The organism is Sphingomonas sp. UBA978 (assembly GCF_002292295.1).
Classification (GTDB): Bacteria; Pseudomonadota; Alphaproteobacteria; order Sphingomonadales; family Sphingomonadaceae; genus Sphingomonas.
In genome coordinates, this window is the sequence record NZ_DBBS01000005.1 from 1 (window position 1) to 52,405 (window position 52,405).

General features: G+C 67.7%; 67 protein-coding genes and 2 tRNA genes (1 of these 69 cut by a window edge). 37 read left to right on the plus strand and 32 right to left on the minus strand.

The genetic code is table 11. The annotated features are described in order from the left end of the window. Positions 1 to 81 precede the first annotated feature (81 nt). Positions 82 to 833 (plus strand): IS5 family transposase gene (locus B2515_RS01425; protein ID WP_414711351.1). Its coding sequence is split into 2 segments (ribosomal slippage): positions 82 to 402 and positions 405 to 833, totalling 750 coding nucleotides; the frame shifts between segments, so codons are not numbered across the junction. Positions 834 to 1,598: 765 nt separating this feature from the next. Here B2515_RS01425 and B2515_RS01430 read toward each other — a convergent pair. From B2515_RS01430 to B2515_RS01440, 3 genes are all read right to left on the minus strand, one after another. Next, positions 1,599 to 3,149 carry a site-specific integrase gene (locus B2515_RS01430; protein WP_349676222.1) on the minus strand — a complete coding sequence of 517 codons (1,551 nt, stop codon included), beginning with the start codon at positions 3,147 to 3,149 and terminating at the stop codon, positions 1,599 to 1,601. A 90-nt stretch (positions 3,150 to 3,239) separates the two neighbouring features. Further along, a tRNA-Ala gene (locus B2515_RS01435) sits at positions 3,240 to 3,315 on the minus strand. Positions 3,316 to 3,408: 93 nt separating this feature from the next. Then, entirely contained in the window at positions 3,409 to 3,729 is a 321-nt protein-coding gene (locus tag B2515_RS01440) for a TIGR02300 family protein (RefSeq protein WP_262829412.1), read from the minus strand. 109 nt (positions 3,730 to 3,838) lie between these two features. Between B2515_RS01440 and aroA the strand changes: the two genes are divergently transcribed. Both aroA and cmk read left to right on the plus strand, forming a co-directional pair. Further along, the gene (gene aroA / locus B2515_RS01445) at positions 3,839 to 5,176 is read left to right on the plus strand and encodes a 3-phosphoshikimate 1-carboxyvinyltransferase (RefSeq protein WP_293872838.1); all 1,338 of its coding nucleotides are present in this window, start codon (positions 3,839 to 3,841) and stop codon (positions 5,174 to 5,176) included. Further along, positions 5,173 to 5,820 (plus strand): (d)CMP kinase, encoded by a 648-nt coding sequence (gene cmk, locus B2515_RS01450; protein WP_293872839.1) that lies wholly within the window; start codon positions 5,173 to 5,175, stop codon positions 5,818 to 5,820. Before aroA ends, cmk begins: the two co-directional genes overlap by 4 nt. 17 nt (positions 5,821 to 5,837) lie before the next feature. Here the strand turns inward: cmk and B2515_RS01455 are convergent, their stop codons facing one another. Continuing rightward, positions 5,838 to 6,212 carry a hypothetical protein gene (locus B2515_RS01455; RefSeq protein ID WP_293872840.1) on the minus strand — a complete coding sequence of 125 codons (375 nt, stop codon included), beginning with the start codon at positions 6,210 to 6,212 and terminating at the stop codon, positions 5,838 to 5,840. A gap of 326 nt (positions 6,213 to 6,538) precedes the next feature. On the opposite strand from B2515_RS01455, the gene rpsA reads away from it, so the two are divergent. The 5 genes from rpsA to B2515_RS01480 all read left to right on the plus strand — a co-directional run bounded on the left by rpsA (position 6,539) and on the right by B2515_RS01480 (position 10,683). After that, positions 6,539 to 8,257 carry a 30S ribosomal protein S1 gene (gene rpsA, locus B2515_RS01460; protein ID WP_293872841.1) on the plus strand — a complete coding sequence of 573 codons (1,719 nt, stop codon included), beginning with the start codon at positions 6,539 to 6,541 and terminating at the stop codon, positions 8,255 to 8,257. 131 nt (positions 8,258 to 8,388) lie between these two features. Continuing rightward, positions 8,389 to 8,667: an integration host factor subunit beta gene (locus B2515_RS01465; protein ID WP_293872842.1), complete on the plus strand. Its 279-nt coding sequence runs from the start codon at positions 8,389 to 8,391 to the stop codon at positions 8,665 to 8,667. A 62-nt stretch (positions 8,668 to 8,729) separates the two neighbouring features. Further along, positions 8,730 to 8,813 (plus strand) — tRNA-Leu (locus B2515_RS01470). Positions 8,814 to 8,830: 17 nt separating this feature from the next. Then, on the plus strand, positions 8,831 to 10,252 hold the full coding sequence (locus tag B2515_RS01475) for an ABC transporter substrate-binding protein (RefSeq protein WP_293872843.1): 1,422 nt from the start codon (positions 8,831 to 8,833) through the stop codon (positions 10,250 to 10,252). Positions 10,253 to 10,257: 5 nt separating this feature from the next. Continuing rightward, complete coding sequence (locus B2515_RS01480; protein WP_293872844.1) at positions 10,258 to 10,683, plus strand: DUF4112 domain-containing protein; 426 nt, start codon at positions 10,258 to 10,260, stop codon at positions 10,681 to 10,683. 18 nt (positions 10,684 to 10,701) lie between these two features. On the opposite strand, the gene B2515_RS01485 is transcribed toward B2515_RS01480, so the two are convergent. Genes B2515_RS01485 through nadC form a run of 3 tightly spaced genes read right to left on the minus strand, consistent with a single transcriptional unit; the run spans position 10,702 to position 12,733 of the window. After that, positions 10,702 to 11,415, minus strand: coding sequence for a ribonuclease T2 family protein (locus B2515_RS01485; RefSeq protein ID WP_293872845.1), 714 nt, complete (start codon positions 11,413 to 11,415; stop codon positions 10,702 to 10,704). Continuing rightward, positions 11,412 to 11,852, minus strand: a complete 441-nt coding sequence (locus B2515_RS01490) for a hypothetical protein (protein ID WP_293872846.1) — start codon at positions 11,850 to 11,852, stop codon at positions 11,412 to 11,414. The genes B2515_RS01485 and B2515_RS01490 overlap by 4 nt, the downstream gene beginning before the upstream one ends. 29 nt (positions 11,853 to 11,881) lie before the next feature. Further along, positions 11,882 to 12,733: a carboxylating nicotinate-nucleotide diphosphorylase gene (gene nadC, locus B2515_RS01495; RefSeq protein ID WP_293872847.1), complete on the minus strand. Its 852-nt coding sequence runs from the start codon at positions 12,731 to 12,733 to the stop codon at positions 11,882 to 11,884. Between the two features lie 27 nt (positions 12,734 to 12,760). Here nadC and B2515_RS01500 point away from each other — a divergent pair, with 27 nt between their 5' ends. Next, entirely contained in the window at positions 12,761 to 12,964 is a 204-nt protein-coding gene (locus B2515_RS01500) for a hypothetical protein (protein WP_293872848.1), read from the plus strand. 6 nt (positions 12,965 to 12,970) lie between these two features. Here the strand turns inward: B2515_RS01500 and nadA are convergent, their stop codons facing one another. From nadA to B2515_RS01545, 9 genes are all read right to left on the minus strand, one after another. Next, positions 12,971 to 13,978, minus strand: a complete 1,008-nt coding sequence (gene nadA / locus B2515_RS01505; RefSeq protein ID WP_293872849.1) for a quinolinate synthase NadA — start codon at positions 13,976 to 13,978, stop codon at positions 12,971 to 12,973. A 31-nt stretch (positions 13,979 to 14,009) separates the two neighbouring features. Beyond that, a complete protein-coding gene (locus B2515_RS01510) occupies positions 14,010 to 14,741 on the minus strand; it encodes a DUF4230 domain-containing protein (protein WP_293872850.1) in 732 nt (243 codons plus the stop codon). Continuing rightward, on the minus strand, positions 14,723 to 15,580 hold the full coding sequence (locus B2515_RS01515) for an MBL fold metallo-hydrolase (RefSeq protein ID WP_293872851.1): 858 nt from the start codon (positions 15,578 to 15,580) through the stop codon (positions 14,723 to 14,725). The genes B2515_RS01510 and B2515_RS01515 overlap by 19 nt, the downstream gene beginning before the upstream one ends. 83 nt (positions 15,581 to 15,663) lie before the next feature. Further along, positions 15,664 to 17,187 (minus strand): M56 family metallopeptidase, encoded by a 1,524-nt coding sequence (locus tag B2515_RS01520; protein WP_293872852.1) that lies wholly within the window; start codon positions 17,185 to 17,187, stop codon positions 15,664 to 15,666. Further along, complete coding sequence (locus B2515_RS01525; protein WP_293872853.1) at positions 17,184 to 17,552, minus strand: BlaI/MecI/CopY family transcriptional regulator; 369 nt, start codon at positions 17,550 to 17,552, stop codon at positions 17,184 to 17,186. The genes B2515_RS01520 and B2515_RS01525 overlap by 4 nt, the downstream gene beginning before the upstream one ends. Positions 17,553 to 17,819: 267 nt before the next feature. Next, entirely contained in the window at positions 17,820 to 19,067 is a 1,248-nt protein-coding gene (locus B2515_RS01530; protein WP_293872854.1) for a glycosyltransferase, read from the minus strand. Between the two features lie 13 nt (positions 19,068 to 19,080). Then, on the minus strand, positions 19,081 to 19,407 hold the full coding sequence (gene grxD / locus B2515_RS01535; protein ID WP_293872855.1) for a Grx4 family monothiol glutaredoxin: 327 nt from the start codon (positions 19,405 to 19,407) through the stop codon (positions 19,081 to 19,083). Between the two features lie 11 nt (positions 19,408 to 19,418). Beyond that, complete coding sequence (locus B2515_RS01540) at positions 19,419 to 19,649, minus strand: BolA family protein (protein WP_262829454.1); 231 nt, start codon at positions 19,647 to 19,649, stop codon at positions 19,419 to 19,421. 5 nt (positions 19,650 to 19,654) lie between these two features. Continuing rightward, complete coding sequence (locus B2515_RS01545) at positions 19,655 to 19,978, minus strand: DUF1476 domain-containing protein (RefSeq protein ID WP_293872867.1); 324 nt, start codon at positions 19,976 to 19,978, stop codon at positions 19,655 to 19,657. Positions 19,979 to 20,164: 186 nt separating this feature from the next. Here B2515_RS01545 and B2515_RS01550 point away from each other — a divergent pair, with 186 nt between their 5' ends. Further along, complete coding sequence (locus B2515_RS01550) at positions 20,165 to 20,308, plus strand: hypothetical protein (RefSeq protein WP_293872868.1); 144 nt, start codon at positions 20,165 to 20,167, stop codon at positions 20,306 to 20,308. 4 nt (positions 20,309 to 20,312) lie between these two features. Here B2515_RS01550 and B2515_RS01555 read toward each other — a convergent pair whose 3' ends face one another. From B2515_RS01555 to B2515_RS01595, 9 genes are all read right to left on the minus strand, one after another. Then, complete coding sequence (locus B2515_RS01555; protein ID WP_293872869.1) at positions 20,313 to 21,311, minus strand: NADPH:quinone oxidoreductase family protein; 999 nt, start codon at positions 21,309 to 21,311, stop codon at positions 20,313 to 20,315. Beyond that, complete coding sequence (gene leuD, locus B2515_RS01560; RefSeq protein ID WP_293872870.1) at positions 21,274 to 21,903, minus strand: 3-isopropylmalate dehydratase small subunit; 630 nt, start codon at positions 21,901 to 21,903, stop codon at positions 21,274 to 21,276. Before leuD ends, B2515_RS01555 begins: the two co-directional genes overlap by 38 nt. Positions 21,904 to 22,006: 103 nt before the next feature. Further along, positions 22,007 to 23,446 carry a 3-isopropylmalate dehydratase large subunit gene (gene leuC, locus B2515_RS01565; protein WP_293872872.1) on the minus strand — a complete coding sequence of 480 codons (1,440 nt, stop codon included), beginning with the start codon at positions 23,444 to 23,446 and terminating at the stop codon, positions 22,007 to 22,009. A gap of 99 nt (positions 23,447 to 23,545) precedes the next feature. Continuing rightward, the gene (locus B2515_RS01570) at positions 23,546 to 24,181 is read right to left on the minus strand and encodes a 3-oxoacid CoA-transferase subunit B (protein WP_293872874.1); all 636 of its coding nucleotides are present in this window, start codon (positions 24,179 to 24,181) and stop codon (positions 23,546 to 23,548) included. A gap of 1 nt (position 24,182) precedes the next feature. Beyond that, the gene (locus B2515_RS01575) at positions 24,183 to 25,139 is read right to left on the minus strand and encodes an HAD family acid phosphatase (protein ID WP_293872876.1); all 957 of its coding nucleotides are present in this window, start codon (positions 25,137 to 25,139) and stop codon (positions 24,183 to 24,185) included. Further along, on the minus strand, positions 25,139 to 25,852 hold the full coding sequence (locus B2515_RS01580) for a CoA transferase subunit A (RefSeq protein WP_293872878.1): 714 nt from the start codon (positions 25,850 to 25,852) through the stop codon (positions 25,139 to 25,141). Before B2515_RS01580 ends, B2515_RS01575 begins: the two co-directional genes overlap by 1 nt. A 202-nt stretch (positions 25,853 to 26,054) precedes the next feature. Beyond that, the gene (gene ppdK / locus B2515_RS01585) at positions 26,055 to 28,712 is read right to left on the minus strand and encodes a pyruvate, phosphate dikinase (RefSeq protein ID WP_293872880.1); all 2,658 of its coding nucleotides are present in this window, start codon (positions 28,710 to 28,712) and stop codon (positions 26,055 to 26,057) included. Between the two features lie 87 nt (positions 28,713 to 28,799). Next, on the minus strand, positions 28,800 to 31,271 hold the full coding sequence (gene glyS / locus B2515_RS01590; protein WP_293872882.1) for a glycine--tRNA ligase subunit beta: 2,472 nt from the start codon (positions 31,269 to 31,271) through the stop codon (positions 28,800 to 28,802). A gap of 241 nt (positions 31,272 to 31,512) precedes the next feature. Beyond that, positions 31,513 to 32,382, minus strand: a complete 870-nt coding sequence (locus B2515_RS01595; protein ID WP_293872884.1) for a glycine--tRNA ligase subunit alpha — start codon at positions 32,380 to 32,382, stop codon at positions 31,513 to 31,515. Between the two features lie 96 nt (positions 32,383 to 32,478). Here B2515_RS01595 and B2515_RS01600 point away from each other — a divergent pair, with 96 nt between their 5' ends. The 9 genes from B2515_RS01600 to B2515_RS01640 all read left to right on the plus strand — a co-directional run bounded on the left by B2515_RS01600 (position 32,479) and on the right by B2515_RS01640 (position 37,842). Further along, positions 32,479 to 33,393 carry a TraB/GumN family protein gene (locus B2515_RS01600; protein WP_293872886.1) on the plus strand — a complete coding sequence of 305 codons (915 nt, stop codon included), beginning with the start codon at positions 32,479 to 32,481 and terminating at the stop codon, positions 33,391 to 33,393. Between the two features lie 219 nt (positions 33,394 to 33,612). Continuing rightward, entirely contained in the window at positions 33,613 to 34,281 is a 669-nt protein-coding gene (locus tag B2515_RS01605; protein WP_293872887.1) for a 50S ribosomal protein L25/general stress protein Ctc, read from the plus strand. 218 nt (positions 34,282 to 34,499) lie between these two features. Beyond that, positions 34,500 to 35,069 carry an aminoacyl-tRNA hydrolase gene (pth, locus tag B2515_RS01610; protein ID WP_293872888.1) on the plus strand — a complete coding sequence of 190 codons (570 nt, stop codon included), beginning with the start codon at positions 34,500 to 34,502 and terminating at the stop codon, positions 35,067 to 35,069. Further along, positions 35,066 to 35,668: a TIGR02466 family protein gene (locus tag B2515_RS01615; protein ID WP_293872890.1), complete on the plus strand. Its 603-nt coding sequence runs from the start codon at positions 35,066 to 35,068 to the stop codon at positions 35,666 to 35,668. Before pth ends, B2515_RS01615 begins: the two co-directional genes overlap by 4 nt. A 57-nt stretch (positions 35,669 to 35,725) precedes the next feature. Beyond that, complete coding sequence (locus B2515_RS01620) at positions 35,726 to 36,043, plus strand: 5'-nucleotidase (RefSeq protein ID WP_293872892.1); 318 nt, start codon at positions 35,726 to 35,728, stop codon at positions 36,041 to 36,043. 43 nt (positions 36,044 to 36,086) lie between these two features. Further along, entirely contained in the window at positions 36,087 to 36,230 is a 144-nt protein-coding gene (locus tag B2515_RS01625) for a hypothetical protein (RefSeq protein WP_293872893.1), read from the plus strand. 85 nt (positions 36,231 to 36,315) lie between these two features. Then, complete coding sequence (locus B2515_RS01630) at positions 36,316 to 36,621, plus strand: glycine zipper 2TM domain-containing protein (protein WP_293872895.1); 306 nt, start codon at positions 36,316 to 36,318, stop codon at positions 36,619 to 36,621. Positions 36,622 to 36,716: 95 nt separating this feature from the next. After that, the gene (locus tag B2515_RS01635) at positions 36,717 to 37,142 is read left to right on the plus strand and encodes an OsmC family protein (protein ID WP_293872897.1); all 426 of its coding nucleotides are present in this window, start codon (positions 36,717 to 36,719) and stop codon (positions 37,140 to 37,142) included. 109 nt (positions 37,143 to 37,251) lie between these two features. Then, positions 37,252 to 37,842 carry a glycine zipper 2TM domain-containing protein gene (locus B2515_RS01640; protein ID WP_293872898.1) on the plus strand — a complete coding sequence of 197 codons (591 nt, stop codon included), beginning with the start codon at positions 37,252 to 37,254 and terminating at the stop codon, positions 37,840 to 37,842. Positions 37,843 to 37,899: 57 nt separating this feature from the next. Here the strand turns inward: B2515_RS01640 and B2515_RS01645 are convergent, their stop codons facing one another. After that, positions 37,900 to 38,121 carry a hypothetical protein gene (locus tag B2515_RS01645; RefSeq protein WP_293872899.1) on the minus strand — a complete coding sequence of 74 codons (222 nt, stop codon included), beginning with the start codon at positions 38,119 to 38,121 and terminating at the stop codon, positions 37,900 to 37,902. Positions 38,122 to 38,230: 109 nt separating this feature from the next. Between B2515_RS01645 and B2515_RS01650 the strand changes: the two genes are divergently transcribed. The 8 genes from B2515_RS01650 (at position 38,231) to B2515_RS01685 (ending at position 43,958) form a co-directional block, all read left to right on the plus strand. After that, positions 38,231 to 38,944: a hypothetical protein gene (locus B2515_RS01650; RefSeq protein ID WP_293872900.1), complete on the plus strand. Its 714-nt coding sequence runs from the start codon at positions 38,231 to 38,233 to the stop codon at positions 38,942 to 38,944. A gap of 151 nt (positions 38,945 to 39,095) precedes the next feature. Next, a complete protein-coding gene (locus tag B2515_RS01655) occupies positions 39,096 to 40,202 on the plus strand; it encodes an alpha/beta hydrolase family esterase (protein WP_293872901.1) in 1,107 nt (368 codons plus the stop codon). Positions 40,203 to 40,259: 57 nt separating this feature from the next. Then, positions 40,260 to 40,643 (plus strand): fluoride efflux transporter CrcB, encoded by a 384-nt coding sequence (crcB, locus tag B2515_RS01660; protein ID WP_293872902.1) that lies wholly within the window; start codon positions 40,260 to 40,262, stop codon positions 40,641 to 40,643. Next, positions 40,640 to 41,776 carry an RluA family pseudouridine synthase gene (locus B2515_RS01665; RefSeq protein ID WP_293872903.1) on the plus strand — a complete coding sequence of 379 codons (1,137 nt, stop codon included), beginning with the start codon at positions 40,640 to 40,642 and terminating at the stop codon, positions 41,774 to 41,776. The genes crcB and B2515_RS01665 overlap by 4 nt, the downstream gene beginning before the upstream one ends. Continuing rightward, positions 41,776 to 42,360 carry an FMN-binding negative transcriptional regulator gene (locus B2515_RS01670; RefSeq protein WP_293872905.1) on the plus strand — a complete coding sequence of 195 codons (585 nt, stop codon included), beginning with the start codon at positions 41,776 to 41,778 and terminating at the stop codon, positions 42,358 to 42,360. Before B2515_RS01665 ends, B2515_RS01670 begins: the two co-directional genes overlap by 1 nt. Before the next feature lie 43 nt (positions 42,361 to 42,403). Beyond that, on the plus strand, positions 42,404 to 43,057 hold the full coding sequence (locus B2515_RS01675) for an HAD-IA family hydrolase (protein ID WP_293872906.1): 654 nt from the start codon (positions 42,404 to 42,406) through the stop codon (positions 43,055 to 43,057). Continuing rightward, positions 43,054 to 43,275, plus strand: coding sequence for a hypothetical protein (locus tag B2515_RS01680; protein ID WP_293872907.1), 222 nt, complete (start codon positions 43,054 to 43,056; stop codon positions 43,273 to 43,275). Before B2515_RS01675 ends, B2515_RS01680 begins: the two co-directional genes overlap by 4 nt. Continuing rightward, the gene (locus B2515_RS01685) at positions 43,272 to 43,958 is read left to right on the plus strand and encodes an ATP12 family chaperone protein (RefSeq protein WP_293872908.1); all 687 of its coding nucleotides are present in this window, start codon (positions 43,272 to 43,274) and stop codon (positions 43,956 to 43,958) included. Before B2515_RS01680 ends, B2515_RS01685 begins: the two co-directional genes overlap by 4 nt. 9 nt (positions 43,959 to 43,967) lie before the next feature. Here B2515_RS01685 and gmk read toward each other — a convergent pair whose 3' ends face one another. Then, complete coding sequence (gene gmk / locus B2515_RS01690; protein ID WP_293872909.1) at positions 43,968 to 44,633, minus strand: guanylate kinase; 666 nt, start codon at positions 44,631 to 44,633, stop codon at positions 43,968 to 43,970. On the opposite strand from gmk, the gene B2515_RS01695 reads away from it, so the two are divergent. After that, the gene (locus tag B2515_RS01695; protein WP_293872910.1) at positions 44,632 to 45,234 is read left to right on the plus strand and encodes a DUF2585 family protein; all 603 of its coding nucleotides are present in this window, start codon (positions 44,632 to 44,634) and stop codon (positions 45,232 to 45,234) included. The two genes, gmk and B2515_RS01695, sit on opposite strands and share 2 nt — an antisense overlap. On the opposite strand, the gene B2515_RS01700 is transcribed toward B2515_RS01695, so the two are convergent. From B2515_RS01700 to B2515_RS01720, 5 genes are all read right to left on the minus strand, one after another. Then, positions 45,231 to 45,422, minus strand: a complete 192-nt coding sequence (locus B2515_RS01700; protein WP_293872911.1) for a hypothetical protein — start codon at positions 45,420 to 45,422, stop codon at positions 45,231 to 45,233. The genes B2515_RS01695 and B2515_RS01700 overlap by 4 nt on opposite strands. Then, entirely contained in the window at positions 45,419 to 45,631 is a 213-nt protein-coding gene (locus B2515_RS01705; RefSeq protein ID WP_293872912.1) for a hypothetical protein, read from the minus strand. The genes B2515_RS01700 and B2515_RS01705 overlap by 4 nt, the downstream gene beginning before the upstream one ends. A gap of 71 nt (positions 45,632 to 45,702) precedes the next feature. Next, positions 45,703 to 47,091 (minus strand): class II fumarate hydratase, encoded by a 1,389-nt coding sequence (gene fumC / locus B2515_RS01710; protein ID WP_293872913.1) that lies wholly within the window; start codon positions 47,089 to 47,091, stop codon positions 45,703 to 45,705. Positions 47,092 to 47,113: 22 nt separating this feature from the next. Next, entirely contained in the window at positions 47,114 to 47,542 is a 429-nt protein-coding gene (locus B2515_RS01715; RefSeq protein WP_293872914.1) for a GNAT family N-acetyltransferase, read from the minus strand. After that, positions 47,539 to 48,024, minus strand: a complete 486-nt coding sequence (locus B2515_RS01720) for an SspB family protein (RefSeq protein WP_262829480.1) — start codon at positions 48,022 to 48,024, stop codon at positions 47,539 to 47,541. The genes B2515_RS01715 and B2515_RS01720 overlap by 4 nt, the downstream gene beginning before the upstream one ends. Positions 48,025 to 48,096: 72 nt before the next feature. On the opposite strand from B2515_RS01720, the gene hisB reads away from it, so the two are divergent. From hisB to B2515_RS01765, 9 genes are all read left to right on the plus strand, one after another. After that, positions 48,097 to 48,684 (plus strand): imidazoleglycerol-phosphate dehydratase HisB, encoded by a 588-nt coding sequence (hisB, locus tag B2515_RS01725; protein ID WP_293872918.1) that lies wholly within the window; start codon positions 48,097 to 48,099, stop codon positions 48,682 to 48,684. Further along, positions 48,681 to 49,001, plus strand: coding sequence for a YciI family protein (locus tag B2515_RS01730; protein WP_293872920.1), 321 nt, complete (start codon positions 48,681 to 48,683; stop codon positions 48,999 to 49,001). Before hisB ends, B2515_RS01730 begins: the two co-directional genes overlap by 4 nt. Next, complete coding sequence (hisH, locus tag B2515_RS01735; RefSeq protein ID WP_293872922.1) at positions 48,998 to 49,603, plus strand: imidazole glycerol phosphate synthase subunit HisH; 606 nt, start codon at positions 48,998 to 49,000, stop codon at positions 49,601 to 49,603. The genes B2515_RS01730 and hisH overlap by 4 nt, the downstream gene beginning before the upstream one ends. Beyond that, entirely contained in the window at positions 49,600 to 50,340 is a 741-nt protein-coding gene (gene hisA, locus B2515_RS01740; protein ID WP_293872924.1) for a 1-(5-phosphoribosyl)-5-[(5-phosphoribosylamino)methylideneamino]imidazole-4-carboxamide isomerase, read from the plus strand. The genes hisH and hisA overlap by 4 nt, the downstream gene beginning before the upstream one ends. 244 nt (positions 50,341 to 50,584) lie before the next feature. Beyond that, positions 50,585 to 51,352, plus strand: a complete 768-nt coding sequence (hisF, locus tag B2515_RS01745; RefSeq protein ID WP_293872926.1) for an imidazole glycerol phosphate synthase subunit HisF — start codon at positions 50,585 to 50,587, stop codon at positions 51,350 to 51,352. A 36-nt stretch (positions 51,353 to 51,388) separates the two neighbouring features. Beyond that, complete coding sequence (locus tag B2515_RS01750) at positions 51,389 to 51,763, plus strand: STAS/SEC14 domain-containing protein (RefSeq protein ID WP_293872928.1); 375 nt, start codon at positions 51,389 to 51,391, stop codon at positions 51,761 to 51,763. Next, positions 51,760 to 51,933, plus strand: a complete 174-nt coding sequence (locus tag B2515_RS01755) for a hypothetical protein (RefSeq protein WP_293872930.1) — start codon at positions 51,760 to 51,762, stop codon at positions 51,931 to 51,933. Before B2515_RS01750 ends, B2515_RS01755 begins: the two co-directional genes overlap by 4 nt. Positions 51,934 to 51,965: 32 nt before the next feature. Next, positions 51,966 to 52,274, plus strand: coding sequence for a phosphoribosyl-ATP diphosphatase (locus tag B2515_RS01760; protein ID WP_293872932.1), 309 nt, complete (start codon positions 51,966 to 51,968; stop codon positions 52,272 to 52,274). 11 nt (positions 52,275 to 52,285) lie between these two features. Further along, on the plus strand, positions 52,286 to 52,405 hold the 5' portion of the coding sequence (locus tag B2515_RS01765) for a histidine triad nucleotide-binding protein (protein WP_293872934.1). Its footprint extends 258 nt past the window's final position; 120 of the gene's 378 nt are visible here — the first part of the coding sequence; its start codon is at positions 52,286 to 52,288; the stop codon falls past the right edge of the window.

Genomic DNA, 52,405 nt, shown 5'->3' on the forward strand with positions numbered 1-52,405 from the left:
CTAGGGTCCAAACCCAATCATCTGCTTGAAGGCGTGCGGCTTTCGTGATTCACAGGCGGTGTGGATCAAAAGAGGTGCGGGATGGCGCTGTTCTGGCTTTCGGACGAGGCGTGGGCGGCGATCGAACCGCATTTGCCAAAGAACCAGCCCGGTGCCCGACGGGTGGATGATCGTCGGGTAATCTCGGGCATCCTGCACGTGCTGAAGGTCGGTTGCCGGTGGTGCGACTGCCCGGCCGATTATGGTCCATCGACGACGATCTATAACCGCTTCAACCGCTGGTCGCACAGGGGCTTCTGGCTGAAGCTGCTCGATGCCTTGGTGGATACCGGCGCGGTCACGAAAAGCACCGCGATCGACAGCACCTACGTCAAGGCACAGCGCGCGGCGTTCGGCGCAAAAGGGGGCGATCGAGCCAAGCGATCGGCCGTTCGCGCGGTGGCTGGACCACCAAGGTACACGCGCTCACCGACGTCATCGGCCGCCCGTATGCGCTGATGCTGACGCCCGGCAACGTCAGCGACATCAAGGCCGCACCCGCGCTTCTCGAGCGCGCCGGGCACATGCGCTACCTGCTGGGCGACAAGGGCTACGACGCCGACCGGTTGCGGCGCTCGTTGCGCGATGCAGGGGCTGTCCCCGTCATCCCAGGTCGGCGCAACCGCAAGCGCATCATCCGCTATGACAAGGACCGCTATCGCGGTCGCCACCTCATCGAGAACGCCTTCTGCCGCCTTAAGGATTTCCGCCGCGTCGCCACCCGATACGACAAGCTCGCGGCCAACTTCCTGTCAGGCGTCGCGCTGGCAACCGCTTTGGCGTTCTGGCTCTGAATGAGTCTGAACCCTAGGCAGCACGTCCGAAGCCTTCGCCGAAACTCCCGATGTTCCCGACGCCACTACGCTGGCACCGGGTCAGACGGCCAATAGCTCGTTCGGGTTCAATGGCCTTCCAAGCCCTGCCGCGCAGGCTCCCTCAGCGACCGCTCAGGCGGCAAGTGGCCCTCAGTGGGTGCAGACCGCGACCGGCTTTCGCCTCGTCGCACAGGCCCCCGCAAGTGGGCCTCAGGTGGGGCAAAGCATGACCGGCTATGATCCCTATCAGGCCAGCCGTAGTCCGACCGGCATTCGGGTAGCTCAGACCGGAGACGCTGCGCGCCGTTCGCATGGCACCCCGGTAGGTGACATTGCCTATTCAGCAACCGGCACCGGATACCGAGTGACCCCGACCGGGGAAGCTGCCCGCCGTGAGGCTGGCGTGCCGCTCGGGCCGGATGCCTGAGAATCGCCCTAGGAGACTCACACAGAGCTTCTAGGCTATCCCGGCCTACAGATACCCGACCGTTTCCAAATCGCTCCACACGGGCGGCTCTGGGGCGATTTCGGGTATCTGTATGTCCGGGTCTATTCGATCAACGGGAAAGGCGGCAACAGGAACCCCTATCGCCGCTGCCGGATCGCATCCGTTAAGCCGTTCAATCACTCTCTAGTCATCGCCGCTCTAGCCGTAGCCGTCGCTTTGGTAGCTGATCGCATGATCTACTAAGTCGAGGGCTGGCGTAGCCGCTCTCTAATCGGCCCGTTCCCTGCAAGGCCCCCTTAGCGGACTGGATCGGGAATGGCAAGTCCCGGCACCCGGTAAGATGCCATTGCCTCAGCCAAGCTATGAAGGTCATATCCGCTGCCATAATCATCGGCCACATCTTTGCCAGCATGGCCCATTAGCTGCCGCTGTATGCCCTCTGGCACCTTAGCTCTACGGGTATAATCCTTGAAGGTATGACGGAATGAATGGAATACTTTCCGCTTGTCCGTAATGCCGCATACTTTCCGCATGTAGGGGCCAAACCATTCACCCCACTTAGCTGTAAGACGGCCATAGATATTAGGAACAAGGTCCGGGAATACCCTGCCCTGTTGATCCTTCAATTTCTCAACATAGGTGATGAAGCCCAGCCGTTCTAGCTCAGGATGCAACGGCACTAGTCGTTCGCTAGCAGCATTCTTGATCCGGTTAGCCTGTCCTCGCTCGTCCGTACTCTCAGTGATATGTAGGAACCATCCGGCTAGCATCTTGCCATCCTGATCGGGATACTCCCGGCGCTGCACGTCCGAGACGCGAAGCTGGCCTATTTCCTCTAACCGCGCTCCGGTAAACAGACCGAGCAGCGGGAGCCAGTAAGCCGCCTCTCCCTTGCCCTGCTTAGGCCGTTCGCCATTAGCATAGACCGGGCTGGCGAAGATGGCCTGTAGCTCATCCAAGGCGAAGGGAAGCCGCTTGCCCTTGCCACTGTCGGCAACCTTGACGCTGATCCCCTCAGCTACATTCGCTGGCGCTAGGTCATTCTGGTAAGCCCAGCCTAGCAGGGTCCGCAGCCGGGATAGCTTCATGTTGGTATTGGAGACAGTCTGCCCCTCAGCAAGGAGCTTGTCCTTGAAGGCCAGCACGTCCTGCCGGGTAATCCGCTCGACGGGCTTGCGCTCAGTGCGGGCATAGAACCATTCGGCTACGGCCCGATGCGTATCCTTGCCCTTGGGGACGACACCGCGCTCTGAGGCCCAGCGATCTAGGATGTCCTTGTCGAGATACAGGCCGGAGGCGGTAGCAGGCTCGCACTCAACGGCTTGGATTTGACCTTCCGATGCGTGGGCAGATTGTCCATAGCGGGCATGTAAGCTGGCGACCAATGCCCCAGCCGTTTCCCGCTCATGCTCGACGGCCAGCTTCCCGGCTCTGACGATATCGGACACGGGAGCATCCGGCTCGATCCCAGCCGCAACGGCATCCATGATCGGGCTTAACCGCTCAATCTCCATGTCAGAGGCGAACAGGGCATCGGCCAGATTGTCTGAGTGCTGTTGCTCAGCTTCCCACCGGCTCCGCTCCCGCTCCAATGCAGCGGCGGACTTGGGTGGCAATGGCTTGGCAACGGACTTCGCAGCCGTGTCACGATCCCGCTCAGCTTGCCTCAACAGGGCATGAGCCGCTTTCGTCATGTCGGGTATCACGGCCTTGGCAGCGTCCCGGTCCTTTAGACCTAGCGACCGCTTAATCTCCCGCTTGCCAGCCATGAAGGGGCGCAGGTTCGCAGGTATCCCCATGCGGAAATAATAGACGCCATTGGGCGCTCTATGGAGGTAGGAACACATAGGCTATCGTCCTCGTACCTTTGTACTAGACGCCTGTAAAATACCTATGTTTCTCAGGGCTTTGCTGCAGTTTCAGCAGCTTAGAACGAATGGTGGAGCCGAGGGGGATCGAACCCCTGACCTCTGCAATGCCATTGCAGCGCTCTCCCAGCTGAGCTACGGCCCCATTCGTTCCGGGAGGCGACCCACTAGCGGGGGCGCCCGGGCATGGCAAGCGGGGAAATCCGCCTGCCATGCCTTTTTTCATATCGCCGTCAGATCAATGGTCGTCGTCTTCGGTCGGCGCTTCCACGCCGAGGTCGTCGTCGCCGCCGAGATCGACCTCGTCGTCGGCCGAGGGCTCTTCCTCTTCGCCCAGCGCTTCCAGATCCTCGTCCTCACCCTCGAGGTCGCGGTCGGCTTCCTTGGTGTCCGGCTTGGCCTGCTCGAACGGCAGCGGCTGCTTGGACTTCAGGATGGGTTCGGGATTCCACGTCGATCCGCAATTGATGCAGGTGACGGGATCGTCCTTCTCGAGGTCGTAGAAGCGCGTGGCGCATTTCGGGCACGTACGCTTCGTGCCCCATTCCGGCTTAATCATGCCGTGTCGTGCCTTTCGGAATTGGGTGTCGCAGGCTAAAGTCGCCCTTAGCCCGAGAGGTGGGCGGCGCCTTGCCATAGCGCAAGGTGGCTGTCAAAGCCCCCGACCCATGGCGCACCCTCTTCCCCAGGAACTGAGCATGGCCCCGCGCGGCCCGCTCACCGGCACGATCCAGGTCCCCGGCGACAAGTCGATCAGCCACCGCTCGCTGATGTTTGCCGCGCTCGCGGTCGGCACCAGCCATATCACCGGCCTGCTGGAAGGCGAGGACGTGCTCGCTACCGCGGCGGCGCTTCGGGCGATGGGCGCGGATATCGAGCGGATCGGCGAGGGCATGTGGCGGGTCGACGGTGTGGGCGTCGGCGGGCTGCTGCAGCCCAAGACCGCGCTGGAGATGGGGAACAGCGGCACCTCGACCCGGCTGCTGATGGGTCTCGTCGCCAGCCACCCGATCACCGCGACCTTCACCGGCGACGCCTCGCTCTCGGGCCGCCCGATGGGCCGCGTCATCGATCCGCTCGCGCAGATGGGCGCGGACATCACCGCCAGCCCCGGCGGCAGGCTGCCGCTGATGGTCCGCGGCCTCTGCCCGGCGGTGCCGATCAGCTACACGCTGCCCGTCGCCTCGGCGCAGGTGAAGTCGGCGGTGCTGCTCGCCGGCCTCAATACGCCCGGCATCACCCGCGTGATCGAGCCGGTCGCAACGCGCGATCACAGCGAGCGCATGCTGCGCGGCTTCGGCGCGACGATCGGCATCGAGCACACCAATCACGGCCGCATCATATCGATCACCGGCGAGGCCGAGCTGACGCCGCAGACGATCACCGTCCCCGGCGATCCCTCGTCCGCCGCCTTCTGGCTGGTGGCCGCATCGATCGTGCCGGGCTCCGATATCGTCGTGCGCAACGTCGGCCTCAACGTCACCCGCACCGGCCTGATCGCCGCGCTGCGCCTGATGGGCGCCGACATCACCGAGCTCGACGCGCGCGAAGTGGGTGGCGAGCCCGTCGCCGACCTGCGCGTCCGCCACGCAGCCCTGACGGCGATCGACGTGCCGCCAGACCTCGCGCCGAGCATGATCGACGAATATCCGGTGCTGTTCGTCGCCGCCGCCTTTACGACGGGACGCACCGTCGCCCGCGGCGCGCACGAGTTGCGCGTCAAGGAATCGGACCGGATCGCGGCGATGAGGGATGCGCTCGAGGCCTGCGGCGTGCCCTGCGAGGAATTCGAGGACGGGCTCGCGATCACCGGCACCGGTGGCGATGCCATCCCGGGCGGCGCTCGCATCGCCTCGAAACTCGACCATCGCATCGCGATGAGCCTGACCGTCGCCGGACTGCACGCCGCAAAGCCGGTCACGATCGATGACATAGGCCCGGTGGCGACCAGCTATCCCGTGTTCTATCAGTCGCTTGATGCATTGACGCAGGGAACGGCCGCATGATTATCGCCGTCGACGGGCCCGCCGCATCGGGCAAGGGCACGATCGCCAGAGCACTCGCGCGCCACTATGGCCTGCCCCATCTCGACACCGGCCTGCTGTACCGCGCAGTCGCGCTGACGGTCCGCCGGCTCGACCTCGATCCCGCGAAGGAAGCCGATGCGGTCGCCGCCTGCGGCTTCGACGACGCGCTCCTCGCCGATCCGGAATTGCGCAGCGACGAGATCGGCCAGCTTGCCTCGATCGTGTCCGCCCACCCCCTCGTCCGCGCGGCGCTGCTCCAACGCCAGAAGCGCTTCGCCCGCCAGCCCGGCGGCGCGGTGCTAGACGGTCGCGACATCGGCACGGTCATCGCGCCCGACGCGGACGCCAAACTGTTCGTCAAGGCCACCCCCCAGATCCGCGCGCAACGCCGCCACAAGGAGTTGCAGGGGCACGGCTCGCAGGTCAGCTTCGACAAGGTCCTCGCCGACATCCGCGCCCGCGACGCCCGCGACAGCGGCCGTTCCACCGCGCCGCTGGTGATGGCGGACGATGCGGCGCTGCTCGACACGAGCTTCCTGTCGATCGAGGCGAGCGTCCAGAAGGCGGTGACCCTGATCGAGGCGCGGCGGGTGAACGTCGCGGATGGTGCCGACGGCGGATGAGGGCGATTATCGGATGTTCAGGGGAAGCGGATTTCACCTTCGTCACTGCTAACATCGAAGAAGCCCACGCTGTGTTTGGTTGCAAGGCGGTCAACCTCTTCGAAGGCTAACGCGGCCACTGACCAAGCGAACGCCGCGTAAATTACAGATCGACCAATCGAGTAATCGGTCACGTTCGGATCGTCATAATCGTTCGACGCATGGGGGCCGTTCATCGGCGGAAAGACTTTCGACACGTCCGCAAACCAGCTTGCAAGCGAGGGCGTAGTTACTTGCGGGTCGTCATAGGAATGACCCTCGCCCCACCTCGTCTGTGCATCATACCAACGTAGAAAGTCGCCTCTGTTGCGGGGAGCAATAGCAGGATCGAACACCATCAAGTCGTAGCTCATGCATGGGTTCTGATTGATGCCTCGAATGTCCGCAAGTGGGCGAAAGCGACCTCTCCTACTCCTCCACGCCGCGCCACCCCGCCCACCTTGCCAAAACACCCGTTTTCCCCTAAGCGGCCACCGTCCGGCGAGCAGGTGCTCGCGGAGGTAGGCGCGATCGGTTCGACCGTTCGCGCCCTTTTCGCATGATGCGCATCGCTTTTCCTCCGCCTGTCCCAGCCCAATGGATGCCGCGATCGGCATGGGGTCGCCGCGGCGTTTTCAGCCAAGACCAGCGGAACCAACCGCTTGGCCGGAAACAGTAAACCTGAGGACACTCTAACCCTATGGCTACCCAGCCCACTCCTACCCGCGACGATTTCGCCGCGATGCTCGATGACATGTTCGGCGGTGCCGACAGCTTCGAGGGCCGTGTCGTCCACGGCACCGTCACCGCGATCGAGAACGACATGGCCGTCATCGACGTCGGCCTGAAGTCCGAAGGCCGCGTGCCGCTGCGCGAGTTCGCCGCACCGGGCCAGAAGGCCGAGCTGAACGTCGGCGACGAAGTCGAGGTCTATGTCGACCGCGTCGAGAACATGCATGGCGAAGCGATGCTCAGCCGCGATCGCGCCCGTCGCGAAGCCGCCTGGGACAAGCTGGAGCTCGAATTCAGCAAGACCGCCCGCGTCGAGGGCGTCATCTTCGGTCGCGTCAAGGGCGGCTTCACCGTCGACCTGTCGGGCGCCGTCGCGTTCCTGCCGGGCAGCCAGGTCGATATCCGCCCCGTCCGCGACGTCACGCCGCTGATGGACATCCCGCAGCCGTTCCAGATCCTGAAGATGGACCGCAAGCGCGGCAACATCGTCGTGTCGCGTCGCGCGGTGCTGGAAGAGACGCGCGCCGAGCAGCGTTCGGGCCTGATCCAGAGCCTCGCCGAGGGCCAGATCATCGACGGCGTCGTCAAGAACATCACCGATTACGGTGCGTTCGTCGACCTCGGCGGCATCGACGGCCTGCTGCACGTCACCGACCTGTCGTACAAGCGCGTCAATCATCCGTCCGAGATGATCGCGATCGGCGATACCGTGAAGGTGCAGATCATCCGCATCAACAAGGACACGCAGCGCATCAGCCTCGGCATGAAGCAGCTCGAGTCCGACCCGTGGGATGGCGCATCGGCCAAGTATCCGGTCGGCGCGAAGCTGTCGGGCCGCGTCACGAACATCACCGAATATGGTGCGTTCGTCGAGCTGGAAGCGGGCATCGAGGGCCTCGTCCACGTCAGCGAGATGTCCTGGACCAAGAAGAACGTCCATCCGGGCAAGATCGTCAGCACGTCGCAGGAAGTCGATGTGGTGGTGCTCGAGGTCGACGAGGACAAGCGTCGCATCAGCCTCGGCCTCAAGCAGGCGCAGAACAATCCGTGGGAAGCGTTCGCCGCCGCCCATCCGATCGGTTCGACCGTCGAGGGCGAAGTCAAGAACGCGACCGAGTTCGGCCTGTTCATCGGTCTGGACAACGACGTCGACGGCATGGTCCACATGTCGGACATCGCCTGGGGCGTGTCGGGTGAGGATGCCCTCAACCTGCATCGCAAGGGCGAGACGGTCCAGGCCGTGGTGCTCGACATCGACGCCGAGAAGGAGCGCATCAGCCTCGGCATGAAGCAGCTCGAGCGCGGCGGCCCGTCGGCCGGCGGCATCGCGGCATCGGGCGATCGCCTGAACAAGAACGCGATCGTCACCGTCACCGTCCTCGAAGTCCGCGATGCGGGCCTCGAAGTCCAGCAGGGCGACGATGGCGCGACCGGCTTCATCAAGCGCACGGATCTGGGTCGCGACCGCGACGAGCAGCGTCCGGAGCGTTTCCAGGTCGGCCAGAAGTTCGACGCGATGGTGACCGGCTTCGACCGGTCGAAGAAGCCGACCTTCTCGATCAAGGCGATGCAGATCTCCGAAGAGAAGCAGGCCGTGGCCCAGTACGGTTCGTCCGACTCGGGCGCGACCCTCGGCAACATCCTGGGCGAGGCTCTCAAGGCCCGTTCGGACGCCGAAAAGAAGTAAAGACCTGCGGGGCCGGGACAAAAACGTTCCGGCCCCGTTTCTTTTTTTGGACCGGTTACGGATCGGCCCTGTACGTGGGGCCGATTGATCTCTATCAAGCTCTGGTTGCATAGAGCCGGGGGGAGCTTGTGATGATCCGTTCTGAACTCGTTCAAAAATTGTGCGATCTGAATCCGGGCCTCGCGGCCCATGACGTCGAGGCGATCGTCGCGACGTTCTTCGACGAAATTTCGCGTCGGCTGGCTGCCAATGGCCGGGTCGAATTGCGCGGCTTCGGGGCCTTCTCGACCCGCTCGCGCGAAGCGCGCGTCGGGCGCAATCCCCGCACCGGCGAAACCGTCGATGTCGAGGCCAAGCGCGTTCCGTATTTCAAGCCGGGCAAGGAAATGCGCGCGCGCCTGAACGTCTGAGGCGGATATCCGCCATAGCGGCTTGACGCCCCGGCCCGGCTGGGCTTGTCGTGCGCGGGTGCGCGGACGTGGCGAAATCGGTAGACGCTGCCGACTTAAAATCGGCTTCCATCGGAGTGCGGGTTCGAGTCCCGCCGTCCGCACCATCCTTCTGCTCGCCGGGTTGGTCCCGGCGCTGCTCGCCGGGTGCGACCGGCGGCCCGATTCGGGGCCGGTGATCGTCAGCGCGATCGGTGGCGCGCCGCGGCTTTCCGACCCGGTGCGCGGCCGGCCGGATACGGCGGGGCGGCTGTTGCTCGACGCCGCCGCCGAGGGGCTGGTCCGCTTCGATGCCAACGGGCAGATCGAACCCGGCCTCGCCGAGCGATGGATCGTGATCGATCAGGGCATGAGCTACATCTTCCGCCTGCGCGATGCGCGGTGGAGCGATGGCAGCCGCGTCGAGGCCGAGCAGGTCGTCGCGCAATTGCGCCGCCAAATTGCGAGCGGATCGCGCAACCCGCTCGCCCCTTTCCTCACTGCCGTCGACGAAATCGTGACGATGACCCCGCAGGTCATCGAGGTGCGGTTGCGGCGGGCGCGGCCCGATCTGTTGAAGTTGTTCGCGCAGCCGGAACTGGCGCTGTGGCGTGACGGGACCTCCGGCGGCGCCGGGCCGATGCGGGTGGTGCAAGAGGGCAAGCGCAGCCTGCTGCTGCGCCCCGCCTTCGATCCCGGCCGCGCCGATCCCGAGGACCAGCGCCAGACGCGGCCCGAACAGGACGTTCGGCTGATCGGCGAGCGCGCCGCCCGCGCCATCGTCCGCTTCGCCGCACGCGATTCGGATTACGTCGCCGGCGGCAGCTTCGCCGACTGGCCGCTGGTCACCTTCGCCGCCATCGCCCCGGCGAACGTGCGCACCGACCCGGCGGCGGGTCTGTTCGGCTTCGCCATCGTCCATCGCGACGGCTTCCTCGCCGAGGCGCAGAATCGCGCCGCGATCAGCGGAGCGATCGATCGCGTCGCAGTGACCGGCGCGGTGATGCAAGGCTGGGAACCGGCCGAGCGCATCCTGCCCGACACGCTCGATTCGACCGTGCCCCCGGCGCTGCCCGGCTGGTCGCTGCTCACCCCCGACCAGCGCCGCGAACAGGCGCGCGCGCGCGTCGCGGCCTATGGCATGCCGGTAACGCTGCGGATAGCGCTGCCCGCCGGACCGGGTGCGACGATCCTGTATGCGCAGGTCGCCGCCTCGCTGCTGGCCGCCGGGATCACGCCGCAGCGCGTGGGCATGGCCGAGGATGCCGACCTGCGCCTGATCGATCAGGTCGCGCCCTATGACAGCGCGCGCTGGTACCTCGCCAATGCCTGCGCGATGTGCGGCGACGAGGCGCGGACCGCACTGATCGCCGCGCGCGATGCGCCGACGCTTGCCGAACGGTCGCGACTGATCGCGGTGGCGGATGCGGCGCTGGCGATCGACACCGCCTTCATCCCGATCGCCCGCCCGCTGCGCTGGTCGCTGGTCGCGATGCGGCTGCGGCAGTGGCGGCCCAACACGCGGGCGTGGCACCCGTTGAACCGGTTGCGCGACGACACCAGATAGAGCGCATGACCACGCGCCCGCAACCGATCCACGCCCGCCCGCTGCTGGACAGCCTGCCGATCGGCCGCGACGCCGCCTCGACCCGCATCCGGCTGGAGGCGATGGAGCGGGTGATGGAGGGGCTGTTCGTCATCCCCGGTACCAATCGCAAGGTCGGCATGGACGTGCTGCTGGGGCTGGTGCCGTTCGTCGGCACCACGCTGGCCGCGCTGATCGGATCATGGCTGGTGTGGGAGGCGCGCAACCTCGGCATGTCCCGGCTGCAGATGGCGCGGATGTTCGGCAATGTCGGGATCGACTGGGCGCTGGGCCTCGTGCCGTTCGTCGGCGCAGTGCCGGACTTCTTCTTCCGGTCGAACACCCGCAACCTGCGGATCATCCGCAAGCATCTCGACCGGAATCATCCGGCGACCGCGACGATCGTCGGCTGATACCGGCCGGCGCGGGCGCTATCGCGCGCCGCGCCAGATTTTGATCGCGGCGGCGGGTGCCACGCCGCCCTGATGCGCCGGGCAGCGCCGATAGCGGAACGCGGTGTCGAGACAGATCCAGATTTCGTCCAGCCAGCCCTGCCGGTCCGCAGTGACGCGCATCATGTCCGCATCGAGACCCGGATTGGCCTTCGCGACGGCCTGCGCCAACCCGCCCGCGGTCAGCGGGTCGCGCGACAGGGCGTACATGTCGGGGTAGCGCAGCCTGGCATACAGCCCGGTCGAGCGCGCGAAATAGCTGTCGGGCCGATAGCCAGCCATGCAGGTGCCATGCTTGGCCCATTCATGCTGCAACAGCTGTGCCGACGGCGTCGCGCAGATGTTGCGACGGATGACGCTGCGCGACAGCAACGGCGTCGCCTTGCAATATTGCGGCCACTGCTTGCCGACGCCATCGGGCCACAGGCCGTGCAGCGTGAAGCCGAAGCGATTGCCACCGCCGCACTGGAACCGCGCCGCGGCGTCGCGGCCGTGCTCGCGGCAATATTGCGGCGCCCAGCTGATCGCGAGCGTATAGCTGCCGATTGGCAATTGCCGTTGCGGCTGGCCGGCGCTCGGCAGGTCCGGCCGCGGGCGATCGATGGTCGCCGGTGTCGCACAGCGATAGGCCTGCGCCTGCGCGACCGCCGGCACCGCAAGCGCGACCGCCGCGGTGGCGAGCCGTGCGATCATGGCAGCGGCGTCTCGAGATCGTCCTCGTCCAGCCCCTCGCCGAACCAGATCTTGGCATCCGGCCGGAACAGCATCACTATCGCGATTCCATTCAGTACCGCCGCAAATATGCTAAGTACTGCAGAAGGCGGGGAAACGAATGTCTTCATCAACAAATTAAATAGCAACCCCAAAACAGATATACAGAAAACGATAGTCACTATCCATTTTGCTACCAGACTGCTCCGTCGCGCGACAAAATACCAGATAACCACCGGAAATACAAAACCAAGCACGGTAGTTACCGGCAGATACCACTCACCAATCAACGCAGCTGCCTGGCGAACAGCAGGCATAGCTTGAATTTTATTCCAGCTAATCAGTAGATTAATCAAACCGACAAAAAGCGCGCCAAGATAGCAACGCTCGAACTTTACGATCGAAACCGGCCGCTCCATTACGCCCCCCTGCCAATACCAAAGCTAGGCTACTGCACTGCGAGAGCAAAATCGAGCCCGATATCGGCGGCCGGCGCCGATTGGGTCAGTCGCCCGACCGAGACATAGGTGACGCCGCTGGCGGCGATGGCGCGGATCGTGTCGAGGCGGACGCCGCCGGAGGCCTCGGTCGGCACGCGACCGCCGACCAGTGCGACCGCCTCGCGCAGCATCGCCGGCGCCATATTGTCGAGCAGCAAGTGCGTCGCCCCGGCGCCGAGCGCGGGTTCGATCTGGTCGAGCCGGTCGACCTCGACGATGATCCGCGCGATCCCCGCCGCGACCGCGCGCGAAACCGCGGCGGCGACACCGCCCGCGACCGCGACGTGATTGTCCTTTATCATCGCCGCGTCCCACAGGCCCATCCGGTGGTTCTGCGCGCCGCCGGTCGCGGTGGCATATTTCTCCAGCCGCCGCAGCCCGGGGATCGTCTTGCGCGTGTCGAGCAGGATGCCCCCGGTCCCCGCCATCGCATCGACATAGGTACGCGTCAGCGTCGCGATGCCCGACAGATGCTGGACGGTGTTGAGCGCGGACCGTTCCGCCGTCAGCATCGCGCGGGCATTGCCGTGCAGGCGCAGCAAGGCAGTCCCCGCCGCGACGCGATCGCCGTCCTCGACCAGCCTCTCCAGCACGACGCCGGCATCGAGGCTGCGGAAGAACGCCTCCGCCACGCCTATGCCTGCGACGACGATATCCTCCCGCGTGTCCATCAGGCCGGCGAAACGCGCATCGGCGGGGATCACCGCGGCCGAGGTGATGTCACCACCCTCGCCCATGTCCTCCGCCAGCGTTGCCGCGACGAACGCATCCACATCGAAACCGGGTAGCGAAAAGACCATTATTCGTATACCAAAAGAGGGTTAGAGATGACGATGCGCAGGGTCATCGGTTCGGCATCCGGCCCGGTAGGATTGACGATGATGGATGAACAAGCGGCGACCGCCGAACTGCATCGCCTGTTGACCTTGGCGCTGGAAACGGCGGACCGGCTGGACCTGACGATGATCGCCATCCACATCGACGAGGCACGCAACCTGCTTGCCGAAAACGACGCGGCGGCGAACCACTGATCCGGCTCAGTCGCCGGTGACCGGCACGGCACGAACCGGACCGAGATCGCCCTGCCCGACCGTCGCCGACGCCATCGTCAGCATCGCATCGAGGCTCTTTTTGGCCTTGAGCCGCAGCCCCTCCTCGATCTCGATCCGCGGCGTCAGGTCGCGCAGTGCGACGTAGAGCTTTTCCATCGTGTTGAGCGCCATGTACGGGCAGATGTTGCAGTTGCAATTGCCGTCCGCGCCGGGCGCACCGATGAAGCGCTTGGTTGGCATCGCCTTTTCCATCTGGTGGATGATGTGCGGCTCGGTCGCGACGATCAGCGTGTCGCCCGGCATGGCATTGGCGAATTCGAGGATGCCGCGCGTCGAGCCGACGTAATCGGCATGGTCGAGGATCACCGCCGGACATTCGGGATGCGCGGCGACCGGCGCGCCGGGATGTTGCGCCTTGAGCTTGAGCAATTCGGTTTCGCTGAACGCCTCGTGGACGATGCACACGCCCGGCCACAGCAGCAGCTCGCGCCCGGTCTTACGCTGGAGATAGCCGCCGAGATTGCGGTCGGGGCCGAAGATGATCTTCTGGTCGCGCGGCAGCTGCGCAAGGATCGTCTCGGCGGAGGAGGAGGTGACGATGACGTCAGAGAGCGCTTTCACCTCGGTCGAGCAGTTGATGTAGGTAAGCGCGATGTGATCGGGATGCGCGGCGCGGAAGGCGGCGAACTGGTCGGGCGGGCAGCTGTCCTCGAGCGAACAGCCGGCGTCCATGTCGGGCAGCACGACGATCTTGTCCGGGCTGAGGATCTTGGCCGTCTCCGCCATGAAGCGCACGCCGCAGAAGGCGATGACGTCGGCGTCGGTCGCCTGCGCCTTGCGGCTGAGATCGAGGCTGTCGCCGACGAAATCGGCGAGATCCTGCAATTCCGGCTTCTGGTAATAATGGGCCAGGATCACCGCGTTGCGCTCCTTGCGGAGGCGCTCGATTTCGGCGCGCAGATCGAGTCCGGCGAAGCTCAGGGTCAGTTCCATACGCCCCCGTTAGGCGATTGTGGCGCGCCGCTCAACGCGCGTTGCCGAGCACCTCTTCGAGCGAGCGGCTGGCGTCCCAGCGTTCGGTCGATGCGACGGGATCGTCGGCGAAGCTGACCTTGACCGTGGCGTCGATCCCGGCGGCGCGCAGCGGCATCGCGAAGCTGCTCTCGACCGCACGGCGGGTGGCGTCCTTGGCCAGTTTCATCGGGGCGCCGTCGCGCGCCTGCCGCACGAGTTCGGCCTGACCGGCGCGGCGATTGGCGGCGTCGAGCCGGGTGTCGGCATCGGTGACGTGCGACAGGATGCCGCCCGTGCCATATTCGCGGATTGCGGTCAGATCGACCTGCGGCCCGTCGAGTTCGATCCCCGGCAGCCGCACCGATAATGTCCGCGTGTCCGCGTCCCACGCGACGTCGCGCTGGGTCAGCTTGCCGAGATCGACCTCGTAGCGGACCAGCCCGGGCATGATGAGCGTCTTTTCCGTCGACAGGCCGAGCTGCGACTGGCGCGAGGTGCTGACCGCGACGAAGCGCGCGGCGAAGGCGGACAGGCGGTTCTGTTCGCGCAGCCCCTGAAGGCTGGCGCTGGCGACGGTGGTCGGATCGGGCGACAACCGCCGCTCGACGTAGCGCTGCACGCCCCACAGGCCGATCATGACGGCGAGGCCGAGCAGGATTATCACTCCCACCGCCTTGCCGAGGAACGATCCGGTCGAGGATCGCGCGACCGGAACAGGCTCGTTCACGCCGCGATCCGCCATATCCCGTCCTCCCCGTTCACCAGTTCCCGGCCGCGCAGGTCGTAGAGATGCGCCAGCACCGACCGCTCCGCCGCCGGGATCAGCCGCGGGTCGAGCCCGACGTACATCCGCGCGGTGATCGCATCAAGCGCGAGCGGCGCCGCGCGCAGCAGGCGCAGGATCTGCCCCTCGCGCTGCTTGCGGTGGCCGAGCATGCCGCGCACCAGCCGCTGCGGATTCTCCACCGCCTCGCCATGGCCGGGATAATAGATGCGATCGTCGCGGCCGAGCAGCTTGTCGAGGCTCGCCATATACTGGCCCATGTCGCCGTCGGGCGGCGAGACGACGCTGGTCGCCCAGCCCATGACATGGTCGCCGGAGAACAGCGCGCGCGTTTCCGGCAAAGCGAAGGCAAGATGGTTCGAGGTGTGGCCCGGCGTCGGCAGCGCCGTCAGCGTCCAGCCGTCGCCGGCGACGTCCTCGCCCTCCGCCAGCACGCGGTCGGGCGCATATTCCATGTCGAACGCCGCATCGAGCCGCGGGGTGTCGCTGGCGACATGCACAGGCGCGGCCCCGACGATCGGCGCACCGGTGGCGGCGGCGAGCGGCCGGCTGCCCGGGCTGTGATCGCGGTGATGATGGGTGATGACGATCGCGCGCACCGGCCGGCCGGCGATGACGCGGAGCAGCGCGTCGATATGCGCGGGGTCGTCCGGCCCCGGATCGATCACCGCAAGATCGCCCGCGCCGACGATGTGCGTCTGCGTGCCGCCGTTGGTGTAGGGCGAGGGATTGGTCGCGAGCACTCGCGTAACGAGCGGCTCGAGCTGGATCGGGATGCCGGTCGGATGCTCAGCCATTGCGTCCGATGTGGCGCGGTGTGCGCTGCAGCGCAAGAGGCGACCTCCCCCGCCGGCATGCGGGAGAGGTCGCGCGCATCGGATCAGTCCTTGTCGGGCGAGGCCATTTCGGTGCGCAGTTCGGCGAGCGCCTCGTCCATCTCGGCGAGCGCCTCCTTGCGGTCGGCGTCCGCCATGTCGCGGTTGGCGGCGATGCTGGCACGCGTCGCCTGCACGCTGGCGAGCGCGGTCGTCATCGCGTCGCGGCGGATCTTCTCGGCGTCGACGGCGGCGAATTTGTTCGCGGCCACCATCCCCTCGATCCGGTTGGTGCAGATCACCATCGTCCGCTTCTCGCCCTTGACCGCATGGACCACGATCTCCTTCGGGCCGCCGTCCCGGCCGTTGGTGCAGTTCCGCTCGGTGACCTCGGGCGCCATCTTCAGCGACCGGTCGACCATCTGCTGGATCGCATGGTCGTCGAACGTGCCGTCGGACGCGGAGGTATAGGTGCTGACCTTGCCGTCCTTGCCGACGCGATTGACGACGATGCGCTTGGCCGGTTTCGCGACGGCGGGCGGCTGCGGCGCCTCGGGCGCGCGGGGCGCGTCCACGGCGCCCGGGGCCGGCGGCGCGGCGGGGGCAGGCGGCGCCGGCGGCGCGGTCTGGAGATCGACGCCCAGCGTGTTGCCGACCTTGCCGGTCAGCGCGGCGGCGGCGCTGGTGCCGGATGCGGTCAGGCCGAGGCCGGCGAGGACGAGCGTGGAGACGAGCGCGCCTCCGGTGGCGAGGCGGCGGCGCGAGCGCGGCGAGGTGGACAGCATGCGGATTCTCCCTTTCAGATCGTCGATGGTGTGGAGGTGGCAGGCGGCGGACACCGCGCCGCCGTGCGCCGCCTTGACGATGGCGCAGGCATAGGCGTGGCGGTCGATGGTCGAGCGGCCGGCGAGCACGCGGGCGTCGTTCGCCAGTTCCTGGTCAGCCCGGAAGGCGCGGAAGGCGCGCCAGGCGACGGGGTTGAACCAGTGGATCGCCAGCACCGCGAGCGCGATCCAGTTGGCGATCAGGTCGCCGCGCTGGTGGTGGCCGATCTCATGTTCGAGCGCGAGTTCGCGTTCGTCGGCATCGTAGCGGTCGGCAAAATCGAGCGGAAAGGCGACGTAGCGGCGCAGCACCCCGAAGGCGAGCGGCCCGGTCGCGACATGGCTGGCGATGACATGCACCCCCCTCACCCGCTCGATCGCCGCGGCGGAGCCGAGCAGGCGGCGGCAGAAGCGGGTATGGCTGGTCAGATGCCAGAACAGGAAGGCGAGCGCGCCCACCGCCCACAGGCCGCCGACGACCAGCGCGATCGAGGGTACGGACGGGGCGGCCACCGCGGCCGCAGCGCTGCCGCCGCCATCGACGACGAAGACGGTGATCGTCTCGCCGACGCCGGAGATCGGCGTCACCGCCGCCTGCCGCCACGCATCGGGCAGCGGCGGCAGCGCCAGTCGCAGCACCGGCAGCGCCCATAACGCATAGGCGACCTGCGGCCCGAAGGCGTTGCGGACCGGGCGACGCGCCAGCAGGACCAGCAGCATCAGCAGGGTGGAGGCGATCAGCGCCTCGATCAGCCACCCGGTCATTGCTTGAGGTCCTTCAGCAGGGCCTCGATCTCGGCGATGTCCTGCGCGGTGAGCTCGTCACGTTCGGCAAGGTGCGCGACCAGCGGCGTGAGCTTGCCGCCGAACAGACGGTCGATCAGTCGCTTCGATTCGCCCGACACATAGTCGCCGCGCGCGACGAGCGGGTGGTAGAGGTAGCGACGGCCATCCTCCTGATGCGCGATCGCCGCCTTGGCGAGCAGCCGCCCGAGCAGCGTCTTGACCGTATTGGCGCTCCACCCCTTGGCGGGATCGACGCGCTCGGCGACGTCCTGCGCGGTCAGCGGCGCCTCGTCCCACAGCACCTCCATCACCGCATGTTCGGCATCGCTGATTCGTTCTGCCATGGTCGGCTCCTTTGTAACTACGGATGTAATCGCTGTGATTACGCCTGTAGTCAAGAGCCAACGCGGCGTAGCGGTACAACTGTCGGACGGCTTTACAGGCGGGAGAGTGCAGCGCGGCGCGTTAACCACCGTGACGGCGCAAATCCGGGGGTCGGCCGAACTGGCACACGGCCTGCATCGTGTGCAGCAGCCGAGCGTTTCGACGCTTCAGCAGGGTGGGCCTGCCGCTATCTTCCGAGTCTCGCGCAGCCCACCCGCACCCGGCCGTCAGCCGGCGGCGGCCATCCGCACCGATGATCCAGACGCGCCCCGCAACGCGGCATGCGCCAGCGCTTCGGGATAGATCGTTCCGAACAGATGGTCGAAGGTGCGCGTCCAGCTGAAATGCCGCTCGACGTGCGCGCGTGCCGCGGCGCTGGTCCCGGCGAGATCGCCCCGCCACAATCGCTCGACGTTCGCCGCCATCGCCGCGGTATCGTCGACCGGACCGAGCAGCCCCAATCCAGCCGGCACCCGCGCCGGCATCGCGCCGCTGGCGACGCCGACCACCGGCAGCCCCGCCGCCTGCGCCTCGATGATCGAGATGCCGAACGTCTCGTCGGCCATCGCCGAGACGTACAGGTCCGCCGACGCCAGCGCCCGCGCGAGCGCCGCACGATCGGGTTCGAAGCCGGTGAAGGCGATGGGCAGGTCGGCCGCGTCGCGCTGCAGCTGTGCGCGCAGCTTGCCGTCGCCGATCATCACCAGCGCCGCGCCGAGCTCGGGGGGCAGCCGTCGCATCATCGCGACCAGCCGGTCGGCACGCTTCTCATTGTCGATCCGGCCCGCATAGACGAGCAACGGCCCCGCGCCCGGCAGGCCGAGGCGGCGGCGATAGTCGGGATCGCGCTGCGCGGGATGGAAGAGCGCGGTATCGACGCCGAGCGGCAGCACCCCGGTCCGCGTGATGCCGCGGCGGCGCAGCGTCTCGCGCGCGGCCTCGCCCAGCGTATAGACGTGGTCGAACTCGCGATAGGTGATCTCGGTATAGCCGAGGCTGAGCCAGTAGAAGAGCTTGCCCGCCGGCCCGAACAGCGAACGCGCGACCCGGTCGACATGCGCGTTGGGAAAGTCGGTACGATAGCCCGCGACCAGCGCGGTGGCGGGAAACGCGCGGCGGTGTTGGATCGCGGTCCAAGGCAGCACCCAGGGACAGAGCGATTCGATCACGTCGGGGCGATAGTCGGCAAGCAGCCGGCGCACCGCGGCGACGCGCAGGATGAAGCGATAATGGGGGCTGCCGCGCACCGGATCCGCCGCCACCTCCGCAAAGATATGGCGGCCGTTCATCGTCACCCGATCTTCGGGGCCCGGCACGATCTGCAACAGGTGATGCGGCGTATGCGACAGCACGTGGTCGCGCTTTTCGCGCAGATAGGTGCTGATCCCGCCACCGCCGGTCGGCGAATAGCTTTGCGTCAGGTCGCAGACGAGCAACGGGCGCCCCGCATGCGGCGCGCCCCGGTCGACCAGCATTGTCGCGAACCGCTCAGCCGGCCGCGGCTTCGCCCTTCAGCAGGGTCGCCAGCTCGCCGCTCTCGTACATCTCCATCATGATGTCCGATCCGCCGACGAATTCGCCGTTGGCATAGAGCTGCGGGATCGTCGGCCAGTCCGAATAGGCCTTGATGCCCTGACGGATACCCTGATCCTGCAGCACGTCGACGCTCTCGTAATCGACGTTCAGATGATCGAGGATCGCGACGGCGCGGCTGGAGAAGCCGCATTGCGGGAACAGCGGGCTGCCCTTCATGAACAGCACCACCGGGTTGCTCTTCACGACGGCATCGATGCGGGCGTGGGTATCGTCGGTCATGGTCATCATCCTCAAGCGGCTGCGGTCTTCAGTTGCAGCGCATGCAATTCGCCGCCCATGCGATGCCCTAGCGCCGCATAGACAGCCTGGTGTTGCTTGCGGAGCGGCAGCCCCGCGAAACTCGCCGACACGACGCGTGCGGCATAATGATCGCCATCGCCGGCCAGATCGGTGATCTCCACCTCGGCATCGGGGATCGCGGCGCGGATCAAGGCGGCGATATCGTCGGCAGCCATCGGCATCCGCCTTACTCCGACTGCATCAGCTGGCGGCGCGCCTCGATCGCCTTTTCGGCGAGCGCGCGGCGGACGACCGCATCGTCGATGTCGACGCCGGCGGCGGTGAGGTCGCTGAACAGCTTGCGCATCACGTCCTCGTCGCCCGCTTCCTCGAAATCCGCCTGGACGACCGCCTTGGCATAAGCGTCGGTTTCCTCGGGCGTCAGCCCCATCTGCTGCGCGGCCCATTGACCGAGCAGGCGGTTGCGGCGCGCGGTGACGCGAAACGCCATCTCCTCCTCGTGCGCCATGTGGTTTTCCTCGGCCTGTCCGCGATCGTCAAAACTGGTCATGGCCCACTCACCCCCGGGGTTATGCTCCCCCGTCACATAGGTGCCGCCCCGCACCCGTGCAACGTATGCGCCGTTCCGGGACGTTTTCCTGAAACGGGTATGTCGACATCGAACCCTGTGGAACTTTCGGCCGGGACGTGAGATGGTGAAATACGACGTCATCAACGACGCCCGAGGAGAAGGACGATGCTGAAGCCCCATGCCACCATCGGCTATGACGCCCGACATGCCGACGGTCGTGCGCCGCCGCTCGCCGGGGTCGTGATCGGCACGGCGATCTCGCTGCTGCTGTGGGCGATGATCGCCGCGCTCGTCTTCGCGGTGCGCTGACCGGTCAGCCGACCTCGACCACCAGTTTGCCGATGGCGGCGCGCGCCGCCATCCGTGCGATCGCGTCGCCGCCGCGCTCGAAGGCGAAGGTTTCGGTGACGCGGGGGGCGATCCGCCCCTGCTTCCAGAGGCTGAACAGCTCCTCGACATGCGCGGCATTGGCCTGCGGATCGCGCGCCGCGAACGCCCCCCAGAAGACGCCGCAGACGTCGCAGCTTTTCAGCAACGTCAGGTTGAGCGGCAGCTTCGGAATGCCGGCGGGGAAGCCGACGACCAGATAGCGCCCCTCCCATGCGATCGACCGTAATGCCGGCTCGGCATAATCGCCGCCGACCGGATCGTAGATGACGTCGAACCCGCCGCGACCGCCCGCCGCCTTGAACTGTTCGGCCAGCGCCTTGGACTGGTCCTTGTCGAACGGCGCGCGACCGTAGATCAGCGTCTCGTCCGCACCCGCCGCTTTGGCCGCCGCCGCTTTCTCGTCGGACGACACCGCGGCGACGACGCGCGCGCCATAGGCCTTGCCGAGTTCGATCGCCGCCAGCCCGACGCCACCCGCGGCCCCCAGCACGAGCAGCGACTGCCCCGCCTGCAGCCGGCCCCGATCGAGCAGGGCGTGGATCGTGGTGCCGTAGGTCAGGATCAGCGCCGCGCCCTCGGCGAAGCTGCGCTCTTCGGGCAGGCGGTACAGGCGCTGCGATTCGGTCGCGATCTTCGTCGCGAGGCCGCCATGGCCGATCACGCCCATCACCCGGTCGCCGATTTGCCAGTCGGTGACGCCCTCGCCCACCGCCTCGATCACGCCGGAGATCTCGCCGCCCGGCGCGAACGGCCGCGTCGGCTTGAACTGGTATTTGTCCTCGATGATGAGGACGTCGGGATAGTTGATCGCGCATGCCCTGACCGCGATCAGCACCTGCCCCGCGGCAGGCTGCGGATCGGGCAGCTCGGTCAGTTGCAGGGTTTCAGGTCCGCCCGACGCCGTTGACAGCAATGCCCGCATATCCGCTCCTGCTCGCGATCCAGGGGCGGTGTTGATCCACCGCGCCTTCGAAATTCGAAATCGCGGTATCCTTTGCCATCGTCAGGCCGATCTCGTCCAGCCCCTGCATCAGGCATTGGCGGCGGAAGGCGTCGAGTTCGAAGGCGAAGCGGTCCTGATACGGGGTGGTCACCGTCATCGTTTCGAGGTCGACGGTGACCGGCTGGTCCCTCGCCACCTCGACGAGCCGGTCCACCGCCGCCTGCGGCAGCACGACGGGGACGATGCCGTTCTTGAACGCATTGCCCGAGAAGATATCGGAAAAGCTCGGCGCGATCACCGCGCGCACGCCCATGTCGGCGAGCGCCCAGGCGGCATGTTCGCGGCTCGACCCGCAGCCGAAATTGTCGCCCGCGATCAGGATCGGTGCGCCGGCATAGCGCGGGTCGTCGAAGACGTTGCCGGGCTGCGCGCGTACCGTTTCGAACGCCCCGCGCGACAGGCCGGTGCGCGTGATCGTCTTCAGCCAGTGCGCCGGGATGATGATGTCGGTGTCGATATTCTTGGCGCCCCACGGATAGGCGACGCCGCTGACGGTCGTGACCGGCTGCATCAGCGCTGCGTCTTCACCGGATGCGCGAGCACGCGCGCGCCCGCGACATAGGCGGCGACGCCGCTCATCATCGCGCCGGCCACCAGCAGGACAAGGACCTTCTTCACAGCTTTGCTCCCATCAGATCGCGCACGTCGGCGAGGCGCCCGGTCACCGCCGCGGCGGCGGCCATCGCCGGCGACAACAGGTGTGTGCGTGCACCAGGCCCTTGTCGACCCACGAAGTTCCGGTTCGACGTGGACGCGCACCGCTCCCCCGCAGGCACCTTGTCGGGGTTCATCGCCAGGCACATCGAACAGCCCGGCTCGCGCCATTCGAAGCCGGCGGACAGGAACACGCGGTCGAGCCCCTCGGCCTCGGCCTGCCGCTTCACCAGACCCGATCCCGGCACCACCATCGCGCGCACGCCGTCGGCGACGTGCCGCCCGTCCGCGACCGCGGCGGCGGCGCGCAGATCCTCGATCCGGCTGTTGGTGCAGCTGCCGATGAAGACGTGCTGGACCGACACGTCCTGCATCGCCGTGCCCGGCGTCAGGCCCATGTAATCGAGGCTGCGCTGCGCCGCGGCGCGCTTCGAGGGATCGGCGAAGCTGTCCGGCGCCGGCACCACACCGGTGATCGGCACCACGTCCTCGGGGCTGGTGCCCCAGGTCAGCGCCGGGGCGATGTCGGTCGCATCGAGCCGCACGACCTTGTCGTAGGTCGCGGCCGGATCGGTCGCGAGGCTGCGCCACCATGCCACGGCCCGGTCCCACGCCTCGCCCTGCGGCGCCATCGGGCGGCCCTTCAGATAGGCGAAGGTCCGATCGTCCGGCGCGACGAGGCCGGCGCGCGCACCGCCCTCGATCGACATGTTGGCGACGGTCATCCGCCCCTCGATCGACATGGCGCGGATCACGTCGCCGGTATATTCGATGACATGGCCGGTACCGCCCGCCGCGCCGATCCGGCCCATGATCGCGAGGATCACGTCCTTCGGACTGACGCCGAAGCCGAGCGTGCCGTCGACGCGCACCTCCATCGTCTTCGACTGGCTGAGCAGCAGCGTCTGCGTCGCGAGCACATGCTCGACCTCGCTGGTGCCGATGCCGAACGCCAGCGCGCCCAGCGCGCCATGCGTCGAGGTGTGGCTGTCGCCGCACACCAGCGTCGTGCCGGGCAAGGTGAAACCCAGTTCCGGCCCGACGACATGGACGATGCCCTGCTCCGCGGCGGTCGCATCGATATAGTCGATGCCGAATTCGCTGGTATTGCGGCGGAGCGCGTCGAGCTGCTGCGCGCTTTCCGGATCGGCGATCGGCAGCAGCCGCCCGGCGGCATCGACGCGCGGCGTTGTCGGCAGATTGTGATCGGGCACGGCGAGCGTCAGTTCGGGCCGGCGGACGCGGCGGCCGGCGACGCGCAGCCCCTCGAACGCCTGCGGACTGGTCACCTCATGGACGAGGTGGCGGTCGATATAGATGAGGCAGGTGCCGTCGTCGCGCCGTTCGACGACATGCGCCGCCCAGATCTTCTCGTACAATGTTTGCGGTCGGGTAGCCATGATGCGGGCGCGTTAACCGAAAGCTGCGCGAAGGTCGAGCCGGAGTGGCGGAAAATTGCTTTGCCGCACCCAAGCGTTGCTGCGCGCGGCGGCGATGACCTAGCTGTCGTAGGCTGCCGTCGTCTTCGCCGCGACCTCCTCCGCGGTCACGCCGGGTGCGAGCTCCACCAGCCGGAACGCCGAGCCGTGATCCGGCCGGCGGAACACCGCGAGATCGGTGACGATCATGTCGACGACGTTCTTCCCCGTCAGCGGCAGCGAACAGGCGGGGATGAATTTCGGGCTGCCGTCCTTGGCATTGTGGTCCATCACGACGATGATCTGCTTGACCCCGGCGACGAGGTCCATCGCCCCGCCCATCCCCTTTATCATCTTACCGGGGATCATCCAGTTGGCGATGTCGCCGCCCTCGCTGACCTCCATCGCGCCCAGCACGGTCAGGTCGATATGGCCGCCGCGGATCATCGCGAAGCTCTGCTCGCTGCCAAAATAGGCGCTCTGCGGTAGTTCGCTGATCGTCTGCTTGCCGGCGTTGATGAGGTCGGGGTCGACCTCGTCGTCATAGGGGAACGGGCCGATGCCGAGCATGCCGTTCTCCGACTGCAGCGTCACGGTCATCCCCGCGGGGATGTTGTTCGCGACCAGCGTCGGGATGCCGATACCTAGGTTGACGTAATAGCCGTCGCGCAATTCCTGCGCGGCGCGCGCGGCCATCTGGTTGCGGTCCCACGCCATGCTATTTCTCTCCTTGCGTGTCGGTCCAGCGCTTGCCGGCCGGGAACACCTCGTCGAACCCGCCCTTCAGCGCCGATCCATAGACGGGGTTGGGCAGCACGAACCAGCCGTTGCCCCACAATGCCGCGACCGCGCCGCCGTCGGCCATGCGGCGGCGGTCGGCCGCGGACGGCAATGCGTTGAACAGGTCGCTGAAATCGCCGAGCTGGTCGCCGCCCATCGCGACGACGCAATAGCGCTGCGCGATGACGGTACGACGCGCGTCCTTGCCGCTGGCGCCATCGCGCAGGAACAGGTCGGTGCCCGGCACGAAGTCGCCCAGCCCGGCGGCCTTCAGCCCCGCGACCGTGCCGGCCGCGTTGGCGGCGCTGCGGTTGCTGTTGATGATGACCGTGATATTGGCGGCGCGCAGTGCGGCGAAGGCCTCGACCGCGCCGGGGACGGGCGCCACCGCCGCGGCACCGGTCCGCTCCCAGCGGGACCATTGCGCCGCATCGAAGGGCGCGGCCGGATCGCGCGCGGCCAGCGCCTCCACCCCGAGGTTGAGCACGACGGTTTCGTCCGCATCGAACACCGCGGCGCGCGGCTTGCCGGCGCAGCCCTCCCATTGCGGTGCGGCGAGCGTCGATCCCGGTTTCAGCACCACGCCGTCCCCGGCGGCGCGGCGATAGGTCGCATAGTTGACCAGCGCGCGGAACGCCTGCCGGCTGAGCGCCGCGGCCTCGCCCGATCCATAGAGATACTGGAATTGCGGCGGCACCGGCGCCCCCGCGACCGCCATCGCAGCCGCGCCGCCACCGGGCGGCGGCAGCGCCTTCAGCCCGGTGATCCGCACGACCTTGCCGTCCGCGGTATAGGTCTGCCCGGGCGCCGGTAGCGTCGCCACACGCGGACGGCGCGTCGGGCCGCACGCCGCGAGCGTCGCGGCGCCGGCGAGGATCAGGACGGTCCGCCGCATCACGCCTCGGCCTGCTCCCGCGCGCGGACGGTGCGGAATTCGATCTTCTTGTCGTAGGGCGCGCCGACGATCATCCGCTTCACATAGATGCCCGGCAGGTGGATCGCGTCGGGATCGAGGCTGCCGACTGGTACCACCTCCTCGACCTCGGCGATGCAGATCTTGCCCGCGGTCGCCATCGGCTGGTTGAAGTTGCGCGCGGTCTTGCGGAAGATGAGATTGCCGCTCTCGTCCGCCTTCCAGCCCTTGATGATGCTGATGTCGGAGCGGATGCCGCGTTCGAGGATATAGTCCTCGCCGTCGAAGCTCTTCACCTCCTTGCCCTCGGCGACCAAGGTGCCGACGCCGGTCTTCGTATAGAAGCCGGGGATGCCCGCGCCGCCGGCGCGGCAGCGTTCGGCGAGCGTCCCCTGCGGGCAGAATTCGACCTTGAGCTCACCGGACAGATACTGGCGCTCGAACTCCTTGTTCTCGCCGACGTAGCTGGAGATCATCTTTCTGACCTGGCGCGTGCGCAGCAGCTTGCCGAGCCCCTCGCCGTCCACCCCGGCATTGTTGCTGGCGATGGTCAGATCCCGGACCCCCGACGCCTGGATCGCATCGATCAGCCGTTCGGGGATGCCGCACAGGCCGAACCCGCCCGCGCAGATCGTCATGCCGTCGTGCAGCAGGCCGTCGAGCGCGGCTGCGGCATCGGGATAGAGCTTCTTCATCGCCCGTCACTCTCCTGTCGTTGCCGCGGCGATAGCGGGGCCGTCGCCGTAGCGTCAATCACGCGCTCGCCTCCCCTTCCTCTCAGGGAAGGGGCGCGGGCGAGTGGGGGCCTGGTGATACGGATCCCGAATGTGCCGGGTCGCCGTATCGCGAGCACGCCACCCACCCCCGGCCCCTCCCTTGAAGGGAGGGGAGGAAGGGTTACTTCAATGCCGCCTGCGCCGCCGCGAGCCGTGCGATCGGCACGCGATAGGGGCTGGCCGAGACGTAATCGAGCCCGACCTTTTCGCAGAAGGCGATGCTGGCCGGGTCGCCGCCATGTTCGCCGCAGATGCCGAGCTTGATGTCCGGCCGGGTCTTGCGGCCACGTTCCGCCGCCATCTCGATCAGTTCGCCGACGCCCTCGACGTCGATGCTGACGAACGGGTCCTTGGCGTATATGCCCTGTTCGACATAGGCGCCCAGGAAGCGCGCCGCATCGTCGCGGCTGACGCCCAGCGTCGTCTGGGTCAGGTCGTTGGTGCCGAACGAGAAGAACTCGCCCGTCTCGGCGATCTCGCCCGCCTTCAGCGCGGCGCGCGGCAGTTCGATCATCGTGCCGACCAGATATTCGATCGTCTTGCCGCGTTCGGCGAACACCGCCTGCGCCGCCTTGTCGACGACGATCTTCATCAGGTCGAGCTCGCGCTTGGTCGCGACCAGCGGGATCATCACCTCGGGGATCGGCGCCTTGCCCGATTTCTCGGCGACGTCGAGCGCCGCCTCGAAGATCGCGCGCGCCTGCGTCTCGTAGATCTCCGGATAGGTCACGCCCAGCCGGCAGCCGCGATGGCCGAGCATCGGGTTGAATTCGTGCAGCTCGGCGGCGCGCTGCTTGAGCACCTCGATATCGATCCCGGCCGCCGCGGCGACCTCGGCGAATTCATTCTCCTCGTGCGGCAGGAATTCGTGCAGCGGCGGATCGAGCAGCCGCACCGTCACCGGCAGGCCCGCCATCACCTCGAAGATCGCGGTGAAGTCGCTGCGCTGCGCCGGCAGCAGCCGCTCCAGCGCGGTGCGGCGGCCCGCCTCGTCGGTGGCGAGGATCATCTGCCGCACCGCGGTGATGCGATCGGCCTCGAAGAACATATGCTCGGTGCGGCACAGCCCGACGCCCTCCGCGCCGAAATCGCGCGCGGTCTGGCAGTCGAGCGGCGTTTCGGCATTGGCGCGCACCTTCAGGCGGCGCACCCCGTCGGCCCATTCCATCAGCGTGCCGAAATCGCCCGCCAGTTCAGGCTGGACGGTCGCGACCTCGCCGAACATCACCTCGCCACTGGCGCCATCGATGGTGATCGTGTCGCCTTCGCGGATCTCGCGCCCGGCCACCTTCATCACCTTGTCCTTGGCCGAGATCGACAGCGATCCGGCGCCGGAGACGCAGGGGCGGCCCATGCCGCGCGCCACGACGGCGGCGTGGCTGGTCATGCCGCCGCGCGCGGTCAGGATGCCCTGCGCCGCGTGCATGCCGTGAATATCCTCCGGACTGGTCTCGACGCGGACGAGGATGACCTTGTCGCCCGCCGCCTTGCGCTTTTCCGCAGTGTCGGCGTCGAACACGACGGTGCCGGACGCGGCGCCGGGCGAGGCCGGCAGCCCCTTGGCGATCACGTCGCGCGGCGCATCGGGGTCGAGCGTCGGGTGGAGCAGCTGGTCGAGCGCCATCGGATCGACGCGCAGGATCGCTTCCTCACGCGTGATAAGCCCCTCGCTCGCCATGTCGACCGCGATCTTGAGCGCCGCCTTGGCGGTACGCTTGCCCGAGCGGGTCTGCAGCATCCAGAGCTTGGTCTGTTCGACCGTGAACTCGATGTCCTGCATGTCGCGATAATGCGTTTCGAGCCGGTCAAACACCGCCGCCAGCTCGGCATAGACCTCGGGCATCGCCTCTTCCATCGAGGCGGGCTTGGCGCCGGCTTCCTCGCGGGCGACCTTGGTCAGATATTGCGGCGTGCGGATGCCGGCGACGACGTCCTCGCCCTGCGCGTTGATGAGGAATTCGCCGTAATAGGCGCGGTCGCCCTTGGCGGGATCGCGGGTGAAGGCGACGCCGGTCGCCGACGTCTCGCCCATGTTGCCGAAGACCATCGCCTGCACGTTGACCGCGGTGCCCCAGTCGGCGGGAATGTCGTTGAGCCGGCGATAGACCTTCGCCCGCTCCGACTGCCACGATCCGAACACCGCGCCGACCGCACCCCAGAGCTGGTCATGCACGTCCTGCGGGAAGGGCTTGCCCCATTCCTTCTCGACCAGCGACTTGTATTCGGCGACCAGCGCCTTGAGATCACCGGCGGTCAGCTCGGTATCGAGCGTGAAGCCATTGTCCTCCTTGGCGATCTCCAGCGCTTCCTCGAACGCGCCGTGGTCGAGTTCGAGCACGACGTCGGCGTACATCTGGATGAAGCGGCGATAGCTGTCCCAGGCGAAGCGTTCGTCGCCCGACTTCGTGGCCAGCCCCTCGACCGTCGCGTCGTTGAGGCCGAGGTTGAGCACGGTATCCATCATGCCCGGCATCGACACGCGCGCGCCGGAGCGGACCGACACCAACAGCGGATTGTCGGGATCGCCGAACGTCTTGCCGGTGATCCCCTCGATATGCGTGATCCCCGCGGCGACCTCGTCACGCAGCGACTGGGGGAATTGCTCCCCCTCCTCGTAATAGCGCGTGCACATCGCGGTGCTGATGGTGAAGCCCGGCGGCACCGGCAGGCCGATCGACGCCATTTCGGCAAGGTTCGATCCCTTGCCGCCGAGCAGATTCTTATCGCCCTTTCCGCCGTCCGAAACGCCGCCACCGAAACGGTACACGTATTGGGTCATCGCTGGTCCTTGAGCTACGTTGGATGCCTGTCCCGGGGAGGAGAGAAAGCACGGTCACGTCTGGTCGGCGGAAGGCGGGGGTATGCGCTACCCCTCGATCTTGGAGAAATCGGCCACGGCATGCACCGCCGCCCGCACCCGCGCCAGCAGCGCCAGCCGCGCGGCGCGCCGGTCGGGATCGGGATCGTTGACGGTGACGTCGTCGAAGAAGGTATCGATCGGCGCGCGCAGCGAGGCAAGCGCCGCCATCGCGCCCTCGAAATCCTCGCGCGCGATCGCCGATGCGGCGGCGGGTTCGGCGGCATCGAGCGCGGCGATGAGCGCGGCTTCGGCGGGTTCGGGTGCGTAATTCCCTCTCCCCTCGGGAGCGGACGGGTGAGGTTCGGCGGGCGTCTCGCCCCTGCCCTCACCCCGCGGCGCTGGCGCGCCTGCCCCCTCTCCCGCCGGGAGAGGGGAATAGCCCTCCTTCTTCAGGATGTTGGCAGCACGCTTGTAGCCGGCGAGCAGGTTGGTGCCGTCCCCGGTGGTGACGAAGGCCTGCAACGCGCGGACACGGGCAAGCAGACGGACGAGGTCATCCTCGCCGCCCAGCGCGAATACCGCGTCGATCAGGTCGTGACGAACGCCGGCCTCGCGTTGCTGCACCTTGAGGCGGTCGGCGAAGAAGTCGAGAATCGAATCAACAAACGGTTTTATGCGATCCACCACGGCCGACAGGCCTTGCATACGATCCGACACGTTTTGAACCTGAGCAGACAATCGTTTGAGATCATCGCTGTTCGAACTCATATCGACTAGCGCTCCGGACGCGTTCGGCGATGCATTGCCTGATCGCGATGAATCACCCATCACACGACGGACTTCAGCTTTCAAAGCAGCTAGATTCTGGGACTCCTGTTCACTGCGCTCCAGAAGATTTTCATGAACCACACGCTCTATTGGAAGGCGTACAGAAGCAACGCTCATCTGCAGGATCAGCGAAAGCGCCGAGCGCCGCAATGCAAACGGGTCTTTAGAGCCGGACGGACGGAGATCGGCTGCAAAAAAGTGTACGATCGTATCCAGCTTGTCCGCCAGCGACACCGCCACCGTGACCGGGGCGGTGGGCACGTCATCACCCTGCCCGACAGGCTTGTAATGGTCGCGGATCGCATCGGCGACTTCGCGCGGCTCGCCCTGCGCGGCGGCGTAATAGCCGCCCATCAGGCCCTGCAATTCGGGGAATTCGCCGACCATGCCGGTGACGAGGTCCGCCTTGGCGAGGCGTGCGGCGCGTTCTGCCATGTCGGCGAGGGACATACCCTCTCCCACCGGGAGAGGGAGGGGCCCGCCCGGCGCAGCCGGGTGGGAGGGTGAGGGTGACGTGACAGGCGTTAGGCCCTCACCCTCACCCCGCGGCTCTGACGCGCCTTGCCCCTCTCCCGATGGGAGAGGGGAAGAAACGATCCCCTCTTCGATCAGCCAGCGGGCGAGCTTGGCGACGCGGTCGACCTTGTCGGCGAGCGTGCCGAGCTTTTCGTGAAAGACGATGTTGGAGAGCTTTGCCGCCTGCTCCTCCAACGGTGTCTTAAGGTCCGTCTCGTAGAAGAAGCGCGCATCGCTCAGTCGCGCGGCGAGCACCTTGCGGTTGCCCTCGACGATCTTGGCGCCGCCGTCGGTCGCCTCGATATTGGCGGTGCAGACGAAGGCGTTCGCCAGTGCGCCGGCGCCGTCGCGGCAGACGAAATACTTCTGGTTCACCCGCGCGGTAAGCTGGATCACCTCCGGCGGCACCGACAGATAGTCCGCGTCGAAGCGGCCGAGCAGCGGCACCGGCCATTCGGTGAGGCCCGCATTCTCCGCGACCAGCCCCTCGTCCTCGACCAGCACCAGCCCCGCCTCGGTGGCCAGCGCGGCGGCGCGGTCGCGGATCAGCGTGCGGCGTTCGTCCTGGTCGACGATCACGTGGCAGGCGCGCAGTTTCTCGACGTAATCCGCCGCCGACCCGATCGTGATCTGGCCCGGGTGATGGAAGCGATGGCCGAAGGTCGCGAACCCCGAACGGATGCCGGCGATCTCGACGTCGACCAGATCCTCGCCGAACAGCGCGACGATGCCGTGCAGCGGCCGCACCCAGCGCAGGCTCTCGGTCGAGGCGGAGGCGGCGCCCCAGCGCATCGACTTGGGCCAGGGAAAGGCGCGGATGATCGCCGGGATCGCCTCCGCGAGCACCGCCGTGGTGGCGCGGCCGGGCTTTTCGGTGACCGCATAGAACACGCCGTCGCGTTCCGTCAGCGCGTCGCGGGTGAGCCCGGTCTTGCGCAGGAACCCGTCCAGCGCCTGCGGCGGGGCGCCCGTCTTGGGGCCCTTCAGCTCTTCGGACACCGCCTGCGTCTCGACCGGCAGGTCGCGCGCGATCAGCACCAGCCGGCGCGGCGTCGCATAGGTGACCAGCGCCGCGGCAGCGAGGCCGGCCTTCGCCAATTCGCCCGCGAACAGCCGCGACAGATCGTCCCGCGCCTTGTCCTGCATGCGCGCGGGGATTTCTTCGGAGCGGAGTTCTAGAAGGAAGTCGGTCATTGCGAGGCGCCGAAGAAGGAAGAAGGTTTTTTTGCGCGCGGAGGCGCGGAGACGCGGAGAAGAAGTGAAGAGATTTCGGGCCGCGCTCGTGACAGCGACAGAGCTTCGAGCCGCAGGCGCCTTTCATGTCGGGCTAGCAGGATCGCGAGACCATTCGAAGGACGCGACCGTTCGCCGCCCGTCTTCTCCGCGTCTCCGCGTCTCCGCGTGAACCTCCCTTCTTCCATGCGCGGCAGAAGCATCACGCCGCCCACCCGTTCTTCTCCATCCACGCGCCGCACGCGCCCTTGGCGAGGTCGCGGACGCGGCCGATATAGGCCTGCCGCTCCGCCACGGAGATGACGCCGCGCGCCTGCAACAGGTTGAAGGTGTGGCTGGCCTTGATCGCCTGTTCGTAGGCCGGGATCGGCAAGCCGGCGGCGAGGCTGTTCTCGCACTCCGCCGCCGCCTTTTTGAAGGCGTCGAACAGCGTCGCGGTGTCCGCGACCTCGAAATTCCACGTCGACATCTGCTTCTCATTCTCGAGAAACACGTCGCCATAGCTTACGCCGTGATCGTTGAACTTGAGGTCGTAGACGTTGTCGACGTCCTGGATGTACATCGCCAGCCGTTCGAGCCCGTAGGTCAGCTCGCCCGCGACCGGCTTCATGTCGAATCCGCCCATCTGCTGGAAATAGGTGAACTGCGTCACCTCCATCCCGTCGCACCAGACCTCCCAGCCCAGCCCCCAGGCGCCGAGCGTCGGCGATTCCCAATCGTCTTCGACGAAGCGGATGTCATGCCGCGTCATGTCGACGCCGATCGCCGCGAGGCTGCCGAGATACAGTTCCTGCAGGTCGGGCGGCGAGGGCTTCAGGATCACCTGATACTGGTAATAATGCTGCAGGCGGTTGGGGTTCTCGCCGTAGCGCCCGTCGGTCGGGCGGCGGCACGGCTGGACGAAGGCGGCGTTCCACGTGTCCGGGCCGAGCGCGCGCAGCGTCGTCGCCGGATGGAAGGTGCCCGCGCCCATCTCCATGTCGTACGGCTGGAGGATCACGCAGCCCCTGTCGCTCCAATAGTCATGGAGCGTGAGGATCATCTTCTGGAAGGAAAGCGGTGTGGCGGCCATTGCGCCTGTGGCTTTGGCGGATGAGGCGGCGTCTAGCAAGTGGTGCAGCGCGGCATTAGCTATGGGGCGAGCTTCACTTCAGGACACCGTTCCCGCATGATCCGAACCCTTGGCGCCGCGATATCGGCAATCGCGCTCAGCCTCGCGCTGCCCGCCTGCGCGCAGCAGCCCGCCACGCCCGCCCCCTCCCCGGCGGCGAACGATGCCGACCCCGCGCTGTGGGTGGTGAAGGACAAGGATACGACGGTCTATCTGTTCGGCACGATCCACGTGCTGAAACCCGGCCTGACCTGGTTCGACGAGGCGGTGAAGACCGCCTTCGACCGGTCGGACGAGGTCAAGCTGGAGATCGTGATGCCCGATCCCGCGACGATGCAGGGGCTGGTGCAGGCGACCGGCGTCGCCGCGCCGGGCACCCCGCCGCTGACGGAGCGCCTGCCCGAGGGCAAGCGCGCCGCCTTCACCAAGGCGGTGACCGACCTCGGCCTGCCCGCCAACGCGCTCGACCGGTACAAGCCGTGGCTGGCGGCGACGCAGCTGTCGGTCGCGCCCTTGTCGAAGCTCGGCTACGACAGCACCAACGGGCCGGAGGAGGTCATCTCCGCCGCGGCGAAACAGGCGAACAAGCCGCTGACGGGGCTGGAAACGCCGGAACAGCAGCTCGGCTTCTTCGGCAGCCTGTCGGACGCGGCGCAATTGCAGTTCCTCGAAAGCACCGTCGACGAACTGCCCAAGCTCGACAGCCAGATGGCCAACATGGTGGAGGATTGGGCGAAGGGCGATCCCGACGCGCTGGCACGCGAGATGAACGACGAGCTGAAGAGTTCGCCGGAGGTGGCGAAGGTGCTGCTGACCGATCGCAACGCGCGCTGGGCGCAGTGGATCAAGCAGCGGATGACGACGCCGGGAACCGTGTTCGTCGCGGTGGGTGCGGGGCATCTGGCCGGGCCCGATTCGGTGCAGGCGCACCTGGCGAAGCTGGGGGTCAAGGCGGAGCGGGTTAAGTACTGACGCCGGTCACCTGTCCTCACCCCTCGGCGCTGCGCGCCTCTCCCCTCTCCCGCCGGGAGAGGGGATAAGACGGCGAAGCCGGCGAAGGGTGAGGACGGGAGCGCGACGCTGAGTTGCTTTTCCCGCCCCCGTCCGCTAAGCGCCGCCGCTTCCGGTCATGGTCATCCCTGGAGGCGTGGCGCGGAAGCACATACAAGCACGTTTCGGAAGGTTATCTGCATGAGCGACACCATTACGCTCGCAGCCGAGACGCGCGACCGGGTTGGCAAGGGAGCCTCCCGGGCGCTGCGTCGTGACGGCCGCGTCCCCGCCGTGATCTACGGCCAGAACAAGGAACCGACCTCGATTCATCTCGAGGAAAAGGCGCTGATGAAGGCGCTGATGACCGGTCACTTCATGAATTCCGTCATCATGGTCTCCGGCGAGCGTACGCTGCCGAAGGACGTGACGTTCCACCCGGTCACCGATCGTCCGGTGCACGTCGACTTCCTGCGCATCGGTGAGCACACCGAAGTGACCGTGGCCGTCCCCGTCGTGTTCGCCGACGAAGACGAATGCCCGGGCATCAAGCGCGGCAACGGCGTGCTGAACGTCACGCGCCACGAGATCGAGCTGATCGTCGACGCCGCGGACATCCCCTCGGAGATCACGATCTCGCTGAAGGGTCGCGAGATCGGCGATTCGATCCACATCAGCGACGTGACGCTGCCGAAGGGCGCGAAGCCCGCGATCGACGACCGCGATTTCGCGATCGCCACGATCGTGCCGCCGACCGTCCCGACCGCGCAGGACGAGGCGCTCGAGGCCGAAGTCGCCGAGACGCAGGCTGCCGAGGCGGCTGCCGAAGCCGAAGCGACCGACGCCGGGGACGACGCCAAGGAGGGCTGATCCCCTTCGTCGAACCGTTGAAGGGGGCAGGGTGGCGCAAGCTCCCCTGCCCTTTTTTCGTTCTTGGTTCCGGCGGCCTGCTTGCCGTCCCGTCACCCCGGACTTGTTCCGGGGTCCACCGGGCGGCTAGGCGCAGCGGTCGAACCACTGGCGGTTCGCCTCGCCGCGAAGTGGACCCCGGAACAAGTCCGGGGTGACGAAGAATAAGGACCAAAGCCATGCAGATCTGGACCGGGCTCGGCAATCCGGGGCCGCAATATGCGCTGCACCGGCACAATGTCGGCTTCATGGCGCTCGACCTGATCGCCGACATGCACGGCTTCGCGCCGGTCAAAAAGCAGTTCCAGGGCTGGACGCAGGAGGGGCGGATCGGCAACCACAAGGTGCTGCTGCTCAAGCCCGCGACCTTCATGAACGAGAGCGGTCGCGCGATCGGCGAGGCGCTGCGCTTCTACAAGCTCGGCCCCGACGCGCTCACCGTCTTCCACGACGAGCTCGATCTCGCGCCGTTCAAGGTGAAGGTGAAGCGCGGCGGCGGCACCGCCGGGCATAACGGGCTGCGCTCGACCGACCAGCATCTGGGGCCGGAGTTCCGCCGCGTCCGGCTCGGCATCGGCCATCCCGGCCACAAGGATCGCGTCACCGGCTATGTGCTCGGCAATTACGCCAAGGCGGAGATGGACGGCCTTGCCGACATGCTCGGCGCGATCGGGGCGGAGGCGCCGTGGCTCGCCGCGGGCGACGACGTGCGGTTCATGAACGATGTCGCTATGAGGCTGGCGTCATGACGATCCGCACCCTGTTCGCCACCCGCTTCTATGAGGACGATCTCGGCGACGCCGCGCTGCTCGAGGAACTGGAGGATGCCTGCCTCGATCTCGCGCGGCAGGACCGCGCCGGCGTCGCCTGGTCGAAGGCGCACGGCTATCGCGGCTACACCTCCTACGCCTCGTTGAACGACCTGCCCGCGCGCGACCCGCGCTTCGCCGATCTGGTCCGGCTGCTCAACAAGCATGTCGCGCGCTTCGCCGAGGCGTGCGCGTTCGACCTCGGCGGGCGCAAGCTGACGCTCGACAGCCTGTGGGTCAACGTCCTCAAGCCCGGCGGCACGCATTCCGGCCATATCCACCCGCACAGCGCGGTCAGCGGCACGATCTATGTCGCCACGCCGCCGGGCGCGGGCGCGCTCAAGCTGGAGGACCCGCGGCTGCCGATGATGATGGCCGCCCCCACCCGCCGCGCCGACGCGGGCGAGGATCACGCGACCTTCGTCTATGCCGAACCCAGGGCCGGCAGCGTCTTCCTGTGGGAAAGCTGGCTGCGGCACGAGGTCGTCCCCAATGCCGCCAAGGGCAAACGGATCAGCATCAGCTTCAACTATCGCTGATCCGCCTTTCCGCCGCCGCAATCGCGTATCACCTTCGGGCGATCGGGAGGCGAGGCGATGCGGCTGGCGGTGATGATGGCGATGCAGGCGGTGGCCGGTCCGCCGGTGCCCGCGGAACTGCGGCCGGTCCGGCCGACCCCGGTCGCGACGCCGTGCAACGAACCGGATGCGCAGGGCGACATCGTCGTCTGCGCCCGCGTCCGCGACGCCGATCGCCTGCCGCGAATCGACCCCGATCGCTACGCCGGGCGGCCGGTGCGCGCCGAAACCGGGCTGGTCGGCAAGATGCGCATGTCGGCCGCGGCGGAACAGGGGACGCTGCCCAACGGCCAGAGCAGCCCGCGCGCGATGCTGCATTTCAAGCTGCCGTTCTGATCCGCAACCCGCCGTTCACGCGCGCGACGTTACGACGGCGATCATGCGTATCACGACATCCCGGATCGGCCTTGCCGCCGTCGTCCTGCTGGCCCCCGGCGGCTTCCTGCTGGGCGCGACCCTGATCGCGAACAACTACCGCAAACGCCATGCGAAGACGCCGTCGGACCCGCCGATCGTTTCCTGAACGGAACGTTGTTTCAGGTTCATGCAACCGGCTTATGTTGACCGACGTTAGCACATCACAAGTTTCGAGAACGGGAGTGATTTTTATGCGTAAGTTGATGCTCGCCATGGGTTGCGCCGCGATGGTCCTGCCCGCCACCATGGTCGTGCCGGTGTCGCAGGCCGGTGCGCAGCGCTACAAGTATCGCGAATGGCGCGACGATCGCGGCCGCGTCCGCTGCCGCAAGCCCGACGGCACCACCGGTGCAGTGGTCGGCGCGGTCGGCGGTGCGCTGCTGGGTCGCACGATCGACACCCGCGGCGACCGTACGGTCGGCACGCTGGGCGGCGCGGTCGCCGGTGGCCTGCTCGGTCGCGAGATCGACCGCGGCGGCAAGCGCCGCTGCCGCTAAGCCACGGGATAAGTTTCGTCAGGAGGGGCGTCGCGAGGAAACTCGCGGCGCCCTTTCTGCGTATGCACGTCCGAACCCCACAGGAGACGTTTTACATGGTCACCCGCAGCGCTTCGGCGAGCTACGACGGCCTCGGCAAGGACGGCAAGGGCAAGATCACGACCCAGTCGGGCGTGCTCAGCGACAGCAATTACGGCTTCGGCACCCGCTTCGAGGATGGTCCCGGCACCAATCCCGAAGAGCTGATCGCGGCGGCGCATGCCAGCTGCTTCACGATGGCGCTCAGCTTCGCGCTCGCCGGCGCCGGCCATGCGCAGGGCAATCTCAAGACCGACGCCAAGGTGACGCTGGACAAGGACGGCGACGGCTTCACCATCACCAGGTCCGCGCTGACGCTGACCGGTCATGTAGAGGGCATCGACCAGGCGGAATTCGAACGTATCGCCAACGAAGCCAAGGCCGGCTGCCCGGTCTCCAAGGTCCTCAACTGCGACATCACGCTCGCGACCACCTTCGGCTGATCCGCCGGGACGGCCTGTCGGAGTGGTGAACGCGACGTAGTTTGCCGTTCACGCAACCCGGCGGGCCGTCCGCTGGTTCTGTGGGCACGTCCATCAAGGAGCCAGACCCATGCGTATCGCCTTCCTGTCCGCCGCACTTGTGGCGACGATATTCTCGGCGATCCCCGCCGCCGCCCAGGACACCCGCCGCGAGGCGAACCGGGAGTATCGTGGCGAGGTACGCGACGCCCGTCAGGACGATCGCCGCGAATTGCGCAATGCCGATTCGCGCCGCGACGTCCGCGATGCCCGCCGCGAATATCGCGACGAGGTCCGCGACGCGCGTCAGGATCGCCGCGGCGACCTGCGCGACATTCGTCAGGACCGCCGCGACGACTGGCGCCAGTATCGCAACTACGATTACAACCGCCTGCCCCGCGGGCAGCGTGCCTATTTCGCCGATCAATATTATCGCGACGGCCGCTACTACCAGACGCGCCGACTCGGTCGTAACGACCGCATCTATCGCGGCAACAACGGGCGTTATTACTGCCGCCGCACCGACGGCACGACCGGCCTGATCGTCGGCGGGCTTGCCGGCGGTGCGCTCGGCAACGTCATTGCCGGCGGCGGTTCGCGCCTGCTCGGCACGCTGGTCGGCGCCGGCGGCGGTGCGCTGCTCGGCCGGTCGATCGACCGCGGTCAGGTCACCTGCCGCTGATCGACGGCGCAGGATTAAGAAAGGGCCCGGTGGCGACATCGGGCCTTTCTCACGTCCTCAGATGATGCCGCCACCCAGGCTGAGGCGGATCGCGAAGATCACGATCAGCACGAGATTGAGGTTGCGACCGCCGTTCGACGACGACATCGCGCCGATCGCGGCGCCGACGATGCCGATCGGAATGACCAGCCAGTTCATCCAGCCGAGCAACGGCATGAAAGCGACGAGCCCGAGCACTAGGGTGACGAGGCCGATCGCGACGGAGACGATGTTGAGCATGGCGCCAACATGGTCGCTGTCTCGGCACGGGACAAGCGCCCATCGTGTGACGTTCGGTTAACCATCAACGCCGATGGCACCTTAACGGCGGCTGCGCCATGACCATGGCGTGACGACGAATCGCGCCCTCCTCCTGTCCGTCCTGCTGCTCGCCGCGTGCAGCAAGGAACCCGCATCGCAGCAGGACCTCGACAGCCTCGACCGGGAACTGACCGGATCGGCGGCGGGCAACACGCGCGATCCGGCGCTGACCGCGGCGCTGCACGACCAGATCATGGTCGATCCCGCGCTGACGCAGAGCGCCAACACCAATGTCGTGCGCCCGCCGAGCCGCCCCGACCCGCTGTCGGTGCCGGTCGACCCTGCCCGCAGCGGCGACGGCGTGCGCGCCGCGGATCTCAAGCCCGTCCCCGCCGCCGGCAAGGACTGCCCGGCCTGTCGCAAGGCCGATGGCGCGCTGACGCTGGGTGAGCTCGCGGCGCGCCAGTCTGGCGACGGCGGCTGCGCGCAGCGCGTGACCTATTCCGCCGCCTGGGCCAACCGCCTGCCCGCCGACGTGCCGCTCTATCCCGATGCGCGCGTGCGCGAGGCCGCCGGCAACGACGCCTGCGGGCTGCGCGTCGTCAGCTTCACCAGCGCCGCGCCGGTCGGCCGCATCCTCGACTGGTACAATGCGCGTGTCAGCCGCGCCGGCTATTCCGCCGAGCATCAGGCGTCGGGCGCACAGCACATCTTGGGCGGCACGCGCGGCGATGCCGCCTATATCGTCTATGCGACCGCCAGCCCTGGCGGCGGCAGCGACATCGACCTGCTGGTCCGCTAACGCCAGAGCGGCGGGTCAGCCAAGGGTACGGCAACAGCACTGCCATAGATCAAGGCGATCATCGCTTGCGATCTCCGGCCGCTCGCCCATATTGTGCAGCGCAGCATCAATACGTCTGCCGGCGATCCTGCCCCTTACGTGGAGTGCGCGCATGCGACGTTTGTCCGATACCATCGGCCGCCTGGCCGCCGCCCGCATGCCGCTCGACGGGCGGACCGGGACGACGCCCGATCGCCTGACCGATCTCAATGGCTTCGGCCGCAATCCCGGCAACCTGCGCGCGCGCTTGTATGTGCCCGCCAGCGTCGCGGCACGGCCGGCGCTGGTCGTGGTCCTCCACGGCTGCACGCAGAATGCCGCCGGCTACGACATGGGTGCGGGCTGGTCGCGACTCGCGGACGAACAGGGGTTCGTGCTGCTGTTCCCGGAACAGAAGAGCGCCAACAATCCCAACCGCTGCTTCAACTGGTTCGCCGCCGAAGACGTCAGCCGCGACCATGGCGAGGCGCAGTCGATCCACGAGATGATCGCCGCGATCCGCGACGATCACGACGTCGATCCCGACCGGATCTTCATCAACGGCCTGTCCGCCGGTGGCGCGATGACCGCGGTGATGCTGGCGACCTATCCCGAATTGTTCGCTGGTGGCGCGATCATCGGCGGCCTGCCCTATGGCACCGCGATGGGCGTGGTGCAGGCGCTCGACCGGATGCGCGGCCACGGCATGCCCGACGACGCCGCGCTGGCCACGCTGGCACGCGATGCGTCGGGGCATAGCGGCCGCTGGCCGACGCTGTCGGTGTGGCATGGCGATTCGGATGCGACGGTGCAGGATGCCAATGCCGAGGCGATCCTGACCCAATGGCGCGCGCTGCACGGCGTCGCCGACACGCCGGCATCGCGCAGCGCGACCGGCGGTCAGGTGCATCGCACGTGGCAGGACGCCGCCGGCCGGACGGTGATCGAGGATCACCGCATCGCCGGCATGGGCCATGGCACGCCGATCGCGACGCGCGGCGCGGAGGCGGGCGGCACCGCCGGCGCGTTCATGCTCGACGTCGGCATTTCCTCGACGCGGCGGATCGCCGCCTTCTGGGGCATCGCGCCCGCCCCCGCGGCGACCGGCGACCCCACTGCCTCCACCGCCGCGCCCCGCCAGCCGCAGCGCCTGCGCCCCGAACCGACGCCCCGACGCGAGGTGACCGGCGTCGCCGCGATCATCGACGATGCGCTGCGGGCCGCCGGGCTCGTCCGCTGACGCGGCGGTGTGCGGCCTGCATTCCCCTGACGGCGTTCTTGCTTTAGGGCGAGCGGCATGCCTCTTGTCTTAGTCATGGTCGGCGGTGCCCTAGGGAGCGGCGCACGCTATCTCACCGGCCGCGCCGCGCTTTCGCTGTTCGGCCCGAACTTCCCCTACGGCACCCTCGCCGTCAACCTGATCGGCGGGCTGCTGATGGGCGCGCTGGCCGGCAGCCTCGTGCGCGCCGCCGGCTCCGGCGAGGCGTGGCGGCTGTTCGTCGGCGTCGGCGTGCTCGGCGGCTTCACCACCTTTTCCTCGTTCAGCCTCGACGTCGTCACCCTGATCGAGCGCGGCGCGCCCGGCACCGCGCTCTTCTATGTCCTGCTGTCCGTGACCGGATCGGTGCTGGCGCTGTTCGCCGGGCTGATGATGACCCGCACCGGAGGCACGCTGGCATGAGCGACGACAGCAAGGCGATCCGGGATCAGGGCATCCGCCAGTTCAACGTCGGCTATGACGACGACGGCATCCGGCTCGATCGCTGGTTCAAACGGCATCTGCCCGACACCAGCTTCACCACCGTCGCCAAATGGGCACGCACCGGCCAATTGCGCGTCGATGGATCGCGCGCCACGCCGGGCGACCGGATCAAGGCCGGCCAGACGCTGCGCGTGCCGCCGCCCGAACCCGAGATCAAGGACGAGGCCGGCGTCGTCGTCGCCAAGCCGAAGCGCGAACGCGCGCCGCTGAGCGAGGACCAGACCGCCTTCGCGCGCGAGATGGTGATCCACAAGGACCTGCAGGCGCTCGTCCTCAACAAGCCGCCCGGCCTCGCCACCCAGGGCGGCACCAAGACGATCGATCACGTCGACGGCCTGCTCGACGCGCTGCAGTACGATGCCGAAGGGCGGCCGAAGCTCGTCCACCGCCTCGACAAGGACACGTCGGGCGCGCTGCTCGTCGCCCGCACCAGCCGCGCCGCGGCGTTCTTCGCCAAGGCCTTTTCCGGCCGCACCGCGCGCAAGATCTATTGGGCGCTGATCGTCGACGTCCCCTCGATCGAGGATGGCGTCATCGACCTGCCGATCGGCAAGCAGCCCGGCACCGGCGGCGAGAAGATGCACGTCGACGAGGAGAACGGCTCGCCCGCGCGCACCCGCTATCGCGTCATCGAACGCGCCGGCAACCGCTGCGCCTGGGTCGAGTTACAGCCGTTCACCGGCCGTACGCATCAGCTGCGCGTCCATATGGCGGCGATCGGCCATCCGATCGTCGGCGACGGCAAATATGGCGGCGCGGCGGCATTCCTGACCGGCGGGATCAGCCGCAAGATGCACCTGCACGCACGCCGCATCCGCGTCGACCATCCCGACGGCGGCAGCATCGACGAAACCGCGAGCCTGCCGACGCACTTCGCCGAGAGCCTCGCCACCCTGGGCTTCGACGAGGCGAAGGGCGATGCGATGCCGTTCGAGGAAGTGAAGAAGGGGCCGCCGCCCAAGGCCGTGCTCAAGCAACGCGCCAAGGCGCATGCCAAGTCGATGCGCAAGGAGCATCGCGGCGAGCGGCGCCGGCGCGGCGCCAAGGACTGATGCACCCCGACCCCCGGTTTCGGTCGGATACGGCGTTGCTTGCCGATGCGGAGCGGATCGGATTCGCCCATATCTTCGCGGCGACGCCGGACGGGCCGATGGTGGTACAGGCTCCGGTGACGCTGCATGGCGAACGGCTGCGCTTCCATGTGTCGCGCGCCAACCGCATCGCGCCGCATATGGACGGCGCATCGGTCGTGCTGAGCCTGGCCGAGGTACAGGGCTATGTCAGCGCCAATTTCTACGCAGCGCCCGGCAATCAGGTGCCGACTTGGAATTACGTGTCGGTCGAGGTCGATGGCATCGCCAACGCGATCGGTGCGGACGAACTGACGGAACAGCTGGACCGGCTTGCGGCGCTGCACGAACCGCGCGACGATCCTTGGACGCGCGACAAGGTCGATCCCGTCGTCTTCGCGAAGCTGCTCGGCGGCATCCGTGGGTTCGACGTCACGGTGACGGCGGTGCGCGGCACGACCAAGCTCAGCCAGAACAAGACACCGCAGGATCGCGCCGGCGTCGTCGCGGGGCTGCGCCGCGAGGGACGGCATGCGCTGGCCGACCGGATGGACACGCTGCGCTGACCAGCCCCTTCACCTGTCCGTCCCGCCCCGCTACGGCAGCACGATGACCAAACTCGCCGTGTTCGACTGCGACGGCACGCTCGTCGACAGCCAGGCCAATATCTGCGTCGCGATGGAGGAGGCGTTCCGCATCGCCGACCTGCCCGCGCCGCCGCGACCCGCGATCCGGCGCATCGTCGGACTGAGCCTGGTCGAGGCGATCCGCGCGCTGCTGCCGCATGCCGACGACGCGCAGCACCGGCGGATGGCGGCGGATTACAAGGATGCGTTCTTCCGCCTGCGCACCAGCGGCGCGATGGCGGAGGAGCCTTTGTTCGAGGGGATCGGCGACGTGCTGCGGACGCTCGCGGCGGGCGGGTGGACGCTCGGCGTCGCGACCGGCAAGTCGGATCGCGGGCTGGCGCACATCCTCGCGCACCATGATATCGCCGACCGCTTCGTCACCCTGCAGACCGCGGACCGCCATCCGTCCAAGCCCGATCCGGCGATGCTGCTCGCGGCGATGGACGAAGCGGGCGCGACGCCGCAGAACAGCGCGATGATCGGCGACACCAGTTTCGACATGGCGATGGCCAGGGCGGCGGGTGTGCGCGCGGTCGGTGTCGCCTGGGGCTATCACGATGTGCGCGACCTAATCGATGGCGGCGCCGACGTCGTCGCCGATCATGTCGCCGCGCTGCCGGGCCTGCTGGTATGACCGCGCACGAGGCGCGAGCCCGCCGCCGCTGGCTCGGCATCGTCGCCAGCCGCATCGTCGGCAGCCTCGGCGCCGTGTTCGGGCTGGTGCTGGCGGTGCGCGCACCCGACTGGCCGGTAAAGGTGCTCGGCGTCGCGATCACCCTGTCGGCGCTGGCGGTGGTCGCAATCGTGCCGGCGAGCCTCGCGCACCGCTGGCGGACCCCGCCCGGGTCATGAAGCGCTTCTGGACCGAGGTCGCGGTCGACGCCGATCGCGTCGTGACGCTCGATGGCCGGCCGGTGCGCACGCCCGGCCGCGTGCCGCTCGCGCTGCCGACCGACGCGCTCGCGGCGTTGGTCGCGGCGGAATGGCGCGCGGTGCCGGAGACGGTCGATCCACGCGCGATGCCGCTGACCGGGCTGGCCAATGCGGCGATCGACCGGATCGCACCCGCGTCCGCGCCCTTCGCCGCCGGCCTCGCCGCTTATGGCGACAGCGACCTGCTCTATTACCGTGCCCAAACGCCCGATCCGCTGATCGACCGGCAGAAGGCCGCGTGGGACCCGTGGCTCGACTGGGCGCGTGCGCGCTACGACGTGCATTTCGAAACCACCGCCGGCATCGTCCACCGCGCCCAGCCCACGGCGACGCGCGCGCGCCTCGGCGAAGCGGTGGCGGCGCTCGATCCGTTCCGGCTGGCGGGGCTGTCGCCGGTGGTGACGATCACCGGATCGCTGGTGCTCGCGCTCGCGCTGGTCGAACGCGCCGGCGATGCGGACAGCCTGTGGGCGGCCGCTCACGTCGACGAAGACTGGCAGGCGGAGATGTGGGGCGAGGACGACCTCGCGACTCAGGCCCGCGCCCACAAGCGCCGCGAATTCGACGCCGCGTCGGCGTTCCTGTCCGCGCTGGAAACCTGACGGCCGCGATCAGTGCGTTTCGGCGACCCGGGTCAGGCGGCGGATGAAGCCGATCAGGCCGGTCTGGCGTGACCGCTTCAACCGTTCCGCAGCCAGGATCGTCTTCACGCCCTTGAAACACTGATCGACGTCGTCGTTGACCAGCACATAGTCATAGCCGTCCCAGTGGCTGACCTCGTTGGCGGCGCGCGCCATCCGCGCGTCGATCACCTCGGCCGAATCGGTGTTGCGGTTGGTCAGGCGGGTACGAAGCTCCGCCATCGACGGCGGGAAGATGAACACGCGGACGACGTCGCCGCCGGCGATCTGGAACAGCTGCTGCGCGCCCTGCCAGTCGATGTCGAACAGCACGTCCTTACCCGCCGCCAGCATCTCTTCGACCTGTGCGCGCGGCGTGCCGTAGCGGTGGCCGAAGACGTGCGCCCATTCGAGGAATTCGTCCTCCGCGGCCATGCGGCGGAATTCCTCGAGGTCGACGAAATGATAGTCCTTGCCGTCGGTTTCGCCGGGCCGGATCGTCCGCGTCGTCGCCGACACCGACATCGCCAGTTCGGGTTCGTCGGCCAGCAATTTGCGCGCGATGGTGGACTTGCCCGCGCCGGATGGCGAAGACAGCACGAACAGGACGCCACGGCGGCGGAAGTTGTGCGGATCGGTGGGGAGGGACGACGGCATGCGCGCTAGTGGCGTCTGGGTGGGGCGGGCGTCAAGCATCGGTGGCCGGCTCGCCGCGAAAAGTGCGTGGTTGATCCCGCTGCTGCTGGTCGCCACCGCTGCGATCCTGCTGCTGATGGGCCGGTCGGCGATCTGCCCCTGCGGCCGGATCGCGCTGTGGCACGGCGCGGTCCAGTCCGACCAGAACAGCCAGCAGCTTTCCGACTGGTACAGCCTCAGCCATATCGTCCACGGTCTGCTCTTTTATGGCATCACCCGGCTCGCGCTGCGCCGCTGGCCATGGACCGCGCGGCTGGTCGTCGCGGTGGCGATCGAGGCGGGGTGGGAAATCCTGGAAAATTCGCCGCTGATTATCGATCGCTATCGCAGCGTCACCATGGCCTGGGGCTATACCGGGGACAGCGGGCTCAATTCGATCAGCGACATCGCGATGATGATGCTCGGATTCGCGATCGCCCGGCGCCTGCCATGGTGGGCGAGCGCCGGGCTGGTCGTGATCCTCGAACTGGTCGCACTGGCCGCGATCCGCGACAATCTGACGCTCAACCTGCTGATGCTAATCGCGCCCGTGGACGCGATCCGCATCTGGCAGGCGGGTTAGATCCGTCCGCGGCGGCGATCATAGGCCTTCTTGGCGACATAGCCGCCGCCGAGCAGCATGCCGAGCGGGCCCATCCGGCGCATCGCACCCATGGTCAGCGCGCCGATCGCTGCGCCCTTCATGCCGTTGCCGCCCTCGCGACGACCCATTTCGCGCCCGACGAGCGCACCGATAATCTTGCCGATCATGCTTCCACCTTTCCGAAAATCTGGTCCTTGAGCTCCGTCGCACCGCGCAGCACCGCCCAGCCGACCGCATAGGTGACGGCGAGCGGCAGCACGATCTTGAGCACGTTCGCCGTCACCGCACCGATGATCGCGCCGTCCGCGACGCCGTCGTCGCCCGATATCGAATCGATCGCCGCGCCGATCAGCGCGCCTGTGGTTGTCGTGCTCACATCATGCCCCTTGCGGTGTGGTGCTTCGAAGCGCGCGAACCGCGGGGAAGTTCCTCGTGACGGCCGCGCCGCTAGCGGCCGATCATCGTCTCGGGCCGTACCAGCCGGTCGAACGTCGCCGCGTCGACGAGGCCCAGCTCCAGCCCCGCCTGCTTCAGCGTCTGCCCCGTCTGGTGCGCGTGCTTGGCGATCTTCGCGGCATTGTCGTAGCCGACCTCGGGCGCCAGCGCGGTGACCAGCATCAGCGACTGTTCGACGAGCGCGCCGATCCGCTCGCGATTGGCCTTCAGCCCGTCCACCGTCCGCTCGGCGAAGCTCTGCATGCCGACGCTCAGCAGCGCGATCGAACGGAGCACGTTCGCGCCGATCAACGGCTTGAAGACGTTCAATTCCATATGGCCCTGCAAGCCGCCGACCGTCACCGCGACATTGTTGCCCATCACCTGCGCCGCGACCATCGTCAGCATCTCGGCCTGCGTAGGATTGACCTTGCCGGGCATGATCGAGCTGCCCGGCTCGTTGGCGGGCAGCTCCAGCTCGCCGAGGCCGGAGCGCGGCCCCGACCCGAGCAGGCGGATATCGTTCGCGATCTTGGTCAGCGCCACCGCCAGCACGTTGAGCGTGCCGTGCAGGTCGACCAGACCGTCGTTCGACGCCAATGCCTCGAACTTGTTGGGCGCGGTGACGAACGGCAGGCCGGTCAACGCCGCGATTTCGGCCGCCACCGCCTCGGCAAAGCCCGCCGGCGCGTTGAGCCCGGTGCCGACCGCGGTGCCGCCCTGCGCCAGCGGCATGATGTTGCGCTCCAGCGTCCCCGCGATCCGGTCGCGCGCATTGGCCAGCTGCTGGACGTAGCCGGAAAATTCCTGTCCCAGCGTCAGTGGCGTCGCGTCCTGTAGGTGCGTGCGGCCGATCTTGACCAGATCGTCCCATTCCGCCGCCTTCGCCGACAGCGCCTCGTGCAGCCGGTCGAGCGCGGGATACAGGTGCCGCGTTACAGCGAGGGCAGCCGCGACGTGGAGCGCGGTTGGGAAGCTGTCGTTCGACGACTGGCCGCGGTTGACGTCGTCGTTGGGGTGCACCGGCGTCTTGCCGCCGCGCGTGCCCGCCAGCACCTCGTTGGCGCGGCCCGCGATCACCTCGTTGACGTTCATGTTCGACTGGGTGCCGCTGCCCGTCTGCCAGATCACCAGCGGAAACTGGTCGTCGAGCCGGCCGGCCGCGATCTCCTCCGCCGCGGCCTCGATCGCATCGGCCGTGTCGGCGGCAAGGCCATGCCGGCGGTTCACCCGTGCCGCCGCCCGCTTCACGATCGCCAGCGCATGAACGATCTCCACCGGCATCCGTTCGCGCGGGCCGAACGGGAAATTCTCGAGACTGCGCTCGGTCTGCGCGCCCCAATAGGCGTCGGCGGGAACGTCGATCGGCCCGATCGAATCGGTTTCGGTGCGTGTGGTCATACCCAACAACCGCACGAAGCGGTCAGTCGATCCGCTTGCGCAGAAAGAACCGCGCTTCGCCCGGCGGGAAATCGTCGATCCGGCCGACGACGTCATACCCCAGCTTCTCGTAGAAGCCGCGCGCCTGGAAACTGAACGTATCGAGCCATACGCCAACACAGCCCAGCCGCCGCGCTTCCTCCTCTGCCGCCAGCATCAGCGCACGACCCCGCCCCTGCCCCTTCAGCGCGGGTGGCACGGCCAGATATTGCACGAACAACCAGCGAAAACCGGTCAGGCCCCACAGCCCGCCGACGATGGCCCCGTCCGCGTCGCGCAGCACGATCGCGACCGTATGCCGCTCGGTCGGGCCGACCATCGTCTCGTTATAGGCGACCAGCGGCGCAAGGATCGCCTCCCGATCCGCCTCGGACGGCGCGGAGACAATCTCCGGATCGCCGGCCGCGCTCATTTCTTCCGCTTGAAATCCACGCTGACGACGTTCGACCCATCCGCCGCCGGCGTCACCGCCGGGCCGTCGTTCTCCGCCTCGTCATGCGGCTCCGGCCCGTCGCTCGGGTCTTCGGTCGCCTGGAAGCGCAGCTCGAAATTCACCGCCGGATCGTGGAATCCGGTGATCGCCGAATAGGGGATGACCAGCTTGGACGGCACCTGGTTGAAGCTCAGCCCGACCGAGAATTTCCGCTCGTCGACCAGCAGGTCCCAATAGCGGTTCTGGAGGACGATCGTCATCTCGTCCGGGAATCGCTCGATCAGCCGCTGCGGGATGTCGACGCCCGGCGCCTGCGTCTTGAAGGTGATGTAGAAATGATGCTCGCCCGGCAGGCCGCCCGATTCGGCGACGGAGCCGAGCACGCGGCCCACGACGGCACGCAAGGCCTCCTGGACGATCTCGTCATAGGGGATAAGGCTATCTGGCAGGCCGTCGGTCATGCCCCTTGGGTAGCGGACCGGACGGCGGGGTCAAGATTGTGTGTGCCGCCACACACGCTATGGAGCGTGACGATGCGCACCGCCACGATCAACCGCTCCACCGCCGAAACGCGGATCGACGTCACCGTCAATCTCGACGGCACCGGCGTCTATTCGATCAACACCGGCATCGGCTTCCTCGATCATATGGTCGAACAGCTGTCCCGCCACGGCCTGATCGACATCGACCTCAAGGTCGACGGCGACCTCCATATCGACGGGCACCACACCGTCGAGGATTCGGCGCTGGCACTGGGCCAGGCGGTGGCGCAGGCGCTCGGCGACAAGCGCGGCATCCGCCGCTACGGCGACGCACTCAGCCCGATGGACGAGACGCTGACCCGCGTCGCGCTCGATATCTCGGGGCGGCCGTGGCTGGTGTGGAAGACCGCCTTCACCGTCTCGCGCCTCGGCGAGCTCGACACCGAGCTAATCGAACACTGGTTCCACAGCTTCGCGCAGACCGCCGGCATCACGCTGCACGTCGAGACGCTGTACGGCACCAACAACCACCATATCGTCGAGGCCGCGTACAAGGGCCTCGCCCGCGCGCTGCGCACCGCGGTCGAGATCGACCCGCGCAAGGCGGACGCGATCCCCTCGACCAAGGGCGTGCTATGACCGAACCCTTCACCCGCCCCGGCACCGACCTTTGCGTCGTGTCGCTGACCTATGGTGACGACATCGGCGCGATCGATGCGGCGATGGGCGCGCATGTCGACTGGCTGTCGGACGGCTATGCCAACGGCGTGCTGCTCGCCTCCGGCCGCAAGCAGCCGCGCACCGGCGGCGTCATCATCGCGATCGGCAACCGCGCCGAGGTCGAGGCGCTGATCGCCAACGATCCGTTCGTGTCGAAGGGGCTGGCGAGCGCGGAGATCATCCCCTTCACCGCGAGCATGGCGGCGACCCCGCTCGCCGACCTGCTGTCGTCATGACGATCGCGCTGATCGACTATGGCGCGGGCAACCTGCACTCGGTCGAGAATGCGCTGCGCGCGGCGGGCGCGACCGACCTGACCGTCACCGCCGATCCCGATGTGGTGGCAAAGGCCGACCGCATCGTCCTGCCCGGCGTCGGTGCCTTCGGCGCCTGCGCGGCCGCGCTGCGCGGCGTGCCGGGCATGGTCGAGGCGATGGAACGCCGCGTCCGCCGCGAGGCCGCGCCGTTCCTCGGCGTCTGCGTCGGCATGCAGCTGATGGCGGACGTCGGCGAGGAGATGGGCCAGCACCGCGGCCTCGGCTGGGTGCGCGGCCGCGTCCGCCGGATCGAGCCCGGCACAATGGACGCCAAGGTCCCGCACATGGGGTGGAACGACGTGCGCCCGGTGTCCGACCATGCGCTGGTTTCCCCGGGGGAAGCCTATTTTCTCCACAGCTACGCCTATGAGGGCGAGGACGTGATCGCGACCAGCGACCATGCCGGCCCGGTCACCGCCGCGATCGCGCGCGACACGATGCTCGGCGTCCAGTTCCACCCCGAAAAGAGCCAGCGCTACGGGCTGGTGATGCTCGCAAAATTCCTGGAGTGGCGGCCATGAGCCTGATCGTCTTCCCCGCCATCGACCTGAAGGGCGGCCAGGTCGTCCGCCTCGCCGAGGGCGACATGGACCGCGCCACCGTCTATGGCGACGACCCCGCCGCGCAGGCGATGCTGTTCGCCGACGCCGGCGCGCAGCATCTCCACGTCGTCGACCTCGATGGCGCCTTCGCCGGTGAATCGGTCAACGGCGAAGCGGTACGCGGCATCGTCGAACGCTTCCCCGGCCACGTCCAGCTCGGCGGCGGCATCCGCAACCGCGCCAGCGTCGAACGCTGGTTCGACCTCGGCGTGTCGCGCGTCGTCATCGGCACCGCGGCGCTGGACGATCCCGATTTCGTCCGCGGCGCGGCGCGCGACTTCCCCGGCGGCGTCGTCGTCGCGGTCGATGCGCGCGACGGCATGGTCGCGACCAAGGGCTGGGCGGACGTCTCCACGACCAGCGTCGTCGATCTCGCCCGCCGGTTCGAGGATGCCGGCGTCGCGTCGCTGCTGTTCACCGACGTCGGCCGCGACGGCCTGCTGAAAGGATGCAACGTCGAGGCGACGGTCGACCTCGCCCGCTCGGTCTCGATTCCGGTCATCGCCAGCGGCGGCGTCAAGGGGATCGCGGAAATCCACGTCCTCGCTCTCCACGTCCGCGACGGCGTCGAAGGCGTCATCACCGGCCGCGCCCTCTACGACGGCCGCCTCGACCTGTCCGCGGCGCTCGGCGTGGCGCGGGCGGCGGCAGAATAATGCTCACGCGAAAGCGCGAAGACGCGAAGAGGGTGCGCGCAGAGGCGCAGAGGACGCAGCGATGTCCGATGCCGCGCGAAGCGCTCTCCCCATTCCTGCGCAGCGGATCCCGAACCGAGCGCTGGCCCGACCGGCCTCCCCACATGGGCTCTGCGTCCTCTGCGCCTCCGCGCGCTAATCCTTTTTCTCTCCGCGTCTCCGCGTCTCCGCGCGAACAAACCTTCTCCATCCGACGAGCCACAGCATGACCGTACGCGCCCGCGTCATCCCCTGTCTCGACGTGGCCAACGGCCGCGTCGTGAAGGGCGTCAATTTCGTCGAACTGCGCGACGCCGGCGATCCGGTGGAACAGGCGCGCGCCTATGACGCCGCGGGCGCCGACGAACTGTGCTTCCTCGACATCACTGCATCTCACGAGGATCGCGGCACCATCCTCGACGTCGTCCGGCGCACCGCCGCGGTCTGCTTCATGCCCCTGACCGTCGGCGGCGGCGTGCGCAGCGCCGACGATGCCCGGGCGCTGCTGCTCGCCGGTGCCGACAAGGTCGCGGTCAATTCCGCCGCGGTCGCCCGGCCGGAGGTCGTCGCCGACATCGCGGAGCGGTTCGGCAGCCAGTGCTGCGTCGCCTCGGTCGACGCCCGCCGTGTCGGCGAGCGCTGGGAGGTGTTCACCCATGGCGGCCGCCGCCCGACCGGGATCGACGCGATCGCGCATGCCGTCCACCTCGCCGATCTCGGCGCGGGCGAATTGCTCGTCACCTCGATGGACCGCGACGGCACGCGCAGCGGCTACGACCTCGCGCTGGTCCGCGCCATCGCCGACCGCGTCAGCGTTCCCGTCGTCGCGAGCGGCGGCGTCGGCGGCCTCGACGACCTCGTCGCCGGCATCCGCGACGGCCATGCCAGCGCCGTCCTCGCCGCCTCGATCTTCCACTTCGGCGAGGCGAGCATCGCCGATGCGCATGCCGCGCTCGCCGCGGCCGGAATCCCGGTGCGGCAACCGGTCGTTTAGGGCTTCGGCAACGCTTCGCGGGCATATCACAGGGTCATGTATTCGATCGTTTTTCGCCACGACCTCAACCTCGTAGACATCAAATGGACCGGCCTGTTCGACCAGCCCTCCGTCGATGCCTATGCCGACGAACTGATCCGCCGTTTCCGCGAGGAGGGCTTCCGCACCGGCTATCGCCTGCGCATGGATATGAGCGGCACCAGCGTCCAGCCGGTCGACGCGGCACAGGCGATCAACCGCCGGCTCGGCGCCTTCCATCGCGCCAGCCGGATCGCGATCGTCGCCACCAGCGCGATCACGCGGCTGCAAGTGCGCCGATTCATGACGCAGGACTATCTGCGCATCTTCGATTGCGCCGACGCCGCGCTCGACTGGCTCGTCGCCGCCGATGCACGGACGCAGGCGGCATGACCGCCGTCGCGATCCTCAGCGTCGCGGGCGGACATTCCGGTACCGTCCACCGCAGGACCGGCCCGGAATGGTCGGACGTCGCACTGTTCGTGGTCGCGGCACTCGGCGTCTGGCTCGTCCGCCGGGCGATGCGGCGGCGTTTCGCGCGCCGTCCGCCGATCAAGGATTGACCCCTCCCCACCTCCCGCGCCAAGCGGAGGCCATGGACCCGCTCGATCGCCTGGAAGCCACCATCCGCGCCCGCCGCGACGCCGCCGATGCCGGCGGCTCGTACGTCGCCAGCCTGTTCGCCAGGGGCCGGCCCAAGATCGCGCAGAAAGTCGGCGAGGAAGCGACCGAGACGGTGATCGCCGCGCTCGCCGAACCGGACAAGCTCGCCTCCGAGGCCGCCGACCTCGTCTTCCACCTGCTCGTGCTGCTCGCCGATGCCGGGCTGGGGCTGGACGACGTCCGCGCCGAACTCGCCCGCCGCGAGGGCGTGTCGGGCCATGCCGAAAAAGCCGCTCGCTGAGGACCCGCCCCATGCCGATCGATGCCACCCTGCCCTATGACGACCAGAACGTCTTCGCGAAGATCCTGCGCGACGAGATCCCGTCGCAGCGGGTCTACGAGGACGACTATGCCGTCGCCTTCCACGACATC

Bases quoted from the DNA above. Each gene is read 5' to 3' on its own strand.
- B2515_RS01630 (WP_293872895.1), top strand. From the start codon at position 36,316: ATGCGTAAGTTGATGCTCGCCATGGGTTGCGCCGCGATGGTCCTGCCC.
- B2515_RS01640 (WP_293872898.1), top strand. From the start codon at position 37,252: ATGCGTATCGCCTTCCTGTCCGCCGCACTTGTGGCGACGATATTCTCG.
- B2515_RS01655 (WP_293872901.1), top strand. From the start codon at position 39,096: ATGCGACGTTTGTCCGATACCATCGGCCGCCTGGCCGCCGCCCGCATG.
- B2515_RS01595 (WP_293872884.1), bottom strand. From the start codon at position 32,382: ATGGCCGCCACACCGCTTTCCTTCCAGAAGATGATCCTCACGCTCCAT.
- B2515_RS01670 (WP_293872905.1), top strand. From the start codon at position 41,776: ATGCACCCCGACCCCCGGTTTCGGTCGGATACGGCGTTGCTTGCCGAT.
- B2515_RS01550 (WP_293872868.1), top strand. From the start codon at position 20,165: ATGCTGAAGCCCCATGCCACCATCGGCTATGACGCCCGACATGCCGAC.
- nadC (WP_293872847.1), bottom strand. From the start codon at position 12,733: ATGGTCTTTTCGCTACCCGGTTTCGATGTGGATGCGTTCGTCGCGGCA.
- B2515_RS01490 (WP_293872846.1), bottom strand. From the start codon at position 11,852: ATGGAGCGGCCGGTTTCGATCGTAAAGTTCGAGCGTTGCTATCTTGGC.
- B2515_RS01760 (WP_293872932.1), top strand. From the start codon at position 51,966: ATGGACCCGCTCGATCGCCTGGAAGCCACCATCCGCGCCCGCCGCGAC.
- cmk (WP_293872839.1), top strand. From the start codon at position 5,173: ATGATTATCGCCGTCGACGGGCCCGCCGCATCGGGCAAGGGCACGATC.
- B2515_RS01440 (WP_262829412.1), bottom strand. From the start codon at position 3,729: ATGATTAAGCCGGAATGGGGCACGAAGCGTACGTGCCCGAAATGCGCC.
- crcB (WP_293872902.1), top strand. From the start codon at position 40,260: ATGCCTCTTGTCTTAGTCATGGTCGGCGGTGCCCTAGGGAGCGGCGCA.
- B2515_RS01675 (WP_293872906.1), top strand. From the start codon at position 42,404: ATGACCAAACTCGCCGTGTTCGACTGCGACGGCACGCTCGTCGACAGC.
- B2515_RS01700 (WP_293872911.1), bottom strand. From the start codon at position 45,422: ATGATCGGCAAGATTATCGGTGCGCTCGTCGGGCGCGAAATGGGTCGT.
- B2515_RS01730 (WP_293872920.1), top strand. From the start codon at position 48,681: ATGACCGAACCCTTCACCCGCCCCGGCACCGACCTTTGCGTCGTGTCG.
- B2515_RS01465 (WP_293872842.1), top strand. From the start codon at position 8,389: ATGATCCGTTCTGAACTCGTTCAAAAATTGTGCGATCTGAATCCGGGC.
- hisB (WP_293872918.1), top strand. From the start codon at position 48,097: ATGCGCACCGCCACGATCAACCGCTCCACCGCCGAAACGCGGATCGAC.
- B2515_RS01510 (WP_293872850.1), bottom strand. From the start codon at position 14,741: ATGGCGGATCGCGGCGTGAACGAGCCTGTTCCGGTCGCGCGATCCTCG.
- hisA (WP_293872924.1), top strand. From the start codon at position 49,600: ATGAGCCTGATCGTCTTCCCCGCCATCGACCTGAAGGGCGGCCAGGTC.
- pth (WP_293872888.1), top strand. From the start codon at position 34,500: ATGCAGATCTGGACCGGGCTCGGCAATCCGGGGCCGCAATATGCGCTG.
- B2515_RS01665 (WP_293872903.1), top strand. From the start codon at position 40,640: ATGAGCGACGACAGCAAGGCGATCCGGGATCAGGGCATCCGCCAGTTC.
- B2515_RS01680 (WP_293872907.1), top strand. From the start codon at position 43,054: ATGACCGCGCACGAGGCGCGAGCCCGCCGCCGCTGGCTCGGCATCGTC.
- B2515_RS01540 (WP_262829454.1), bottom strand. From the start codon at position 19,649: ATGCCGATGGCTGCCGACGATATCGCCGCCTTGATCCGCGCCGCGATC.
- B2515_RS01625 (WP_293872893.1), top strand. From the start codon at position 36,087: ATGCGTATCACGACATCCCGGATCGGCCTTGCCGCCGTCGTCCTGCTG.
- B2515_RS01485 (WP_293872845.1), bottom strand. From the start codon at position 11,415: ATGATCGCACGGCTCGCCACCGCGGCGGTCGCGCTTGCGGTGCCGGCG.
- B2515_RS01455 (WP_293872840.1), bottom strand. From the start codon at position 6,212: ATGAGCTACGACTTGATGGTGTTCGATCCTGCTATTGCTCCCCGCAAC.
- B2515_RS01545 (WP_293872867.1), bottom strand. From the start codon at position 19,978: ATGACCAGTTTTGACGATCGCGGACAGGCCGAGGAAAACCACATGGCG.
- B2515_RS01695 (WP_293872910.1), top strand. From the start codon at position 44,632: ATGCGCGCTAGTGGCGTCTGGGTGGGGCGGGCGTCAAGCATCGGTGGC.
- B2515_RS01520 (WP_293872852.1), bottom strand. From the start codon at position 17,187: ATGACCGGGTGGCTGATCGAGGCGCTGATCGCCTCCACCCTGCTGATG.
- B2515_RS01685 (WP_293872908.1), top strand. From the start codon at position 43,272: ATGAAGCGCTTCTGGACCGAGGTCGCGGTCGACGCCGATCGCGTCGTG.
- ppdK (WP_293872880.1), bottom strand. From the start codon at position 28,712: ATGACCCAATACGTGTACCGTTTCGGTGGCGGCGTTTCGGACGGCGGA.
- gmk (WP_293872909.1), bottom strand. From the start codon at position 44,633: ATGCCGTCGTCCCTCCCCACCGATCCGCACAACTTCCGCCGCCGTGGC.
- B2515_RS01615 (WP_293872890.1), top strand. From the start codon at position 35,066: ATGACGATCCGCACCCTGTTCGCCACCCGCTTCTATGAGGACGATCTC.
- leuD (WP_293872870.1), bottom strand. From the start codon at position 21,903: ATGCAGCCGGTCACGACCGTCAGCGGCGTCGCCTATCCGTGGGGCGCC.
- B2515_RS01530 (WP_293872854.1), bottom strand. From the start codon at position 19,067: ATGCTGGTCGACCGGGGCGCGCCGCATGCGGGGCGCCCGTTGCTCGTC.
- fumC (WP_293872913.1), bottom strand. From the start codon at position 47,091: ATGACCACACGCACCGAAACCGATTCGATCGGGCCGATCGACGTTCCC.
- hisH (WP_293872922.1), top strand. From the start codon at position 48,998: ATGACGATCGCGCTGATCGACTATGGCGCGGGCAACCTGCACTCGGTC.
- B2515_RS01715 (WP_293872914.1), bottom strand. From the start codon at position 47,542: ATGAGCGCGGCCGGCGATCCGGAGATTGTCTCCGCGCCGTCCGAGGCG.
- B2515_RS01575 (WP_293872876.1), bottom strand. From the start codon at position 25,139: ATGCGGCGGACCGTCCTGATCCTCGCCGGCGCCGCGACGCTCGCGGCG.
- B2515_RS01750 (WP_293872928.1), top strand. From the start codon at position 51,389: ATGTATTCGATCGTTTTTCGCCACGACCTCAACCTCGTAGACATCAAA.
- grxD (WP_293872855.1), bottom strand. From the start codon at position 19,407: ATGACCGACGATACCCACGCCCGCATCGATGCCGTCGTGAAGAGCAAC.
- B2515_RS01600 (WP_293872886.1), top strand. From the start codon at position 32,479: ATGATCCGAACCCTTGGCGCCGCGATATCGGCAATCGCGCTCAGCCTC.
- aroA (WP_293872838.1), top strand. From the start codon at position 3,839: ATGGCGCACCCTCTTCCCCAGGAACTGAGCATGGCCCCGCGCGGCCCG.
- B2515_RS01605 (WP_293872887.1), top strand. From the start codon at position 33,613: ATGAGCGACACCATTACGCTCGCAGCCGAGACGCGCGACCGGGTTGGC.
- B2515_RS01430 (WP_349676222.1), bottom strand. From the start codon at position 3,149: ATGTGTTCCTACCTCCATAGAGCGCCCAATGGCGTCTATTATTTCCGC.
- B2515_RS01555 (WP_293872869.1), bottom strand. From the start codon at position 21,311: ATGCGGGCATTGCTGTCAACGGCGTCGGGCGGACCTGAAACCCTGCAA.
- B2515_RS01580 (WP_293872878.1), bottom strand. From the start codon at position 25,852: ATGAAGAAGCTCTATCCCGATGCCGCAGCCGCGCTCGACGGCCTGCTG.
- B2515_RS01645 (WP_293872899.1), bottom strand. From the start codon at position 38,121: ATGCTCAACATCGTCTCCGTCGCGATCGGCCTCGTCACCCTAGTGCTC.
- B2515_RS01480 (WP_293872844.1), top strand. From the start codon at position 10,258: ATGACCACGCGCCCGCAACCGATCCACGCCCGCCCGCTGCTGGACAGC.
- B2515_RS01570 (WP_293872874.1), bottom strand. From the start codon at position 24,181: ATGGCGTGGGACCGCAACCAGATGGCCGCGCGCGCCGCGCAGGAATTG.
- B2515_RS01500 (WP_293872848.1), top strand. From the start codon at position 12,761: ATGACGATGCGCAGGGTCATCGGTTCGGCATCCGGCCCGGTAGGATTG.
- B2515_RS01720 (WP_262829480.1), bottom strand. From the start codon at position 48,024: ATGACCGACGGCCTGCCAGATAGCCTTATCCCCTATGACGAGATCGTC.
- B2515_RS01515 (WP_293872851.1), bottom strand. From the start codon at position 15,580: ATGGCTGAGCATCCGACCGGCATCCCGATCCAGCTCGAGCCGCTCGTT.
- rpsA (WP_293872841.1), top strand. From the start codon at position 6,539: ATGGCTACCCAGCCCACTCCTACCCGCGACGATTTCGCCGCGATGCTC.
- B2515_RS01755 (WP_293872930.1), top strand. From the start codon at position 51,760: ATGACCGCCGTCGCGATCCTCAGCGTCGCGGGCGGACATTCCGGTACC.
- hisF (WP_293872926.1), top strand. From the start codon at position 50,585: ATGACCGTACGCGCCCGCGTCATCCCCTGTCTCGACGTGGCCAACGGC.
- glyS (WP_293872882.1), bottom strand. From the start codon at position 31,271: ATGACCGACTTCCTTCTAGAACTCCGCTCCGAAGAAATCCCCGCGCGC.
- leuC (WP_293872872.1), bottom strand. From the start codon at position 23,446: ATGGCTACCCGACCGCAAACATTGTACGAGAAGATCTGGGCGGCGCAT.
- B2515_RS01620 (WP_293872892.1), top strand. From the start codon at position 35,726: ATGCGGCTGGCGGTGATGATGGCGATGCAGGCGGTGGCCGGTCCGCCG.
- B2515_RS01635 (WP_293872897.1), top strand. From the start codon at position 36,717: ATGGTCACCCGCAGCGCTTCGGCGAGCTACGACGGCCTCGGCAAGGAC.
- B2515_RS01525 (WP_293872853.1), bottom strand. From the start codon at position 17,552: ATGGCAGAACGAATCAGCGATGCCGAACATGCGGTGATGGAGGTGCTG.
- nadA (WP_293872849.1), bottom strand. From the start codon at position 13,978: ATGGAACTGACCCTGAGCTTCGCCGGACTCGATCTGCGCGCCGAAATC.